Source organism: Paenactinomyces guangxiensis (genome assembly GCF_016055185.1).
Taxonomy (GTDB): Bacteria; Bacillota; Bacilli; order Thermoactinomycetales; family Thermoactinomycetaceae; genus Paenactinomyces; species Paenactinomyces guangxiensis.
On sequence record NZ_JAECVR010000016.1, the window covers coordinates 57013 to 102237 of the forward strand.

48 protein-coding genes, 2 pseudogenes and 1 riboswitch (1 of these 51 only partly in view) are annotated in these 45225 nt (G+C 45.4%); of the genes and pseudogenes, 7 read left to right on the forward strand and 43 right to left on the reverse strand.

What is annotated here, in order from left to right:
* The 12 genes and pseudogenes from I8U27_RS14575 to I8U27_RS14630 form a co-directional block, all read right to left on the reverse strand.
* On the reverse strand, positions 1-676 hold the beginning of the coding sequence (locus I8U27_RS14575; RefSeq protein ID WP_181753342.1) for a 3'-5' exonuclease. Its footprint begins 1418 nt before the window's first position; the window shows 676 of its 2094 coding nt (coding positions 1-676); its start codon is at positions 674-676; its stop codon lies beyond the left edge, outside the window.
* Between the two features lie 257 nt (positions 677-933).
* The gene (locus I8U27_RS14580; RefSeq protein WP_181753344.1) at positions 934-1164 is read right to left on the reverse strand and encodes a restriction endonuclease subunit S; all 231 of its coding nucleotides are present in this window, start codon (positions 1162-1164) and stop codon (positions 934-936) included.
* Positions 1161-2668 (reverse strand): annotated as a pseudogene (locus I8U27_RS14585) (N-6 DNA methylase). The gene I8U27_RS14580 and the pseudogene I8U27_RS14585 overlap by 4 nt, the downstream one beginning before the upstream one ends.
* A complete protein-coding gene (locus tag I8U27_RS21180; protein ID WP_181753346.1) occupies positions 2649-4253 on the reverse strand; it encodes a restriction endonuclease subunit S in 1605 nt (534 codons plus the stop codon). The pseudogene I8U27_RS14585 and the gene I8U27_RS21180 overlap by 20 nt, the downstream one beginning before the upstream one ends.
* An 829-nt stretch (positions 4254-5082) precedes the next feature.
* Positions 5083-5184: a PIN domain-containing protein gene (locus I8U27_RS20720; protein ID WP_309506163.1), complete on the reverse strand. Its 102-nt coding sequence runs from the start codon at positions 5182-5184 to the stop codon at positions 5083-5085.
* Positions 5185-5475: 291 nt separating this feature from the next.
* Positions 5476-5691, reverse strand: coding sequence for a hypothetical protein (locus tag I8U27_RS14600; RefSeq protein ID WP_181753348.1), 216 nt, complete (start codon positions 5689-5691; stop codon positions 5476-5478).
* A 141-nt stretch (positions 5692-5832) separates the two neighbouring features.
* Complete coding sequence (locus I8U27_RS14605; protein WP_181753350.1) at positions 5833-6657, reverse strand: SDR family oxidoreductase; 825 nt, start codon at positions 6655-6657, stop codon at positions 5833-5835.
* A 32-nt stretch (positions 6658-6689) separates the two neighbouring features.
* Positions 6690-7004 (reverse strand): hypothetical protein, encoded by a 315-nt coding sequence (locus I8U27_RS14610; protein ID WP_181753352.1) that lies wholly within the window; start codon positions 7002-7004, stop codon positions 6690-6692.
* A gap of 160 nt (positions 7005-7164) precedes the next feature.
* Positions 7165-8955 (reverse strand): aminodeoxychorismate synthase component I, encoded by a 1791-nt coding sequence (gene pabB, locus I8U27_RS14615; RefSeq protein ID WP_181753354.1) that lies wholly within the window; start codon positions 8953-8955, stop codon positions 7165-7167.
* 155 nt (positions 8956-9110) lie between these two features.
* Positions 9111-9971 carry a M23 family metallopeptidase gene (locus tag I8U27_RS21055; RefSeq protein ID WP_181753356.1) on the reverse strand — a complete coding sequence of 287 codons (861 nt, stop codon included), beginning with the start codon at positions 9969-9971 and terminating at the stop codon, positions 9111-9113.
* Positions 9972-10031: 60 nt separating this feature from the next.
* The gene (locus I8U27_RS14625) at positions 10032-10379 is read right to left on the reverse strand and encodes a VOC family protein (RefSeq protein ID WP_181753358.1); all 348 of its coding nucleotides are present in this window, start codon (positions 10377-10379) and stop codon (positions 10032-10034) included.
* A 92-nt stretch (positions 10380-10471) separates the two neighbouring features.
* Positions 10472-11931, reverse strand: a pseudogene (locus tag I8U27_RS14630) (CoA-acylating methylmalonate-semialdehyde dehydrogenase).
* Positions 11932-12215: 284 nt separating this feature from the next.
* Between I8U27_RS14630 and I8U27_RS14635 the strand changes: the two are divergent.
* The 4 genes from I8U27_RS14635 (at position 12216) to I8U27_RS14650 (ending at position 13791) form a co-directional block, all read left to right on the forward strand.
* The gene (locus I8U27_RS14635; protein WP_181753360.1) at positions 12216-12410 is read left to right on the forward strand and encodes a hypothetical protein; all 195 of its coding nucleotides are present in this window, start codon (positions 12216-12218) and stop codon (positions 12408-12410) included.
* 33 nt (positions 12411-12443) lie between these two features.
* Positions 12444-12614 (forward strand): hypothetical protein, encoded by a 171-nt coding sequence (locus I8U27_RS14640; RefSeq protein ID WP_181753362.1) that lies wholly within the window; start codon positions 12444-12446, stop codon positions 12612-12614.
* Complete coding sequence (locus tag I8U27_RS14645) at positions 12530-12784, forward strand: potassium channel family protein (protein ID WP_181753449.1); 255 nt, start codon at positions 12530-12532, stop codon at positions 12782-12784. The genes I8U27_RS14640 and I8U27_RS14645 overlap by 85 nt, the downstream gene beginning before the upstream one ends.
* Before the next feature lie 215 nt (positions 12785-12999).
* Positions 13000-13791: an ABC transporter ATP-binding protein gene (locus tag I8U27_RS14650; RefSeq protein ID WP_181753364.1), complete on the forward strand. Its 792-nt coding sequence runs from the start codon at positions 13000-13002 to the stop codon at positions 13789-13791.
* A gap of 162 nt (positions 13792-13953) precedes the next feature.
* Here the strand turns inward: I8U27_RS14650 and I8U27_RS14655 are convergent, their stop codons facing one another.
* The gene (locus I8U27_RS14655) at positions 13954-14337 is read right to left on the reverse strand and encodes a hypothetical protein (protein WP_181753366.1); all 384 of its coding nucleotides are present in this window, start codon (positions 14335-14337) and stop codon (positions 13954-13956) included.
* Positions 14338-14547: 210 nt separating this feature from the next.
* On the opposite strand from I8U27_RS14655, the gene I8U27_RS14660 reads away from it, so the two are divergent.
* Both I8U27_RS14660 and I8U27_RS14665 read left to right on the forward strand, forming a co-directional pair.
* Positions 14548-15612 (forward strand): nitronate monooxygenase, encoded by a 1065-nt coding sequence (locus I8U27_RS14660; RefSeq protein WP_181753368.1) that lies wholly within the window; start codon positions 14548-14550, stop codon positions 15610-15612.
* Between the two features lie 141 nt (positions 15613-15753).
* Positions 15754-15978 (forward strand): NUDIX hydrolase, encoded by a 225-nt coding sequence (locus I8U27_RS14665; RefSeq protein ID WP_181753451.1) that lies wholly within the window; start codon positions 15754-15756, stop codon positions 15976-15978.
* 213 nt (positions 15979-16191) lie between these two features.
* Here I8U27_RS14665 and I8U27_RS14670 read toward each other — a convergent pair whose 3' ends face one another.
* The 29 genes from I8U27_RS14670 to spoIIM form a co-directional block, all read right to left on the reverse strand.
* Complete coding sequence (locus tag I8U27_RS14670; RefSeq protein ID WP_181753370.1) at positions 16192-16365, reverse strand: hypothetical protein; 174 nt, start codon at positions 16363-16365, stop codon at positions 16192-16194.
* 177 nt (positions 16366-16542) lie between these two features.
* Positions 16543-17214 (reverse strand): SMC-Scp complex subunit ScpB, encoded by a 672-nt coding sequence (gene scpB / locus I8U27_RS14675; RefSeq protein WP_181753372.1) that lies wholly within the window; start codon positions 17212-17214, stop codon positions 16543-16545.
* The gene (locus tag I8U27_RS14680; RefSeq protein ID WP_181753374.1) at positions 17214-17966 is read right to left on the reverse strand and encodes a segregation and condensation protein A; all 753 of its coding nucleotides are present in this window, start codon (positions 17964-17966) and stop codon (positions 17214-17216) included. The genes scpB and I8U27_RS14680 overlap by 1 nt, the downstream gene beginning before the upstream one ends.
* A 31-nt stretch (positions 17967-17997) precedes the next feature.
* Positions 17998-18468 (reverse strand): 6,7-dimethyl-8-ribityllumazine synthase, encoded by a 471-nt coding sequence (ribH, locus tag I8U27_RS14685; protein ID WP_181753376.1) that lies wholly within the window; start codon positions 18466-18468, stop codon positions 17998-18000.
* A gap of 17 nt (positions 18469-18485) precedes the next feature.
* The gene (locus tag I8U27_RS14690; RefSeq protein ID WP_181753378.1) at positions 18486-19679 is read right to left on the reverse strand and encodes a bifunctional 3,4-dihydroxy-2-butanone-4-phosphate synthase/GTP cyclohydrolase II; all 1194 of its coding nucleotides are present in this window, start codon (positions 19677-19679) and stop codon (positions 18486-18488) included.
* A gap of 68 nt (positions 19680-19747) precedes the next feature.
* Complete coding sequence (locus I8U27_RS14695) at positions 19748-20386, reverse strand: riboflavin synthase (RefSeq protein WP_181753380.1); 639 nt, start codon at positions 20384-20386, stop codon at positions 19748-19750.
* Positions 20387-20400: 14 nt separating this feature from the next.
* A complete protein-coding gene (gene ribD, locus I8U27_RS14700; protein ID WP_181753382.1) occupies positions 20401-21495 on the reverse strand; it encodes a bifunctional diaminohydroxyphosphoribosylaminopyrimidine deaminase/5-amino-6-(5-phosphoribosylamino)uracil reductase RibD in 1095 nt (364 codons plus the stop codon).
* 167 nt (positions 21496-21662) lie between these two features.
* Positions 21663-21798, reverse strand: a riboswitch (FMN riboswitch).
* A 97-nt stretch (positions 21799-21895) separates the two neighbouring features.
* Positions 21896-22873 carry a COX15/CtaA family protein gene (locus I8U27_RS14705; protein ID WP_181753384.1) on the reverse strand — a complete coding sequence of 326 codons (978 nt, stop codon included), beginning with the start codon at positions 22871-22873 and terminating at the stop codon, positions 21896-21898.
* A gap of 150 nt (positions 22874-23023) precedes the next feature.
* Positions 23024-24475, reverse strand: coding sequence for a hypothetical protein (locus tag I8U27_RS14710; protein ID WP_181753386.1), 1452 nt, complete (start codon positions 24473-24475; stop codon positions 23024-23026).
* A gap of 16 nt (positions 24476-24491) precedes the next feature.
* Positions 24492-25124 (reverse strand): TetR/AcrR family transcriptional regulator, encoded by a 633-nt coding sequence (locus I8U27_RS14715; protein ID WP_181753388.1) that lies wholly within the window; start codon positions 25122-25124, stop codon positions 24492-24494.
* Positions 25125-25580: 456 nt separating this feature from the next.
* Positions 25581-26939, reverse strand: coding sequence for a diaminopimelate decarboxylase (gene lysA / locus I8U27_RS14725; RefSeq protein WP_181753390.1), 1359 nt, complete (start codon positions 26937-26939; stop codon positions 25581-25583).
* Between the two features lie 259 nt (positions 26940-27198).
* Positions 27199-27783 (reverse strand): stage V sporulation protein AE, encoded by a 585-nt coding sequence (locus tag I8U27_RS14730; RefSeq protein ID WP_181753393.1) that lies wholly within the window; start codon positions 27781-27783, stop codon positions 27199-27201.
* A gap of 5 nt (positions 27784-27788) precedes the next feature.
* Positions 27789-28142, reverse strand: a complete 354-nt coding sequence (gene spoVAE / locus I8U27_RS14735) for a stage V sporulation protein AE (protein ID WP_181753395.1) — start codon at positions 28140-28142, stop codon at positions 27789-27791.
* Between the two features lie 27 nt (positions 28143-28169).
* Entirely contained in the window at positions 28170-28595 is a 426-nt protein-coding gene (locus I8U27_RS14740) for a stage V sporulation protein AB (RefSeq protein WP_181753397.1), read from the reverse strand.
* Positions 28579-29202 carry a stage V sporulation protein AA gene (locus tag I8U27_RS14745; protein ID WP_181753399.1) on the reverse strand — a complete coding sequence of 208 codons (624 nt, stop codon included), beginning with the start codon at positions 29200-29202 and terminating at the stop codon, positions 28579-28581. Before I8U27_RS14745 ends, I8U27_RS14740 begins: the two co-directional genes overlap by 17 nt.
* Positions 29203-29559: 357 nt before the next feature.
* The gene (sigF, locus tag I8U27_RS14750; RefSeq protein WP_181753401.1) at positions 29560-30321 is read right to left on the reverse strand and encodes an RNA polymerase sporulation sigma factor SigF; all 762 of its coding nucleotides are present in this window, start codon (positions 30319-30321) and stop codon (positions 29560-29562) included.
* An 8-nt stretch (positions 30322-30329) separates the two neighbouring features.
* Positions 30330-30785, reverse strand: coding sequence for an anti-sigma F factor (gene spoIIAB / locus I8U27_RS14755; protein ID WP_181753403.1), 456 nt, complete (start codon positions 30783-30785; stop codon positions 30330-30332).
* Positions 30782-31135: an anti-sigma F factor antagonist gene (spoIIAA, locus tag I8U27_RS14760; RefSeq protein ID WP_181753406.1), complete on the reverse strand. Its 354-nt coding sequence runs from the start codon at positions 31133-31135 to the stop codon at positions 30782-30784. Before spoIIAA ends, spoIIAB begins: the two co-directional genes overlap by 4 nt.
* A 128-nt stretch (positions 31136-31263) precedes the next feature.
* On the reverse strand, positions 31264-32445 hold the full coding sequence (locus I8U27_RS14765) for a D-alanyl-D-alanine carboxypeptidase family protein (RefSeq protein ID WP_181753408.1): 1182 nt from the start codon (positions 32443-32445) through the stop codon (positions 31264-31266).
* Between the two features lie 343 nt (positions 32446-32788).
* A complete protein-coding gene (locus I8U27_RS14770; RefSeq protein WP_181753410.1) occupies positions 32789-35059 on the reverse strand; it encodes an immune inhibitor A domain-containing protein in 2271 nt (756 codons plus the stop codon).
* A 318-nt stretch (positions 35060-35377) separates the two neighbouring features.
* Positions 35378-36703, reverse strand: coding sequence for a pyrimidine-nucleoside phosphorylase (locus I8U27_RS14775; protein WP_181753427.1), 1326 nt, complete (start codon positions 36701-36703; stop codon positions 35378-35380).
* Complete coding sequence (locus I8U27_RS14780; protein ID WP_181753429.1) at positions 36700-37524, reverse strand: purine-nucleoside phosphorylase; 825 nt, start codon at positions 37522-37524, stop codon at positions 36700-36702. The genes I8U27_RS14775 and I8U27_RS14780 overlap by 4 nt, the downstream gene beginning before the upstream one ends.
* A gap of 19 nt (positions 37525-37543) precedes the next feature.
* Positions 37544-38365, reverse strand: coding sequence for a purine-nucleoside phosphorylase (locus I8U27_RS14785; protein ID WP_181753431.1), 822 nt, complete (start codon positions 38363-38365; stop codon positions 37544-37546).
* 21 nt (positions 38366-38386) lie between these two features.
* On the reverse strand, positions 38387-39568 hold the full coding sequence (gene deoB / locus I8U27_RS14790; RefSeq protein ID WP_181753433.1) for a phosphopentomutase: 1182 nt from the start codon (positions 39566-39568) through the stop codon (positions 38387-38389).
* A gap of 68 nt (positions 39569-39636) precedes the next feature.
* On the reverse strand, positions 39637-39879 hold the full coding sequence (locus I8U27_RS14795; protein ID WP_181753435.1) for a DUF4227 family protein: 243 nt from the start codon (positions 39877-39879) through the stop codon (positions 39637-39639).
* An 82-nt stretch (positions 39880-39961) separates the two neighbouring features.
* Entirely contained in the window at positions 39962-41092 is a 1131-nt protein-coding gene (ald, locus tag I8U27_RS14800) for an alanine dehydrogenase (RefSeq protein WP_181753437.1), read from the reverse strand.
* 17 nt (positions 41093-41109) lie between these two features.
* A complete protein-coding gene (locus I8U27_RS21060) occupies positions 41110-41244 on the reverse strand; it encodes a hypothetical protein (RefSeq protein ID WP_258567799.1) in 135 nt (44 codons plus the stop codon).
* A gap of 195 nt (positions 41245-41439) precedes the next feature.
* Entirely contained in the window at positions 41440-41949 is a 510-nt protein-coding gene (fur, locus tag I8U27_RS14805) for a ferric iron uptake transcriptional regulator (RefSeq protein WP_220185999.1), read from the reverse strand.
* 57 nt (positions 41950-42006) lie between these two features.
* Positions 42007-42681, reverse strand: coding sequence for a stage II sporulation protein M (spoIIM, locus tag I8U27_RS14810; protein WP_181753441.1), 675 nt, complete (start codon positions 42679-42681; stop codon positions 42007-42009).
* Between the two features lie 533 nt (positions 42682-43214).
* On the opposite strand from spoIIM, the gene I8U27_RS14815 reads away from it, so the two are divergent.
* Positions 43215-43850, forward strand: a complete 636-nt coding sequence (locus I8U27_RS14815) for a hypothetical protein (RefSeq protein ID WP_181753443.1) — start codon at positions 43215-43217, stop codon at positions 43848-43850.
* On the opposite strand, the gene I8U27_RS14820 is transcribed toward I8U27_RS14815, so the two are convergent.
* Positions 43794-45170, reverse strand: coding sequence for an IS1182 family transposase (locus I8U27_RS14820; RefSeq protein ID WP_374057938.1), 1377 nt, complete (start codon positions 45168-45170; stop codon positions 43794-43796). The two genes, I8U27_RS14815 and I8U27_RS14820, sit on opposite strands and share 57 nt — an antisense overlap.
* Between the last annotated feature and the right edge of the window lie 55 nt (positions 45171-45225).

Below are 45225 nucleotides of genomic sequence, written 5' to 3' on the forward strand. Positions count from 1 at the left end.
TCTCTTGCAGTTGAGTATCCGATGAAATCACTGCCACCTGGCTGGATGTATTCAACATGGCTTGAAGAAATGGCTGACCCGGTGCTTGTTGCTGTCTGCTTCGTTCTGCTTTCTGCTCATTGACAATCTGCAGCACATCCTGATACGATTCCCCCTGAGCAATCCAAAGAAGGGGCGCAAATGTGTCTTCAGGAATTTCATCCACATACTTGTACAGCTCATCCTCATGTTTTATTTCATATATGACAGGTATAAGGTCTTCAGGAACACCAATGGCGATCAGTTTATCTTCTGTATAATCAGAAAACAATCCTTTTACATCGATAGAATCATTGGTTTTCTTATTGCTTGTCCACATTTGCAAAAAGCCGGTCACCTGATTGACTTCAAAACGTTTCCTTTCTGCCCAGTCGTATGCATTATCATGTTTATCAATCCAGACGAACAGGTTTACATCTTCTTTTTCCGGCCTGACAAGGATGGCCCGATATTTTTGGTTCACACGGACAGAATGAACTTTGGAATCAACCGCACCTTTGACCCGTTCAAAATTCAGGCCGTGTGCTTCGGGGTGTTCAGTAAGCTGGTGAATCATGTTCCAGGCCAATTTTTGAACTTGGGCCGGTACTTGCGCGATAGAGTCAGTAAAGGTTCTGTGAATCGAAATGGTGGTCATAGAAAACTCTCCTTTCAGAATGATCATTCTTTGTATATTTCTGTAGCAGGCAGAAGCATTTCCGCTTCTGCCTGCATCTGCTCTTTACTTTAAACCAAACAGTACGAAATTTTAATTCTTAACTTCAAATTCGTATGGTTTTAAATTTGGTTTTCGCTGTTTCCTTCCAGATAGATCTTAAAACCGCTATCTGCCCTGATTGCCGGGAAAACTACAACTCCTTCACTTGTCGAACCGGGAAGAATGTCTGACCGAAGCTATTGATCCGGATTAACAAAAAACGTTTGCATTTCCTCCTTGGTTACCGGCTTATCCTGAGGCTTGGCTGATGCTGATTCCGCTTTAAATTCGCTATGATAATCAGCAATACCATTTGAAGCCAATACTGGATATTTACCTTTTTTTCTATTCTTTTTTGGTAAATCGTAACCCCTTTTTAAAGTAACTACATCACCTAATCTAACTTCCTTCCAATCCTCAAAACTCATACCCAATCCAGATTCTTTCTAATCTCCTCTTCCAACTCCCGAGATTTGGCAAACTGATCCGCCAACTCACTGGTCTAGCGAACCATCTTATCTGCAAATGGTTCTCCGTCCTCTTCTGTTTCCTCAATTCCCACATACCGGCCCGGAGTGAGAATATACTCATGCTGCCTGACCTCTGCTAAAGTAGCAGATTTACAGAACCCTTTTACATCCCCATATTCTCCTGTCTCTTTTTGCACGCGCCATGCGTAATAGGCCCTGGCAATCTTTTGGATATCTTCATCCCTTAACTCCCTTCGCACACGATCCGCCATATGCCCCAATTTACGACCATCAATAAAGAGAATTTCCCCTTTACGGTTGCGATGGTTTCTGGCCGCTTCGTTTTTGGTCATCACCCAGACACACACCGGAATCTGCGTAGAGTAGAAAAGTTGCCCCGGAAGGGTAACAATGGCGTCCACCAAATCATTTTCAATTAAATTTTTACGAATGGCCGCTTCACTGCCGGAGTTGGTAGACATCGAACCATTTGCCAGTACAAACGCGGCTGTTCCGCTGGGAGCCAGTTTGGAAACCATGTGCTGAATCCAGGCATAGTTTGCATTTCCAGCCGGGGGAACGCCATAAAAGGGGGGATTGGCGAGGATATAATCTGCTTTCAGGGTTTTATGCAAGTCCTTATGGAAGGTATCTGCATGGTGCTCTCCCAGATTGTTGTCAATCCCGCGAATGGCAAGGTTCATTTTGCAGAGGCGCCAGGTAGTGGGGTTGGACTCCTGTCCGTAAACGGCAACGTCACCAATTCGGCCCTGGTGGGCTTTGATAAACTCCTGGCTCTGGACGAACATGCCGCCGGAGCCACAGCAGGGGTCATAGATGCGGCCTTTATAGGGCTGGATCATTTCAACCAGAAGTTTTACAACTGTGCGGGGGTGTAGAATTGTCCGCCGTTTTTCCCTTCCGCACTGGCAAAGTTATTGAGAAAGTATTCATAGACACGTCCCAGAACATCATGGGACTGGCTGTCTTTATCGCCCACTTTAAAGGAGAAGAGGTCGATAATTTCGCCCAGTTTGGTTTTGTCTAACTCGGGGCGGGCGTAATCTTTGGGGAGAACGCCTTTTAGGGACTTATTTTCCCGTTCGATGGCTACCATGGCGCTGTCGATGATTTGCCCGATCTCCGGTTTTTTCGCATTCTCTTTGATATGGGACCAGCGGGCTTCCCGGGGGACCCAGAAGATATTATTGGCGAGGTATTCATCGGGATCTTCGGGGTCTGACCATTCATCTTTGGACAACTGCTCATACTCTTCTTCAAACGCATCGGATATGTATTTTAAAAAGAGCAGCCCCAACACCACATGTTTATATTCCGCGGCATCCATATTGTTTCTCAGTTTGTCGGCCATGCTCCAGAGACGCTGTTCAAATCCTAATTCGGCACTGTTGTTATTTGATACTGCATTCACTCCGGCCTCCTCAGTCAAATAGTTGATCATAAATCTGGCGGCGGTTTTTCTGCCAGCGCTCTTGTGCCTTACGAACAGTTTCCAGGTAGAGTTGATGTTCCTGCTGGTACTCCTCAACCAGCTTTTGCTGTTCTTCCAAATCGGGCAAAGGAATCTCCATCTCGCCCAGATCAGCAGGGTTGATATTCATCACGGTTGTCCCCCGCTGGAAGGTTTTGATTAATTGGGTGCCCAGCGGGCTTTCCAAAAAGATTTTTACATATTCACTCATCACTTTTTTTGAAAAACGAACCACTATAATATTCGCGGAAGCGATCACTTTTTTGGGCAGCTCGCGAACGACCGCCGCTTTATTTACCGTGCCCCGGCAAGTAATCACCAGGTCCCCCCTTTCCAGTTCGTACCGCCTTACTTTGCGGTACTCTTCATCGATTGTGTCCATCCCATCCCAGATAATCTCTCCCTCTTCGATGTTGGAGATGTTGAGAACCGATATTTCTCCCGGCTGGATATGGCTTTTCATAATTGACTTTCCGCGAAAAAGTTCGGCAATCTCTTTTAACTTGACGATCGAGCGGCCGGGTCGGGCCAGGCCGTGAAGAAGATGGTCCCGGTCGTCTGCCAGCAACAGTTCCATGCGCCAGTCTTCCCGTTCCTGTAACTCCTCCCGGAAGATCTCCTTTTGTACATGCGGGAGAAATTGCCCTTTTTTTAGTTCAAATTCTCCCAGCCGAACCGAATCGACCGGGTGGCAGGAGATGGTGATCAGATAAGTTTTCATCCCTGTATATGGGCGAAGGGTTCCTTCTGGTAAGGTAAAAATTGACTTTATGTAAAAATGCTGTACAATCCAGGCCCTTAACTTTGCAAAAGTGCCGCCGGAAAAGGTAAACCGCGCGGGGACAACAATTTGCAGCTCCCCGTATTCATTCAGCCATTCAAGCAAATGTTCGGCGGCAATCCCTTCCGATTCTCTCGTAATAAACCTGTCTGTGTCTATATCCGGCTTTAACCCAAATGCTGGCAAAGCAATAATAAGGTCAAATTCCCGGTTTAGAGGGAAAGGGGTGTAGAGGGAAAAATGAAGCACCTCCACATGGTTGTAAGGCTCAAAAATAAACTTTAACCCCTCGGCCAGCCATTTTTGCTCAGCAGAGAGAACAAAGTTTTTATCCAAATTTGTTTCGATCAGCTCTGTCAGACCGTGCAGATGTTTATGAGCTTCCGGAATAAAAACCGCCTCAATATGTCCGGCCATGGCCGATTTGGCAAAATACCCGACCAGGTAATCCGGGCTGACGATGATTCCGGATCGGTCTTTCTGGTAAATTTCTGTTAGAGCCTGAATAAAGTTGATCTCTTTCCCCGCTTGAAAAAGTTCAAAAAACCAGGTCTGGTCTCCGGGGAAATAACCGAGCGGCCCTTCGGTATTTTCTTTCATTAACTTATATAAAGCCTTTTCATCCACGCTCTCCACACTCTGGTATTTTTGTTCGTACGCTTTTCGAGTCATGTGGATCCGCAATAATTCACTGGCGATTTGCTCCCGTTCGATGATGTCTCTTTGTTTGAGCAGGTCTTTGAAGTAAAAGAGCGTTTCCATATTTTGCGCCACCATCTTTCCCTCCTCTCGAACATAGTATATACCTGGATAGGTGGTATTGACAACAATTATTTTGATATTTTAATACTAAATTTTGATTCGACCTAAAATGCCAAAAAGAAAATGGTGCATCGTTTTTTAGATCGCACCATTTTTTTAATCATTGTAAAAGATGTATATTTACATCCATCTAAGTTATTCATAAATCATAGCTATATCATCATGAAACCCCCAACCAATTCTACTGTATTCTCCACCACCGCTTAAATTCTCTTTTCGTATTGCTCATATAATTCTCCAGTCTCTTCATCATTTACCATCTGAATCACAGAGAAATACATGTCTTCAATACTATCGTAAAAACGTTGATTTATATCTATATAGGTCTTGGTGAATTTTACACCTATTTCCACAAAAAACAGTTTCAACTCTAAACTGTATTTTTTAAAAATCCCGATCAGCGTATCAAATTTGTTAATCACTTTTTTCGCCTTTCCCAGCCTTAATCCGCGTTCTCTGTGTTTCGGGAAAAATTCATCCTTTATACGTTTTATGAAGCTGGTAGAAAGTAATCTCGCTATCGACTGGAAATTCCCTCCTTATAGGAGGATCGATATCTTTAGGTATTACTTTAAATTGATATATCATATATCTTTACTCCTTCTATCCGTTCATCTTTTTCACTGATTCTTTTAAGAGAAAGTTTAAATTACGATTTTTGTCATTGCCTTGGGCTTTCTTGATAAGACATGTCGGAATTTCCTATATGAAAAAGACACCTTTTTTGCAGGTGCCTTGTCAACGCTCTGGTCATCAAATCTCGCAAATCATATACAACCCTCTAAAGTTTGATCAAGTCAATTTCATACTCATCATTAACAAATTTCATATCCTTATCCCTGGAAACGAGGGTGATATTATGTTCAAGAGCAGTAGCTATAATTAAGGAATCGGGCGTTTTTAACTTTCGTCCTTTTCTTAATTGTCTTTTCTGACAATTCCTGCAGCTCTTGCAATTCGGGAAGTGACATCAATACACCGTCTGGGACTGAACAATTTAACTGCCCTTAACTGTTCTTCTGGTTTCAAACCAGTAAAAACCTCACATTCTGTTATAACGGAAAAATATAATCCTAGTTTGTCTTGGTAAGCTTGATGGGCAAAGTTAATGACTTCTTTTTCATTTACCAGTAAAGCGATGGCTATGTTGTATCCAGCAAATATCCTTTAAGCATTAGTCCCAATTAACTTCCTCCAGCAATTCTTCAGCACGTTCAGGAGTGAGTGTGCCAGCCGCCTCTAAAATATCGTCAATAGAATATTCATCTTCTGCAATCTCAACCGTTTCTTTACCGAAATCGATGGTAACCCTTTGATTAAAAATATTTAGCCTGGTCAATATTGCTTTCAGTTCCTTGGCTGTTTGATGATCAAGCTTTTTTGGGATCATATCATCACCCCTGATTGGCATCATTGATTTTCATTATAACAAATTTGGTAATTAATTGATATCCAAATCGTGTAACACTACTTATAGTGAGACTTGTTGGTTTGAGGAACTCCATGTGTTGAAAGGGCTTCGTCCCTCTACCTATCTCTGCAAAATTCTCCTCTCAATCCATGACCAGGGCAACAGATGTTTCAGAAAAATACCACTCTCCACCCCTTTGCCGACGGGATACCTTAGCTTCGGGTGTTTTGTATTTGCCACCTGTACAATCAAATCGGCAACTTCCTGGGGATCAGCTGCGCTTTGGGAAATGTGGTTCACTTCGCGGATGATCTTTGCCATTTCCTTTTCATAAGCCGATTCACCAGTATGCACTTTTCCCAATCCCTTTGACCATATCTCTGTCTGATATGAACCCGGTTCGATCAGAGAGACATAGACACCGTAAGGAAGCAGTTCCAGACGAAGGGATTCGCTGAATCCTTCCAGTGCATGTTTGGAGGAGACATAGGGACTGAGTGCGGGGAATCCGATTTTGCCGCTAATGCTGCTAATATTAATTATCTTTCCGGTTCTTTGCCTGCGCATATGGGGGAGGACTGCCTTTGTCACTGCGATTGTGCCAAAGAAATTGGTTTCAAACTGGCGGCGGAAATCTTCGATGCTCAGGTCCTCCACAAATCCTCCTTCCGCATAGCCGGCATTATTGACCAGGACATCTATTTTCCCGAGTCGCTTGATCACCTCCTGGATCGTAGCGGTTGCCTCCTCATGTTTGGTTACATCCAATGGGACCATTTCTATCTCTTTGATCTGTTGCCGGTGAATGGCTTCTTCCAGCGCTTTTTTCTTCTCCGGATTGCGCATCGATGCAACCACATAGTAACCGTTGCCGGCCAGGGCGATACTGGCAAGGAGACCAAAGCCGCTTGAAGTTCCGGTAATAAAAGCAACAGGTTTTGTCATGTACTTGTTTCCTCCCGAACTTAAAATAGTACCTATTCACAGCGCAAAAAAGATTCGTCGGGGTCAGTCACCAGGCGAAAGGTACCCTGGGAGAGATGTATAAATTGTTCCGGCTTTTCGCTGTGTGAATGGGCTTCCTTATTATTATAGAAAGCGTTAAACTTCTTTTCGATGCTGTCAATATATTCAAACAACTTTGCGCTTAAAATAATTGTTTCCGGTTCTTTCCCCATCACTTTTTTATAAAAATAAATGGTATACTCCAAAAACTGAATATACTCTTCCCGATCCTTAAAAATAGTATTGCGAAATTCAGAATCCCGTGTCAGTTTTTCTAAAAATTCCACTGTAAAAGCCTCCCTTTCAGATCGTCTATGGCCTATGATAGCTAAAGCTAACTTCTATGATTTATTAAACATTTATCCTCTCAATCCTGTCTAAACAAAAGAAAACCTCCTGCATAACAGAAGGTTGATATGGATCCGCCCATGTCTTCCGGTACCTTTATTATACCGGAGAGGGAGTGAGTGAATCTGACGAGACCGTTTGTTTCAATAGCCTGACAGGCACCCATCCGCGCACACTATTGATCAGCCAAATGGAATCAATCGTTTTTAAATCATCAAGTGTAAGTACCCGTTCTTCAATCTCACCGCTGTCCAGCAGCTCTGCCCGCAGGGTTCCGGCAAGCAAACCGCATTCTTGCGACGGGGTAAACTTTTTCCCATTCATCTCAACAACCAGATTGCCAATTGTAAATTCGGTCAGTTCCCCTGCTTCGTTCCACAGCAGAACATCAAATACATTCGGGTGCTTCCTCCGTTGGGATTCGTACATGCCCCTGTTTGTCGTCTTGTGATACAGGAAGCGATTTTGTCCGGAAATCGGTTCACTTGCCAAAGCGACCGGACATGCATCTCCAATCGGCTTGACCGGCTGTCCCTCAACCCGGATTGTCCCCTCTTTTGAAACCAGCAGCCGAACCTTATACACATCTTCCGGGTACATTCTTGCATACTCACTTAAGCTTTTCTGTACCTTCGCGGGGCATACATGAAATTGAAAATAGTCCGCCGACGCCTGCAACCGTTGCAAATGCCTTTCCAGCAGCCAGTACTTGCCATTCTCCAGCCGTAAAGATTCCAGCAACTGAAATTCCGGGTGTTCCTCCGTCAGTAAGACAGCTTTGGTAAGAACTTCTTCATATTCTCCTTCAGCTGTTGAATCCCATGTAATGCCTCCACCCACTCCATACTCGGCGATTCCGGTTTCAGTATCAATAACTGTGGTGCGGATGGGAACATTAAAGATGGCTTCTCCCTGGGGAGTGATATACCCGATTGCCCCACAGTAGACCTCTCTTGGTGAACTTTCCAGATCTGCAATGATGTTCATGGTACTCACCTTGGGGGCACCTGTGATCGACCCGCAGGGAAATAGAGCGGATAATATATCTCTTAAGGTGATATGGTCATTGGTGGCCGCTTTGATAGTGGATGTCATCTGGTACACGGTAGGATAGCGTTCAACCTCGCAAAGTCCGGTTACTTGAACAGAGCCTTTTTCCGCCACACGCCCCAGATCGTTACGCAATAAATCAACAATCATCATGTTTTCAGCCCGATTTTTTTCAGATTGTTCCAGCCATCGCCGATGACGAAGATCCTCTTGCGGCCATCGGCCTCTTTTTATCGTGCCTTTCATGGGCCGGGTTGTGATTGTCTCTCCATCCCATCGAAAAAACAACTCCGGCGAAGCGGACAACACCCGGAAACGCCCCGTATTTAAATAGGCACTATAATTTGAGTTTTGAGCCCGTGACAATTTGCGATAAAAACCAAGGTCATCTCCGCTGAATTTGGCACGAAGACGCATGGTGTAATTAACCTGATAAGTATCTCCTCTTTCAATCGCATCCCGAACCGCCTGAACACAATGATTGTAGCTGTTCAAACTTGTATCCGGCTCCCAGTTGGAAACAGTAAAAGTGCCATCGCTTTGTGGCAGAGAGCACAATGAAGCGGGTTCACGGAACAAACCAAACCATAATAAGGGCATCTTGCCCCCTTCTTTAACGGAAAAAGCCGGATCAAAAGCAGGAGCTGCCTCATATGAAAGGTAACCGGCTGCATAAAACCCCTTGCTGACTTCATGTTCAATTTCCCGCAGGGCAGGTATGATTTCTTTCACCGAATGTATTTGAATGATCCTCAAAGGATCTGAGAAAATTACAGGATGCTTCTTCCCTTCAACATTCGCAAATTCAAAATGTAAAAACGGAACCTTCGTGCTAACCATGATCCATCGCCTTCTTTCGCTCAACAGGTCACACATATATGATTAAACAAACAAGAGACCCTACCAAATCTACTTTATTTTGATTCGACAGAGTCTGCAATACCATCTTTTATCTTATTTTCAACCATGCTCACAAACGATTTGCAGGAATCCATTTACTTTTTCGCATCCCAAACTTTAAGGAACGAATAGGGATTAATCGCCTCCCGCCGAACAGAAAACAGCCCCTCGCTCACATAGATTCCAAAATGTAAATGGGGAGTAAATTTCCCGGTCATGCCCTCCGGACCATACCCGCTATCCCCCACATATCCAATCACTTGACCTTTGTTTACCTTGTCTCCCTCATCAATTCCATTCGCATATCTGCTTAAATGCGCGTAATAGTAGTAAATCTGCGGATGCTTGGTATCACGAATCAAAAGCCGCCAGCCCCCCAGACGGTCCCATCCCTTGCGAACCACCTCACCATCGGTGGTCGAAATCAACGGTGTACCTTTCGGAGCCATCAAATCGGTACCTTCATGTTTTCGTTTTCCGCCGTACGTTCTTCCGGCTCCCCAGCTGTCGGAGTAAGAGACCCGCTTGCGATCCTGTTTGCGAAATGGGAACAGGTATGCTTCGGTCAGGGGAGCTGCCTCCCATGCATAAGAATCGGCAATCTCCATCATTTGAGTTACCTCCGGGTGGGGGTAAATCTGAAGCAAAGCTTTTTCTACGTTTTCGGGCGAATCTTCTTTCCCGTTCAATAATTTTTTCAATAGACGGGCATGCTTGTCCATCGTTTTTTGATTCACTTTTTCGTACTTTGTCTTAACTTCATCAATAGATGCCAGATAAACCCAGGATAACTGATATTGATTCGCTGTTTTCACATAAAGAGGCGCCAATTTTCCCGGAACCTCAAAGCTCCTGATTTCGTGCTTTTCCCAGGAAATATGATTTTGATCATAAAAATACCATCCCGCGAAACCCACAAGGATGAGCAGCAAAAAAATCAAGACAAATTTACGCAACGATGAGACTCCTTTGCTTTCTTCCAATAGAAGTATGGAAATGGTTTCGTGAAGCAATCGTTATTCTTTTACAAACCCCAGTTCATTGCCGTATAAATCGCGAATCGTAAATTTTCTTGATCCATACGGGGTATCACACAACTCTTCGACAATCTCTGCTTTATGTTTTATTTCTTCCCACAGATGATCTACGTCGGAAACATAAAAGTTAAATCTACCATTAGACGGAACCCTTCGATCCTCAGCAATTGAAAATATGGCTCCTTTCTCAGCATCAAAATGAGCATAGTTTGGTTTTTCCGGCGGCCAGGCTCCTGTCACCTTAAACCCTAACACTTTCTCATACCACTCAATGGATCGTTGAAGATTAGATACATTCGCTCGAACGTGCATCAATGTTGTCTTCATTTTTTTCTCCCCACCTTAGATTATCTATTTGTACTTAATAATAACAAAAAATCAAACACAAGTTCTTATCATTGCCCTGAAAATTCAGGTGTTTACCAGCGAGCGGTCACTATTTTCTTTCTCGTATAAAACTCAACTCCGTCTGAACCGTTGGCATGCAGATCTCCGTAGAACGAATCTTTCCAGCCGGAGAACGGAAAGAAAGCCATGGGTGCGGGCACTCCCAGGTTGACACCAAGCATCCCCGCATCGATTTCTTCACGGAATTGGCGCACATTTGAACCGTCTTTGGTAAAGATACAGGCACCGTTGGCGAAATCAGATTGATTTGCCACCTTAATCGCTTCTTCCAGGCTCTCTGCTCTGACAATAGAGAGAACGGGTGCAAAGATCTCATCTTTCCAGATGGTCATATCTCTCTTCACGCCATCGAAAATCGTCGGGCCGACAAAGTATCCCCGTTGGTCTGTCGCCGTGTCTTTCCGGCCGTCGCGGACCAGCAGGGCTCCTTCTTTTTCACCAGTTTCAATATATTTCAAGGTTCTCTGTTTATGTGCATCACGAATAACCGGACCCAGGAACACACTTTGGTCCAAACCGTTCCCCATCTTGATATCATCAGCGGCTTGTTTCAATTTCTCGATAAACGGTTCGGCAACCTCCCCGACCGTTACCACCACAGAACAGGCCATACAGCGCTCCCCGGCTGATCCGTAAGCGGCATTGATTACCTGCCGGACAGCATCGTCCAAATCAGCGTCCGGCATGATAATGGTATGGTTTTTCGCACCAGCCAGGGCTTGTACTCGCTTTTTGCGGGCAGAGGCGGTTTTGTATACGTATTCTGCCACCGGCTGGGAGCCGACAAAGGAGATCGCCTTTACATCCGGATGTTCGAGAAGTCCGTTGACCACCTCATGAGCGCCATGTACCACATTTAGAACCCCATCCGGAAGTCCGGCCTCGGAGAACAGTTCAGCCAGCCGATTCGCCAAAAGCGGTGTCCGTTCAGAGGGCTTTAAGACAAAAGTGTTGCCACACGCAATGGCCAGTGGAAACATCCAGCAGGGAACCATCATCGGAAAGTTGAACGGGGTAATCCCCCAACGATTCCAACCGGGTAACGGTACATTCCCGATTCAATATCGGTCGCAATGTCAGGAAGTTGTTTGCCCATCATCAGAGAGGGAGCACCTGCGGCAAACTCAACACATTCGATCCCCCGTTGTACTTCTCCATAGGCTTCCTGATAACTCTTACCATTTTCCCGGGTAATCTGGGTTGCCAGCTCTTCCCAGCGATCCACCAGCAACTGCTGATATTTAAAAAGAATGCGGGCCCTGCGTGGAACAGGAGTTTTGCGCCATGTTTGAAACGCTTCCTTCGCTGCCCGCACCGCCTGATCCAAATCTTCCCGGTTGGAAAGCGGTACGTGTGCCAAAACCTCTTCCGTCGCGGGATTGGGAACGGGTTCTCTTTGATCGGAACCGGATTCCACCCATTTGCCGCCAATGAAGTTCTTTAATGTTTTCACTTCGCTTCTCGCAGCCATTGTTTCAATCCCCTCTCATCAGTTGCCGGTTTGGAATCTCTCAACTTGTCTGGCCTCTATCACCCAATGATTCAAAACGGTGAAAGTTTTTTTCAGTGAAGCGGTTAACATTTATCTAAATTGTATGATATTTTATACATCCACTCAATATATTTTTTCTTTATAAAAAGTATAGTTCATTTATCATCTAAAATATCATATATCCCTGTCTTTAATTGGCAATAATTCCCTTTCTGCAACCCAGTATAATAGAGTTATGCCACCTTTGGAGAAAGGGGAATTACATGTTCCGCTTAAATACATTTATCAAAATGATTGCCAAGCTAAACTGGCATTTGTACTACGAAATATTTATTACTTTTCTCGTCTTATCCTATGCAATTCTGCTGCTGCAAAGCACTTTTGATTCGATTCCGGACTTATTGTCGGAAAGGGAAATCGCCGGAATCGATAGGGTTTATACTATTTTTTCTGCTTGAATATATCATTCGGCTCATCAAGGCACCCGATAAATGGCAATTTGTAAAAAAAATTGGTTTGATCTGATCGCCATGTTACCCGTGGATGCTTTGTTCCGTTTTATGCGCATCATTCATATATCGACGCTGTCTGGTGGGCGGTTGTTACCACCACCACCGTTGGTTACGGCGATATTTCCCCGGTTACGCTGGGTGGAAGAGTGATTGCAACCATTTTGATGTTTACGGGAATTGGCTTGATCGGTTCTGTCACCGCCAGTGTAGCCACTCATTTTATCGAATACCTGAACCAAAATAAAAACCGGTATAATACGGATGAAAATCGAGTTCGCTCTGATCTTATCCGTTACGTGCAATCCCAAGCGGAGAAATAAGTGAGGAAGAATATCAGGAACTGTTATCTCTTATGGAAACATTACGAAAAAACATCCCGCGATCGATAAAGTTCCTATAAAATGAAGATCAAAAACATGATTATGGCTGGTTCTGTCGAATGAAATCAATGAACCGGCCATAGCAAACAGCGAAAAAACCATGCGGAAAACTATTTATTTGCTATTATTGGAAGATACGAAAGGGATGAAAAAACATGATCATCGATGTAAAACATGTTTCATGGAAACGAGAAAAGAAAATGATTTTACAGAACATTTCCTGGCAGGTCAATCCCGGGGAACACTGGTGCCTGGTCGGCCTCAACGGATCTGGCAAAACGACATTGTTGAATTTGCTCAATGGTTATATTTGGCCGACCACCGGTACAGTCACCGTCCTTGGCCATCAATTCGGTGAATGTGATTTGCGTGAGCTCCGCAAAAAGATTGGATGGGTAAGCTCATCGCTCCAGCAAAAACTGTATGGCCATGAAACAGCGGGACGGATTGTCCTGAGTGGGAAATTTGCTTCGATTGGACTGTACGAACAGCCGGAGAAGCAAGATGAGGAAGAAGCCATCTCTTTAATGGCCTTCTTAGGCTTGGAGGAACTTTCAGAGCGTACATATGATACCCTGTCACATGGAGAACGGCAAAAAGTGCTGATTGCCAGAGCTCTGATGGCGTCACCAAGGTTATTAATATTGGACGAACCCTGCACCGGCCTTGACATTCTGGCAAGGGAGCAGTTATTAAAATTAATTGATAAAATCGCCCGTCAGCCTGGCTGTCCAACGTTGATTTATGTTACCCATCATGTAGAGGAAATTTTGCCGTGTTTAAGCCATACCCTGCTCCTTAAAAGAGGCAAAGTGTATACAACCGGACTCACGTCAAAAATTATGACTTCTCAACTGCTGAGTGACTTTTTTGACACATCGATGGAAGTTCTTCATCAGAACGGGCGATTCTGGATTTCTCTTACCGAACCTTCCACAATTTCGTGAGGATTTAAATGATTTTCTTTAAAATAGTTTCTTCACCTCCCAGCCTCTATGGCGGAAAGGATATCATACCGGAGGGGTTCTTATCGCTATGGACCTCTCCCTTCCTACTTGGGGGCGTTCGTTTTGCGACAGGTGATAAGCCCGTCATAGCAGGCATTCGGCTTAATATTGTTGGCTGGAGACCAGCCCTAATTTTTGCGAAATTCCGATTTCGTCCATCATCCGGATCATGTTGACTCGGATGGGACCGGCCAAACTGGCCTGTTTTTTGGCTTGATAACAGATCTCTTCCGCAGAGTTCCCTTGACGTAAAGAATCCCGTGCTTGTGCGTAAGAAAGCATCATCTGGCTCCAGCCCGGGGTAATGCCTACTTTCACTATTTTTGCTTCAGGGTTTAAATAATCAAATGGACCATATGAGATCTCCATGCCATTTTCTTTCTCCAGTAAAAAATCTGGCCGGAGCAAGTTCTTTTTACTGATATGCTCAGGCAAACTTGAAATTTTTTCTGTGTAAAGATGAAATAAGGAGTTATTTACCAGCATAAACTTCCTCCACGTTTGCTTCTTTATCTGCTGCGGGAAATTCCGGGATAAATAGTTAAACTCTGGAATAAACTGGAGAATCACCGGCTTAAACAGGCCGATTTTTTGTTAATTATTTCGACTATCTAAAAATATGATATAATTTTTTATTAAAGATGACTTATCTTATTGAGGGTGTAAAAATCTTTTTATCAACATTGAGGTGAAACGATGGTCCTGAATTCTCTTTCTATCCCTATTATCCAGGCCCCAATGGCCGGAGGTGTCTCAACTCCCGATCTCGCATCTCAAGTATCTCGTGCCGGCGGGCTTGGCTTTCTCGCAGGCGGATACAAAACAGCCTCAGCCATGCAAAAAGAAATTCATGCTGTACGGGATCTGACAGATCAACCTTTTGGAGTAAATATTTTTGTGCCGGGTGATGATCGCGTTGATGTTGAAACAATAGACCGTTATCGGGAAAGTTTGGAACCGGAAGCCCGACGTCTCGGCGTGAGTCTCGGTGAACCCCTGTCAGATGATGATGACTGGAATGCCAAGCTCGCTGTTCTGTATAAGGAACGGGTACCCGTGGTAAGTTTCACATTTGGCTGTCCTTCGTCTGACATTATAGCAAAACTGAAACATTGCGGATCATTGGTTGTAGTAACTGTTACAACCATACAGGAAGCTCTTGCAGCCAAACAGGCAGGCGCTGATGCGTTATGTGTGCAAGGTGCAGAGGCTGGCGGTCATCGCGCATCGTTCCACAATCATCTTTCCGATGATCAAGACCTGAGCCTTCTTGTGCTGCTCGGCCTCATTCGTGAAAAAGCGGATTTACCGCTGATCGCCGCGGGAGGAATCATGCATGGCCGCGACATCGCTGCGGTACTGACGGCAGGCGCCTGTGCGGCACAATTAGGGACTGCATTTTTGCGCTGTCCGGAAAGCGGGGCACATCCGGTACATAAAGCTGCCCTCCATGATCCGCGTTTCACTTCGACGGCGTTCACCCGTGCCTTTACTGGGCGTCGTGCCCGCGGTTTGGCTAACCGTTTCATGTCTGAGTATGAACCGATGGCACCCGCAGCGTATCCACATCTCCATCATCTCACGAAAGAACTGCGGAAAGCCGCCGCACAGGCGGGGGACCCCCACTCTATGTCATTATGGGCCGGACAGGGTTATCCACTTGCCCGGGAAATACCCGCAGCCGAGCTGGTTCATCTGTTGATGGATGAGACTAGAAGCGCGCTGGCTGAGTCAACCAGAAAACTTGGCCTCTCAATCTGATTTTGTTGTTTTCAAGCTTGCGTGTCTACTTTGCACAGAAATAAGATAAAGCATACCACATGAAAGGAGAAGATAAAATGTATGTAAATGCCAGGAGCATCATTGAACGTGAAATTAACAACGAAACAGAAATATTATTGAATTCGCGATCGCCCTCCGGACCCGAAAGCGTTAGAGTTTCCCTGTGGAAGGCTGGAAGAATTTGAATCTGCTTTAGACGCATTAAAGCGTGAGGTCAAAGAAGAAACAGGCCTCACTGTTACTGAAATTCTGGATGATCCTCACCATATTGTTCAACAAGGGTCTGTTACAATTATGGAGTGCCTGACACCATTCTGTTTATCAAACATTGCAAGGCCCAATTGACACATTAGGTTTTTTCTTCCGCTGCCGCGCGGAAGGCCTATTGATTCCAGCGGAGATGGTTCATACGAACATCGCTGGCTTTCGATAAAAGAAGTTGCACAATAATTCAATGCGACTCCTGATTTGTTTGATGGGGGCACACAGGCTGCCTTGAAATTTTATTTCATGTGGCAATCCATCCAGGCACTGAAGAAATAGCGCGGGTCAAATTAGCTAGTCATGAAGATTTTCTGTTTTTGGTTCAATATAAGTTAATCCCGTTGTATGGTATTGTGCTTCAATTTCTTCATGTATGATGTCACAATCTGTTAATTCTTGATCTAACTCTTTTTCTCTCAATGTTTTTAGGTCCGCTTTGGTTTCAACTGATTTTTCATTTTCCTTCATCTATTTCACTCCAATTCATTTTTATTCCGGTACATATTATTTCCTGTTACCCTTTAAACCATTTGTCCCTCTTCTTTATATGCTTTCTGACATACAATACCCCCCTATTTCTTAAAATTAGGGGGGGTGTATGTCTGTTTAATTCTGTCTCTCATCGATTCAATTTATGTAACATTCTTACGCCTGTACAGACTCCGTTTTTTTCTCTGACTCAGTTTCACCTTCCGCTTCATTTTTTACTTCATCCGTCTGGCTTTTTGCCTGCTCCTCATTTGGCTCTACACCGAGGCGCTGGAACAAGTCTTTACGATCCTGTTCCCATTCCTGCCAGTTAAAAATAGAATCAGGCGGAGGCAGTTCATCAATATGGTTGAGGCCAAAATACTCAAGAAACTCTTTCGTTGTCCCGTAGAGAATCGGGCGGCCGGCCCCTTCCGCGCGGCCCACATCGCGTATAAGTCCCTTTCGTTGCAGCTGCTGAATGATGCGGTCACTTTTGACCCCGCGAATTTCTTCTGTTTCAAGGCGGGTGATGGGCTGGCGGTAAGCAATAATGGCCAGCGTTTCCAGGGCAGCGCGGGAAAGTTGGGAACGTGTGGGTGCTTGAGCCAGTTTTTCAAAATAAGGGCGATGCTCGGGCAGTGTGGTCATCTGATACACTTGTGCCACTTTGACAATTTGCAGACCGCGTCCTGTTTCCTTCCAATCGACACGCATGTCATGGATCAAAAGCTCCACTTCGTGCCTGGCCAGCCCGGTTACATCTGCAATCTCTTTGGTACTTAGGCCATCTTCTCCGGCAGCAAAAAGCAAGCCTTCAATCACCGCTTTCATTTCATGGTTTCCCATCACGCACTCACTTCCGCTTCCTCCAGTTTTTCAATCAGGATCTCGCCAAACAGATCTTTTTGGCGGCAAATGATTTTTTTCAATTTCATTAATTCCAGTAATGCCAAAAAGGTGGTAATCACGCGCTCTCTGGTTACCTGGTCCCACTCCAGCAACCGGGAGAAAAGAAGATGCCCGCGTTTGAGGAGATCCTGGTAAATTTCTTCCATGCGGGCACTGACGGAGATTTCCTCCCGTGCTACACGGGTCATTGGTTCCGATGGTTTACGGCTTTTCAAGACATCGACAAACGCCTGTAACAAATCATCAGGTGTTAAACCATCGACCGGATTCACTGCCGGTGCGTAGGCAGCCAGATCGAGGGCCGGACGTGAGTAAACCTTGTTTCGTTCCTGTTCACGTTCCCTAAGCAACTCACCGAGCCGTTTGAAGCGTTTATACTGCAACAGCCGCTCAACCAGTTCTTCACGGGGATCAAACCACTCTTCTTCGCCAAGGTTCATCTCATCTTCACCAAGCTCCTGCCTGGGCAGCAGCATCCGGCTTTTAATGGCGATCAAAGTGGCGGCCATCACCAAAAATTCACTGGCGACATCCAGTTTCATCTCCTGGGCTTCTGTCAAAATCTCCATATACTGATCAGTAATTTTGGCAATGGGAACTTCGTAGATATCTACTTCCGCCTTTTCAATTAAATGGAGGAGAAGATCCAGAGGACCTTCAAACATATCCAGCTTAATTTTCACATCCACGATTTTGGCTCACGACTTTCTATTCAACATATTAACCAAACAACACACGTTGCAGGTTGGCCATCTCAATCGCGCTTACAGCTGCTTCCCAACCTTTGTTTCCGGCTTTGGTGCCTGCCCGTTCAATGGCCTGCTCAATATTATCCACTGTGATCACTCCAAAAATGACAGGCAAACTGTGGCGGACCCCGGCAGCAGCCACCCCTTTTGAAACTTCGCTGCAGACATAATCATAATGGCTGGTGGCGCCGCGAATCACCGCACCCAGGGTAATAACTGCGTCATATTTGCGTGATGCCGCCATCTGGTCAGCAACCAGCGGTATTTCAAATGCACCGGGAACCCAGGCAACTTCCACATTCAGATCCTCTACTCCGTGCCTTTTCAGTGCATCCAGAGCTCCCTCCAACAGTTTACCAGTGATAAATTCATTAAACCGGCTTACGACAATCCCGAATTTCAACCCTTTACCCACCAGGTTGCCTTCATAAACTTTTGCCATTGCAGTTCCACCTCAGATCATAAGTGCAATAAATGCCCTAATTTTGTTTTCTTTGTTTCCATATATTTTCTGTTATTCTTATTGACAGGGAGTTCAATCGGCAATACTTCAACTACTTCTAAGCCATATCCCTTTAATCCTGTTATCTTGCGGGGATTATTTGTTAACAGGCGCATTTTTCTTACGCCCAGGTCACGCAAAATCTGTGCCCCAATCCCATATTCCCGCAAATCGTCGCGAAAACCCAGGCTCAAGTTGGCTTCCACTGTATCCAGGCCTTCTTCTTGCAGTTTATACGCTTTTAATTTATTTAACAATCCGATCCCCCGTCCTTCCTGGCGCATATATAGCAGGACACCGGTTCCTTCTTGTTCGATTTTTTCCAAAGCGGCATGGAGTTGCGGGCCACAGTCACAGCGCTGGGAACCAAACACATCGCCGGTGAGGCATTCAGAGTGAACCCGGACCAGAACCGGCTTTTCCGGATCAATGTTTCCTTTGACAAAGGCCACATGTTCTTTGTCATCAACCTGATTGGAATAACCGACCATCTGAAATTCTCCGAACTCTGTCGGCATACGGACAGAGACCACACGCTCAATCAGTGTCTCTTTGCGTCTGCGATAGTGTATCAGGTCTTGAATGGTGATCATCTTGAGATTAAATTTTTGGGCCAGCTTCATTAAATCAGGAACGCGGGCCATTGTGCCATCTTCCTTAATCACTTCACAGATCACCCCAGCCGGGTATGAATCACACAACCGTGCCAGATCGACAGCTGCTTCGGTATGACCTGCCCTGCGCAGAACTCCGCCCTGACACGCCACAAGCGGGAAAATATGTCCCGGGCGGCGAAAATCATGTGGACCTTTCACCGGATCAATCAACTGTTGAATCGTGTCAGCCCGCTCAAAAGCGGAAATTCCTGTGCTGGTGTTAAAAGCGTCCACAGACACCGTAAACGCTGTCCCGTGGCGATCCGTGTTCCGGTTGACCATTAACGGAAGATCCAATTGTTCCGCTCTTTCTTCTGTCATCGGTACACAAACTAATCCCCGGCCGTGGGTAATCATAAAATTAATCACTTCCGGGGTCGCCTTTTCAGCAAGAGCGAGCAGATCCCCTTCATTCTCCCTGTCTTCATCATCAACCACGATGATCAATTTGCCCTGTTTCAAATCGTCAATCGCTTCTTCAATGGAATGAAACATACTTCCTCACCTCCGTTAAGTTTCACGTATACCCTGTTTTTAGAAGTCCTTTTTTATAATTATTAAACTTACACAAACCCGGTTTGTTTCAATTTTTCCAGGCCGAGCGGTTGTGAGGACGGCATGTTTGCCCACTTTGCAAGGTATTTTCCAATCATATCGCACTCAATATTTACCAGATCTCCCGGTTTGGCAGATTGAAGCTGTGTATGTTCAAGGGTATGGGGGATCACGGAAACGGTAAAGAAATCACTTCCCACATCCACGATGGTTAAACTGATTCCGTTCACGGCGACAGAACCTTTTTCAATCATGTACCGGGTCAATTCCGGGGCTGTACGAAAACCAAATAAAACTGCATTTTCAAAAGGCCGGCGCTCAATAATCGTGCCCGTTCCATCTACATGACCCTGGACGAAATGGCCGCCCATCCGCTGTCCGGCCGCTACAGCCCGCTCCAGATTAACCGGGGATGAAGGTTGAAGATATTTCAGATTGGTTCGCTTCATCGTCTCCGGCATCACATCAGCCGTAAAATAGAGTGAGCCCTGACGGGTGACAGTTAAGCAAACACCGTTTACAGCAATACTGTCCCCTAATTTTGTTCCTTCAAGTACCTTTTCACATTGAATTGTTAACTCCATCGCCATCCCCGATTTTGATATCTGGCGAATATGTCCTACCTCTTCTACCAATCCGGTAAACATGAACCCGCCTCCCGTTATTCATTTACAATATAACCTGTCACACAGAGATCTTGACCAAATTGCTCAATACTGATATCGCACAACGTCCGCGCTTCAGCCATTTTAGCGGGACTTTCTCCTTCCACCGAGGTTGGACTGTCTTTGCCCCCAATCAGTTTTGGAGCAATAAAAGCGATCACCTTCTGCACACGGTTTTCAGAGAGCAAGGAGGCATTAACCTCTCCCCCTCCTTCAACCAGCAGGGACAAGATACCTTTTTCACCCAGATGGCGAAGCAGAGGTTCCCATCCGACACGCGGACCCGCTCCGGCCGGGATCACTTCTACCCCTTTCTCCCTCAATCGCTTCTCCTTTTCAAAATCTCTCGCCTCAGTCGTAAAAATCCATGTCGGTGCTTCGCTCGTGTCAACCACATTCGCATCGATCGGGATTCGCAGGGAACTGTCGACGATAACACGAAGCGGGTTGACTCCCCCTGTCTCCAACCGAGTGGTAAGGCGGGGATTATCAGCGAGAACTGTCCCGACACCTACCAAGATAGCATCATACCGGTGTCGCAATTGGTGGACGTATTGCCTTGATGCTTCCCCGGTGATCCAACGGCTGTCTCCGCCTGCTGTCGCAATTTTGCCGTCAAGCGTTGTGGCTGTTTTCAGTGTGACAAAGGGTTTGCCTGTTCTCCGGTGATGAAAATAGGCTTCATTGAGCTTCAGGCATTCTGTTTCCAACACTCCTGAAATCACTTCAATCCCCGCTTCGCGCATGCGGGATATCCCCTTGCCCGATACATTCCTGTCAGGATCTACCGATCCAATCACCACTTGTTTCACCCCGCACGAGATAATTTTTTCTGTGCAGGGCGGGGTGCGACCGTAATGGACACATGGCTCTAACGTGACATAAAGGGTACACCCCTTTGCTTCAGCCCCCGCCATGTTGAGAGCATACACTTCCGCATGTGGAGTGCCCGCTTTCAAATGGGCCCCTGAACCAATGATGCGTCCCTCTTTTACAGCAACAGCGCCGACCATCGGATTTGGCGAGGTCTGCCCAGCTGCCGACTTTGCCAGCTCATATGCCAGACGCATCCAATCTTCGTGCTTACTCATTCTGTTCTCCTTACCTGTAAAAATAAATGAAAAGCCCCGATCATAGTGACCGGGGACGACCGTTTTTCGGGAAGAAGCAGATTGTATACCGCTTTCCAAAGTTAAGCATAGTCAAATAAACCTTCAACTCCAGTGCAAAAAACACATGTTAAAGGGTACACAATCCTACCATCCTTCTCCCATCCAGACTCTAACTGTCGGCTTCGGAGTTGCACCGAATCCACCGCTCACGCGGGTCACGGACTGAGGCAAAAAACTGCCATCACCGCCGGTCGGGAATTTCACCCTGCCCCGAAGGATGTTGCTATTCAATTAGATTTGATCCTAAGTTTGAGTATAGCTGAACAAACACAAAATGTCGAGGAAATTGCTCCCCGACATGAGATCTCCCATCCCGTCCTTATGACAAAACAGGAGTGCGGCTATTGACAGACTCACCGGATTCCCGCTTCCAGGGCAAACCCAGTTGCATACACAGATAGCTGAGAACGGAGAAAAAGACGGAAATAATAGTTGTATGAAGCAGAGCAGCCATCAGTTGTCCGCCGGTGAAAACGGTGATCATGCCACTGAGGGCCTGAATCGTAATCAGGATAAATGCCAGCCAGCTGCCCCGCAAGAGATCTTCCCGCGCTCGATAGCGGCGAATGACAGCCACCAGGAAACACAAGACACACAGCCAGAGTGTGATGGAAGCGTAACGGTGGAGCATATGAATCCCGGCCAGGGATGAAAAACTGGGAAAATAGGTTTCACCACAGAGCGGGAAAGAAAAACCGCAGCCCATCGTTGCTTCCGCATGGCGTACCAGTGCCCCTGTATACACTACGATATAGGTGTAGACGGCCAAACCCCAGACTGTGTAACGAATCCGCCCGGAGACAGGGGCATTTCGTGTAACCGTCTTCCCTTCCCCTTCTGTTTCTCTTGAAAGCTGAAATAAGTAAACAGTCAGCAAAACAACGCTGGCAAAAGATATCAGCGAGAAACCAAAGTGAAGGGCAAGTGCCGCTGTCTTGGCAAAGGACCCTTCAAACACGACCGTCAAGGCCCCAAGCGCCCCTTGCAACACGACAAAGAAAAGGCTCATAAAGCCCAAAACTTTAACGCGGCGATTCTCACGATAGGCCAGCCAGGCCCAAACTGTTAAAGTTAGGATTAAAAACCCGACTCCACCTGAAACAATCCGGTGGCTGTATTCAATCACCGTTTCAATGGGCAACGACTCCGGAATTAACTGTCCGTGACAGAACGGCCAGGAGTTTCCACAGCCTTTTCCGGAACCTGTTTTTGAAACGATTGCTCCCATCAGCAACATCAAATAAGAGCCGAAGGAGGTGACAACAGCAAGTATTTTTAGCAAGCGATGTTTTTGCATCTCTATTTCCCCTTTGCAGGCGGATCTTTCAAACCACATCATAACACATGTACCGCCCCCGGAGGCAACCTGCCACCCAATAGGCACAAACTTTCCAAAAACCCGCTACATTTACAGTTATCACTTGCCACAGATCAACCGGGTCCTCTCCTATTTTCTAAATCTGTTTTTAAACAAATAAACGGTCACCCATAAGCCTCCAAATAAAAGTAAAGCAATTAAAATCCCAAACGAAATATATCCCCAATACTGTTTAAAAGATAGCCCCTTGTCAATATTTTCAGACACTGACCAACCGTCTGCCAGGACGGAGATAATTACAAAAAAGAAGCTGGCAATCATAATTGCATTCTGATTACGGTTTCTCCGGTCATTATCTTCCATGTCGATCAAAGCGGTGATCGCATCCAGTTCCAGTTGTAACTCCTCCATAAGTTCCTCAATCCGAAAAGCGGTACGCATCAATACATATAAATTGGCCTGGTGAGTAATATGGCTGACCTGCTTAAATGAAGAACGCAATTTAAAAAGAACCATTCTGTTTTTTAATGATTCTACGGAGGGTCTGTCTTTTGCTGACGGATTAATTTTTTGAAAATGATCTTCCGACCGAAACGGAAGCCGGGAAGCCAGTATTGAAAAGTACTGCAATGCAAAATATTGGTGTAAAACCAGAATATAAAGATAAAAATAAGTCCTCTTTACATTGTTGATATGGTTTTCCAAAAAAAATTGATTGGTTTTCTCATTTTCAACCAGGTGGCTTACTTGTGCCGCACCTTCCAAAGAAATTCCCCAGTAACTGTTTTGAAAAGTTTGCAGCACTTCCGGGTTATCCGTCAAATTAAACTCCGACTCAGCAGGAAGGTAGGTTTTTTTAAAAGAACGGCGCATTAGAAATAAATAGTTTTTCAGCAGATTTTCATATTCGGTATCAGGCCTGCCCCACACGCTTTTGTCCAGAACAATTCCGCTGTAAACAAGTGCCCTCCGTGGAAGTCCCTTTGCATTTTCAAAAAACGTTTCCACCTTGATCTCTGAAAGCAGGTTTAAAGTTGTTTCACCCAGACATAACGTTTGTCTCACTTTTTCCGGTTGTTTTGGCCGCGGCTTCCGGTGTATTTTGTGTCTGTATTGAGAGATTTTTTTTAAATAATAGTTACAGCTGATAAGATCATCAACAGCTGTTCCGGAGGGGTAACGGATCTCATACACCATAAAACCAACTTGTGTTTCAAATAAATAGACAACAATTTCACCAATAGAAAACGCGTAAGACTCCCCGGCCGGTGTAAAAGTTACAAGCTCCTTCGTGTTGTTCGGAAGCCAGTGTGCAGACTTTCCCGCAGGTTCAAGCACCAATCTTTTCCCAATCGCTTCATTCTGCCCGGGGCTGCAATCAATTAAGTGATCCACATGCTGAAATAACTGTTGCTTGGAATCATTCTTCAACCTCCAAAGACAAGTGTTTGAACCGGCTTTTGTGGCCGAAGCAAGAGTTTGCACGGCTGTTTCATAGGGCATCAGGTAGGCAAAAGGGATAACCAGATAGGTAATTTGACGCTCCACGAGTGGCGGAGCTGAACAGTTTGCCTCCGGCATCTGCTGGTCCTCCTTTCTACTCCCGACGGTAAACGCCATATTTTAATATTTCGACCATCTGTTCCATTTCCTGCAAAGCATCATCAAATTGGGACAGCCCTTTATCCTCATTAACCTGAAAACGTTGTAACCATTGGTTCCTCATCGCTTCCAGGCTTAACATCACCAGTTGGATCGCTTTCTCTTGATCGATTTCGGGACGAAATTTTGAGTGATCAATCCCTCTTAGCATAAACGAATAGCTAATAGCCTCCGTTTGCTCATAGCGTTGTTTTATTTCTTCTGCGATCTCTGCCGGCGCGTCCGCAAATGCGATCATCAGAATACGGTACTCTAAAGGGTGATCAAGAAACATTTTCATTTTCGCTTTCCCCAGTTCCAGCAATCGTTCAAAAAAATCCGCGGACATTTCTTCCATATAAGGCTGCATATGGTTTAAAAGAAGGTTGAAACAATAATCTAGTGTTGCCAGAAAGAGATTTTTCTTGTTCTTAAAGTAATGAAACAATAAACCTTTTGATATATTGGCCTCTTGAATGATTTGATTGGTGGATGCCCGTTCATAACCGCACCGGGCAAATTCTTTTATTGCCGCTTGTAACACTTTATCCCGTTTATCTTCCGGAATCTGTTGGTATGGATCGGCCAATCAATCACACCTCCTCATCAGTTGACCAAGTGGTCACTCATTGGCTGTTATTATCTTATCCTATTTTGACCAATTGATCAAAAAAGTGAAAATCAACTCAGCACATAAATATGACCAGTGCGACAACCCACCGGGTTGCTTATGACTGGTTAGAAAGTCCGTTTCCGGAAGTTCTTGAGTTGCCGGGAGTAGAAATAGCCAGACATACGGCCAAAACGATGGATAAAATATCATCTTCAACTAGGTAAGGTATCTGATAAAAAGACCGCCCGAATATGGAAAATCCGTTCAGAGAACGGGTTTCATTCCATTTTTTAGGGCTAACAGTTATATTGTCTTTTAAGAAAGGAAAAAGGGATCATTCCCTACGTAGAATACGTAAAGAACTGTCCCTAATTATAGTCCAGTTTGGGGTTCAGCGGTCTTTTCGTTTACCTTTGGGTGTCAGGATTAGGCTTAAAGCGTTTTAGATAGCTGGGATTCATTTGTTTTTACCTGTTCCTTGCGCAAAAGGCGCTTTGGAATCCGATCCTGTGAAATGATATCCTGTAACGTTTCCCTTTCCACAACCAGATCTGCTTCTCCGTTTTGTACAAATACAACAGCGGGCCGGCGGATGCGGTTGTAATTATTCGCCATGGAATAATTGTATGCCCCCGTACAGCTGACCGCAAGTAAATCCCCCTGCGTTACCCGGGGCAATTCAATATCCCAGATGAGCATATCGCCGCTTTCACAGCATTTTCCGGCAATCGAAACAGTTTCGTCCGCTTCCTCAGCAGCACGATTGGCCAGCATGGCTTCATACCTGGCCTGATACAAAGCCGGGCGGAGGTTATCTGTCATTCCGCCGTCCACGGCTACATATTTGCGGACACCGATTACTTCTTTGACCGTACCTATGGTGTAGAGGGTGGTTCCGGCTTCCCCAACAATACTGCGACCCGGTTCAATCCAGATTTCCGGAATTTGCGGTAAGCGTTGAAATGCCCGGGTAACTGCGGAGGCGATTGTCTGAACATACTGTTCAACCGGCCGGGGAGTTTCATTTTCCTCATAGCGGATACCAAAGCCGCCCCCTACATTTAAAATGCGTGTTTGAATCCCGTATTGTTCATAACACTCCTTCGCAAGCCGGGCCATCTTATCAATCGCCAGCCGAAACGCTTCTGTTTCAAAGATTTGCGACCCGATATGGCAATGAAATCCTTCCAGGTTGAGATGGGAAGCATGATACGCTTGTAAGGCCGCTTGATGCGCTTGTCCGCTGGAAAGATCAAAACCGAATTTGGAATCTTCCTGCCCCGTTTGGATATAGGCATGGGTATGAGCCTCAACACCCGGGCTGACACGTAAAATCACATTTGCCTTTTTCCCTTTTTGTTCAGCTAATACCTGAAGCATTTCTAATTCAATAAAATTATCCGCAACAAATAAACGAATGCCTGCATCCAGTGCATACTCTATTTCAAACGGAGATTTATTGTTTCCGTGAAAATAAATTCGTTCCGCGGGAAATCCCGCATGAAGGGCGGTATACAGCTCACCGTCCGAGACGACATCCAATAACAGGCCTTCCTCATCCACAATGCGGCACATAGCCAGGGTACTAAATGCCTTGCTCGCATATCCCACTTGAAAGGGGAGCCCTGTCTTCTCAAATGCACCAACAAACGCCCGCATCTTTTGTCTGATCAGTTGTTCATCTACAATATATAAAGGTGTACCGTATTGATTTGCCAGTTGAACGGTATCGCATCCGCCGATTTCCAGGTGTCCGGATTCATTAATCCGGCTGGTGCCATGCAAGAACATCAATCTCTCCCCTTTGCTTCTTCGTTCTATATCATCAAGTTTATATAGCATTTTTTTCGTTTGTAATACCCTTTAATATACGACAAGTCCCGCTAGAAATAAACAAGAAATTTTGCGCAGGAATCAAAAAGAGAAAAGGCGTTCAAATAGGAAGCAGACGGGCCAGACATTAAAAGTGGATTCGGAAGAAAAGTGAAGTGGTTCAGATGGTCACTTCGCCGAACAAAAATGCCGATCCTATAACACTGGGGATCGGCATTTATTTTATTTTTTTCGCTTTGTTTCGGTTATATTGATCCAAAATGAGCTTTACGGCTTTGGTAGTGACTGGTGCTCCCAACCGGATATGATCCTTCCTTTTCATTTTCCCGACATCTCCGATCCCGACAATGAGAGGAATTTGAATCTGGTTTAACACTCCCACGGTATCGCCAAAAATTCGCAAGTGTTGGGATTCTTTTACCTGTCCGTATTTATCGACCCCATTCCCCACTACATTCCCGTCACAATCAAGCGCCATATGAACGGGGGTTCCTTGACTTTTGGTAGAATTAGAAGCAACGGCAATCGCTCCAAGCACCTCGAGATCCGGATGAGTGGCTACATACTTCAGCGCTTGTTCTCCGACTCCTTCCCGGTTTGAGCCACAATCATCAAACATTACCAACACAGGGTCATAGGCGGCTTGTTTGATGAGTCCCACCAGTTCCGGTCCGCTTAAGGGGCTTGGATTGCCTGCAGATAAAGAGATACAGCGCCCTCCCACCTTTTGGGCAACTTCTTCCAATGTATCCTGGGCCACCATATCTCCATCTGTTACAAGAATAACTTGACGTTTGGACATACCGTTCATCCTTTAGGTTTAAAAATTGCAGCGGTGAGAAATCCAAAGATAATTGCGGCCGAAATACCGGCACTGGTCACTTCAAAAATTCCTGTCAGGATGCCGCCCCACCCATTGGTTTTTGCTTCCATGAGCGCCCCATGGACCAGAGCATTGCCAAAGCTGGTGATGGGTACAGTTGCCCCTGCACCGGCAAATCGAATCAAAGGTTCATAAAGGCCGAAACCGTCCAGTATTGCACCTATAACAACGAGCAGGCTTAATACATGTGCGGGTGTAAGTCTGGTTAAATCAATTAACAATTGTCCGATGACACAGATGATCCCTCCCACCAGAAATGCCGCCCAGAACGATCCCACTGAATCACAACCTTTCTTTACAGCTGATTACCAAATCTGAAAAATAAGCCATTGAAACAAGGACCCTGTCACTTTTCCCAAAGCCATGGCCATCAACAGATAAAGGAGATGGGCCTGCATATGCATTCGCTTCACCAAAATAGGGAATACATTCAACACTTCTGTTAACGCTGCCGCAAGCATCCCGACAAACAGCCCCATCACCCACCCAATGGGAACCATGATCCAGACCGGGATCTCTATCGTCCATCCGCGAAAATCGATCCAGGTAAAAAAAACAACTCCCAAAACCATGGAATATTCAAAGCTTTGAATCGATTGATGAGACTTCGTGATCTGTGTCAGCCTGGGAACAATATCCAGCACCGTGATAAAGGCGACAAATCCGCTTCCGACCGCGATCCCCCCGGCTAAACCGATGAAGATAAACAGTAAACTATCCAGAAGGTTCACGGGAGCTTCCTTCTACTTTCTGTTTCTCATCATTAATGACATACTGATCAATCGCTTCCTGATAAAGATACATTTCCAACTCCATTGGACTTGGCTCTTCATTAAAGCGTTTCTTAAACAGGTGGTTAAAAAATATAATCATCCCCATACCGATCCCGATGGAATAAGGAATTTGCAGGATGAATGGACGTTTAACATGCTCTCCGGTGATCAGATAGTAAATCCGCTCATGTACTTCTTGCATACTCACATCTGTATGGAAATTCATAATGGCAAGGCCAGAGCCGATAAATAAGATAATCCATACGAAAATAACAAGTAACGGGTTTGGAGCCTTCCCCGGCGTTTGGATTTCCAGGACCGTTTGCGGGGGTCCGATATTACGGATGTCTAATGTAGGATTATGCTGATGAATCAGATGCATCAAGTCCAGAAAATCGATCACGGCAAAGTTTCCGTGTTCAAGAGATGCCGTAATTACGGGAATCTCCTGTAACTCTTTATAAGATTCATCCCCAACTAACCGGCTGACATCCTTGATGCGTAACAGTTGCCCGGGCTGCGCTTGTAATTTCTTTTTCAATCGCAGATAGACAATCGGTTTCACGTGGGCAACTCCCTTTCATGCATTGATATATGTAGTATGCTTCACAGCTCTGCAGACATGCACATATGGAAAACTTGCCAACCAGGATATCAGAAGAATTTGATAAATACTCACTATATAGATTCCGTCAAAATAGGAATCCAATTTAAAAGTAAGTTTTGGGAACTGAAAGACTGCCCAAATATTCTCCGGGAAAGTAAGTGAAAAAGAGCACTTCATCGGAAGAAGACTTCCAAGAAGTGCTCTTTTCTGTAAAAGTGTGTAGTTAAAGGGGGAAGGCAGAATTCTGCTTCCCCGGCATGATTCAAATTTTTATCCCACAGTTGTGTCGTTAGTATGGATTTTTTGTGATTTGCTCTAGTCACTATAGTCCATCTCGTCACGAATGCGGGCAATGATTTTCTTCTCCAAACGGGAGACTTGTACCTGAGAAATTCCCAACCTTTCTGCTACTTCTGACTGAGTTTGATCTTTAAAGTAACGCAGATAGACAATCAGCCTTTCACGGTCGGATAGACGGTGGATGGCATCTTTTAGGGCAAGTTTGTCAAACCACGCGGCCTCCGATTCGTCAGATATCTGATCCATCAAAGTGATCGGATCTCCATCGTTTTCATAAACCGTCTCATGAATGGAAGTGGGGGCACGGTTCGCTTCCTGGGCAAAGATGATTTCCTCCGGATCTACTCCCATTTCAGCGGCAATTTCTTGTACCGTCGGAATCCGATTTAACTTTTTCGATAATTCATCTTTCGTTTTCCGTACTTTGTTGGCCATTTCTTTCAGTGAACGGCTTACTTTAACCATGCCATCATCACGGAGAAAACGCTGGATTTCGCCAATAATCATAGGAACGGCATAGGTAGAAAATTTGACGTCATAACTGAGATCAAATTTATCCACCGCCTTTAACAATCCGATACACCCGATCTGAAACAGGTCCTCTGCTTCATATCCCCGGTTTAAAAAGCGCTGGACAACGGACCAAACCAGGCGGATATTATGGCTGACTAACCGGTCACGAGCTCCCACATCCCCTTCCTGGCTTGCCCGGATCAACTGTTTGACTTCCTCATCAGAGAGATGGCCATGTCTGCTGTTGCGCACATCTGCATCCATAGGATCCCTCAATTGGCCAGCGATTGCTGTTGAGTTTTCAAATATTTAACCATATAAACAGTTGTTCCTTGCCCCGGCTTGGAATGGATGGCCACCTCATCCATAAAATTCTCCATGATGGTGAAACCCATTCCGGACCGTTCTAACTCCGGTTTGGATGTATAAAGAGGTTGCCTGGCTTCATTTACATCGGGGATGCCCACTCCCTGATCGGAAATTGTAATGCTGACACGGGAACCTTCAATTTCAGTTCGGATATAGATCATTCCTTCAGCCTGTTCTTCATAACCATGAATAACCGCATTGGTAACCGCTTCAGATACAACGGTTTTGATATCTGTTAATTCTTCCATCGTCGGATCTAACTGTGACACAAATGAGGCTACAGCAACACGTGCAAATGCTTCATTTTCGGAACGACTTGCAAATTTCAACTCCATGAAATTTTTATGTACCTCTTTCATGACGCCACCCCACAAGCGGACACTGCACTGTGTTCATCCTCATAAATCGGAAGAATCTTAAATAATCCCGACATCTCCATCAGCCGGTAAACAGAAGGCCGGATGGAGCAGAGCATCATTTTCCCGCCTAACTGGGTCACTCTCTTATATCGGCCAAGGATCACGCCGAGGCCGGAACTGTCCATAAAATCCAGGTCTGCTAAATTGACCACCAAATGAGTATATATCTCTTTTTCTAATTCAGCTTCAATCATTTGACGAACCTTTCCGGCCGTATGGTGGTCCAGCTCACCACATAACCGGACGATGAGTACATTACGAGAGTGATGTATTTGAAGTGTTAAACTCATCCGCTGTTCCCTCCCTCTATTTTTATCCATTATTTCTACGAAATGTCTTTCCTTTCCTTCCCTAAAAATAAGAAACAAAAAATCGAGGGTACTTGTCCCCTCGTCCAAGTATTCCTCGACTTTCTTGTTCACTCTTTTTCTTCAGTTTCTCTGGGCAGGAATAGAACACGGTTCACAACCCGCTTAACGCTTGACCATAAATTGGCTTCTTTCACTTCTTTGGCACTTATTATCTCCATCTCCGCAATCTTGCGCCCGTTTTTGGAAAACTCTATTTTTCCGAGTATCTCCCCTTTATGAATGGGTGCCTTCAGCTCTTTCCAGATCACAGATTTTGTAATTCCTTTACCATCATCCCCTTTTTTTACTAAAATACTGAAAGAATGGCTGGCACGAATCTTTATCGTTTCCGGATCACCTTTGTCAATCTCTTTTTCGGCAATTAAATCTCCCTTTTTATAAACGAGATGGCTCGTGTATTGATTAAAAGCGTAGTCGAGCATGCCTGAGACTTCCTGGTTTCTCTTTTTTACATCGGGCTCACCCATCACCACTGCGATCACCCGAAAGTTTCCCCTTTTAGCCGTGGCGGAGAGGCAAAACCCGGCCTCAGAGGTATAGCCGGTTTTAATTCCGTCTACCCCCTGATAGTAACGAACCAATTTGTTCGTGTTGACCAGCCAAAATGGCTTTTTGGATTGTTGGCGCAAATAATCCTGATAGATTCCTGTATATCTGGTAATCTCAGGATGCTTCAACAATTCTCTTGACATTACAGCAATATCGTAGGCGGAGGAGTAATGATCCTCGGCAGGTAAACCGTTGGTATTTTGGAAATGGGTATTTTTTAACCCCAGTTTCTTCGCTTTATCATTCATCATCTGGACAAAATGTTGTTCAGTTCCCCCTAAAAATTCTGCTAATGCTACTGAGGCATCATTGGCAGAGGCTACTGCAACCGCCTTTAACAGGTCCTGGACACTCATCGTTTCGCCGGGTTCCAGAAATATCTGGGATCCTCCCATTGAAGCTGCATTTTCACTAATTCTGACCTTGTCTTTGAGAGAAATCTTCCCTTCGTCAAGTGCTTCCATCACCAACAACAATGTCATCACTTTCGTAATGCTGGCCGGAGGCAGCTTTTGATGGCTATTTTTTTCAAACAAGATTGTTCCCGTATCAGCATCCATCAGTACCGCGGAAACTGCAGAAGATGCCAAATCTTGTTCCGTTTTAGCAAAAGTTTTGGGAAGAAACAGGGTAAATGCAAGGCAAAAGGCCAGCAAGGCAATCCCGGTTCGTCTATACATCTGCAAGGTCCCTCCTATTCAATGTACTCATAGTCTGAACCTTGAACAGGGTAATTATTCCAAAACACAGGCAAGAAGTGCCCCCCTAAAGAAAGCCGCATTTTTGGGCGACACAATTCTGGCATGAAAGATTTGTCTCACTGGACCCGCTCCGAAATCATATTGAGGCATAGAAGTTCTTAGAGTTTCAACTCTTAGAACTTCTTTCCCTGTGGGACTCCGTTCCGCAGCGGGAGCTAAGGTCACTCGCCGCAAATATGATTTCTCCGCTCTATTACTCATTGAACGCTTTCACAAAAAAAGCCCTCCCTCTTGTTAAATGAGGAGAGCCTTTGGAAACCAATTATTTTTTGACTTTAGAAACTTCAATCCATGCCTGGGTTTTATCTCTGTTCACTTTCTTCAACTCAATTTTCAACCCGTTCTTCGGCAGTAACTTTCCTCCAGCCGGATTGAATGGAGAAGAATAGTCATTTCCGTCATAGAAGGTTTTGATCCCCGGCAGTGGATCATATTTCATGCTAAATTCCGGATACACGACATTGATCGGTGAAGTCGGTTCAAATCCGAATGCGGCGTCATTTATCTGGTATCTTGTTGTGCCTACCTCGCCATTATCCCAGTAATGCCCGCGCTGGTGTGCATCAACAACACCGAGGAAACCTTCTCCCGGATGGACACCTGTCATGTTATCTTCACCGAAGCGTCCATCGTAATACCAGACAAGCATTCCGGGGTCGTAAGGTAAGTAGCTGTTATTGCGGCGAAGGTGAGCAAGGCCCTCGTCCACTCCGTTATGGGTCCGCCATTCTACCAGGTAGTAATTGGGATATGAGATGCGAGAACCGTCAAACACTTTAAATCCATCCAGAGTGAATTTCGGGGTGCCTTCTGCGTCATCTTTGAGAACAACATTTCCGTCTGCTTCCACTGTGATGTTATCGGCGTAGAAACCTTCCATGGTTAAAGCAATATCAGTCACATATTGGAATTCAACCTTGATTTTCTTTCCAACAAAGCCGGAGAGATCAATCTCTTCTGTGACCCACTGTTTATTTGTGTTATCATCATACGCTTTTACCGGGGTTGGCTTTGTGGCGCCATCTGCGTAAATATTGACATAGAGATAATCGTAGTCCGTCTCAATCTCTCTCCAGGAATCAAAGGTGAGTTTGGCTGTTTTCGCATTGGTCAGATCAATTTCCGAAGAGATCATCTTAGTGTTCAGCATATCGCCTTTGGTAGAGAAATAAGATTTGCTGCCCAGCGGTTGGGTTGGCGGATCCACTAAGCGGTCGGGCAGATTAATTTTGAGCATTTTTCCACTTTTGGTATCTGCAACTGCTTCTTTAACTTTAAATTTTCTCTTTTTATGCAATTCCTCAAAATCAATCACGGTTGGAGCCGGCCAGTTCCCGCCGTATGTTTCATGGAAAAACAATTTTGCCCACGGGCTGAAACCGGTCGGTTCGGTACCCAGAATTTTACCCGTCCAGCTTCCGTAGGACATGAGGGACCAGGCTTCAACCGGAGAACCTGAACCGGTATAACCTGTGTCATATTCATCCGGCAGTCCCAGATTATGCCCGTATTCATGGCAAAATACCCCGGATGCTCCATCTTCCGGTTGAATGATGTAGTCAAATGCTTTCAGTGTGGTTCCCGGAATCGGTACAGGCTCGGCACCGATGACAGAACGGTGAGACCAGATTGCATTTTCTCCCAGGTCTCCTCCGCCCGCCTCTTCACCCATACCGGAGTGAACAATAAACAGGTTATCCAACAAGCCGTCCGGTTCTGAGACATTACCATCGTTATCAAAATCGTAGGGATCACGCTGGTCAAATTTCGCTTCATTTCCGGCAATTTGTTTACCCACAGACTCCAATGTTTCTTTGACAAGTTCCCGGGGTCTGGCATCATTCGCGTAACCGGCGTGGGAACCGTAATATGCAGCATCATTTTTCGCCTTGATCCACGGAGTAACTTTCCCATCCAATGCCCAGTAGCCGGCGGATTGTTCCAAATAGTACTGAGTCATCGTTTTTAGTTTTGTTCCATCATCCATTGTGAATCCATTACGATTAAAGAGCAAATTCTGATAATGCTTTTGATTGAAATCTTTCACCCAAAAATGGCTGTCATCTTCACGCTTGATGTTGTTATGCGGATAATCCGGAAACTCGATCAAAGCAACAACCGCATTATCAACATGCCGCTTTTTTAAGCCCTTTGCTTCCGGTACACTTTCTTTCAAACCAGCAATCTTTTTTGCCACTCTTTTTTGCAGTGCTTTTTTTCCTTTATAAGCACGTTTACCGAACTTACTGGAGACATCGATCCCACCGGTTTTGGCGTTCGGCGTTTTGCCCCGAGTAGCATAAGCTTTGACTGCTTTCTCAATTTCCGCGGGAGAAGCATCTTTACTCAGTTTGCCTTTTTTAATTAAAGATTTTACAAGTGCTTCCTGGTTTACTACTGACCAGTCAACTTCGCTTTCAGAAACCTTAGCTGCCGGCGCAGATTTGGCGTAACCTGCCCCGGGGGTAACTACAGCGGCTCCGATCAGTAAGGATGTAGAAAGCAAGGCAATCACTGACTTATTGATCTTCATACGGTTCCCCCTTTGTTTTAAATTGAAAGTACAATATTAATTATAAATATAGTTAAATGTTTTTCAATAATAATACGTTAATCTAAATATTCAGTTTTTAATTTTTAATTATATGTATGGCGATAGGATATTTCAACAGCTACTGTTGACTTAACATTGGGGGCAATCCACTGATTAAAATGGGTTAAAACAGCATTAGAGATTATATTTGGAAATTTATTTTCCCGCTGATACAGATCCCCCCTAAAATAAAAGCCCGTGCTCATTGATAAGAAGCACGGGCCTGCCTAAAATGTAAATACCAGTTACCATTTCCGGTTAAACTTGAATGATCCCCTCTGCGGAGACAATACAACGAACCAGAGCCGGAGGGGTAACCGGGCGATCCTGAATATCAATCGCACTTATCATGCGTTTTTTCACTTCTTCCACGGCATCCTTTTTATTCACATACAGCGTAGCAATCGCCTCACCTTTTTTCACTTTGTCCCCCACTTTTTTGTGTAAGACGATTCCTACTGCATGGTCGATCTGATCCTCTTTCGTCGCGCGTCCTGCCCCTAATTTCATCGCACACAAACCAACCGTTTCAGCCTGGATGGCCTGTACGATTCCGTCTGATTCAGCCGGCACGGAAATCTTTTCCTGTGGTTGGGGCAATTTCTCGGGGTGATCAATTTGCTCCGGGTTTCCATGTTGCCCGGCAATAAATTCTTTAAACTTTGCCAGCGCACTGCCGTCATTGATGCATGTTTCCAGCGTGTGGCGTGCCTCTTCCGCTGTTTGGTATTTCCCGGACAACACCAGCATCTGACTTCCCAGAATCAGACTCAGTTCTCTTAAATCGGCGGGACCATGCCCTTTTAGTGTATCTATCGCTTCCTTGACCTCAATCGCATTTCCCACTGCAAATCCCAGCGGCTGGCTCATATCGCTAACTACAGCAACTGTTGTCCTGCCAACATGCTTTCCAATCGCGACCATGGCCTCCGCCAGGCGAATGGCATCCGCTTCTTCTTTCATAAATGCCCCGTCGCCCGTTTTGACATCCAGAACAATTGCGTCGGCACCAGCGGCGATTTTTTTGCTCATGATGGAACTGGCAATCAGGGGGATGGATTCCACAGTTGCCGTTACATCGCGTAAAGAGTAGAGTCTTTTATCCGCAGGGGTCAGATCAGCTGTCTGCCCCATGACGGCGATATTGTTTCTGTTTACTAAATCAACAAATTCCTTGGTTTCCATTTCCGTTGAAAAGCCGCTGATCGACTCCAGCTTATCCACCGTACCGCCGGTATGCCCCAGTCCGCGTCCGGATAGTTTTGCCACCGGAACACCTGCAGCAGCAACCAATGGCCCCAGCACCAGTGTTGTTGTATCGCCCACGCCTCCGGTGCTGTGTTTATCTACTTTGACACCGGCAATACCGGACAGATCCACCTGTTCACCCGACTTGACGATAGACATGGTCAAATCGGCCGTTTCTTTCTCGGTCATACCCTGATAAAAAACAGCCATTGCCCAGGCAGAAATCTGGTAATCCGGAATGCTGCCTTTGGAGTATCCATCAATAAGGTACTGAATCTCCTCTGTAGTTAAGGATTGTCCGTCTCTTTTTTTGCGAATAAGTTCTACTGTATTCATATCTTTACCTCTTGGATGATTCCTTTCACCAGCTTCATGAAAACCGGCTTGGTACGGTTGGCTACTTCAACCACCTGGTCATGGCTGAGCGGTTCCAGCTCTTCACCGATCGCCATATCCGTGATGCAGGAGATACCCAGTACTTTCAATCCCGCATGGCTTGCGGCAATCACCTCGGGAACAGTAGACATTCCTACAGCATCCCCGCCGAGATTTCTCAGCATGATCAATTCTGCAGGAGTCATATATGTAGGGCCGCTTACTCCGGCATATACTCCCTGTTGCAACTGAGCACCCTGTTGTTTGGCGACAGTGAAAGCCACTTCCCGCAGTTCCGGGGTGTAGGCAGAGGACATGTCCGGGAAACGGGGACCCAGCTCTGCTAAATTCGGACCGATCAGGGGATTCGAACCAGTCATATTCAAATGGTCGGTAATAACCATCAAGTCACCAGGCCGAAAACCGGAATTCATCCCACCTGCGGCATTGGTGGCAATCAGCAGTTGAATGCCTAGTGCTTTCATCACATAGACAGGGAACACAACTTCGTTCATGCTGTAACCTTCGTAGAAATGGAAGCGTCCCTGCATGGCAGCAACTGTTTTGCCCCCCATCTTCCCAATCACCAACTGGCCGGCGTGCCCTTCCACTGTGGACACCGGAAAATGGGGGATCTCCCCATATGGAACAACGATGGCCTCTTCCATTTCTTTGGCCAGATCACCAAGTCCCGATCCTAAAATGAGACCGATTTGCGGCTGGTGTTCGGTTAATCCGCGTATCTTATTTTTTGCCTCTTCAATCATTTGCAAGCGATTCATTGATGGTTCCTCCCCGCTGTTAAAGTTCACGAATAATGCCTCTCACCAGTTGGATAAATTTTGTTTTTACCCGATCAGCTGTCTCCATCACTTCCTCGTGACTTAGCGGTTGCGGCAGAATTCCCGCCGCCATGTTACTGATACAGGAAATACCGAGCACACGGATTCCTGCATGGCGTGCAGTGATCACTTCGGGAACAGTAGACATCCCCACTGCATCCCCGCCGATTTTTCTAATCATCCGGATTTCCGCAGGTGTTTCATACGATGGTCCCAATACGGCGGTATAAACTCCCTCTTGTAACTGAATCCCGTGCTTGTCTCCGACCCGTCGGGCCAGTTCACGCAAATCAGGATCATAGGCATTGGACATATCAGGAAAACGCACGCCCAATTCAGGATCATTGGGACCAATCAAAGGATTGCGGAACATTAAATTAATATGATCACGAATCAGCATCAGATCTCCCGCTGAGTAAGACTCATTTACCCCTCCCGCCGCATTTGTAACCAATATCGTTTCCACACCCAGTTCTTTCATGACACGGATCGGGAATGTAACCGAAGACAACTCGTGTCCCTCATACAAATGAAAACGTCCTGCCATCACCACTACCTGCTGTCCTTCAAGCGTACCAAGAACCAGTTGGCCGGCATGCCCCTCCACGGTTGACACCGGAAAATGAGGAATCTCTTCATAGGAAATTGATACAGGATTCTCAAGCTCTTCAGCCAGTACGCCCAGTCCTGAACCAAGGATCAGGCCAATTCGCGGTCGAACAGTTGTTTTTGTGGTTATTGATTCTGCTGCTTCTTTGATCTGTGTCCGGGTCAGACTCATCGTTCCACTACTCCTTCTCCGTTATTTGAGTTCATGTAAAAAACTGCGGCCGATGGGAGGTGCCTGAACCTGAAAGTTTTCGGCAATGGTTGCACCAATATCGGCAAATGTCTTACGCAATCCCAATGATTTTCCTTCCTTAGACAACTTCTTGCCAAACACTAGAAGTGGTGTGTATTCCCGGGTGTGATCGGTTCCGTGATGAGTCGGGTCATTGCCGTGATCCGCGGTAATGATAAGCAAATCCCTATCCTGCAAAGCTTTTAAAATGTCCGGAATCCGTGCGTCAAACTCCTCCAACGCCTGTGCATAGCCAACCGGATCACGGCGATGTCCGTACTTGGCATCAAAATCGACCAGATTGGCAAAAGCTAACCCGCGAAACGGTTCTGACAACACCTTTAGCAACTGGTCAACTCCGTCTGCGTTGTTCTTTGTATGTATGGAACGGGTAATACCCACTCCGGCATAAATATCAGATATCTTGCCCAGGCCGATCACATCGAGACCCGCTTCGGCCAGGTAGTTCAATACTGTTTTTGCCGGCGGCTTAACTGAGTAATCACGGCGGTTTGCTGTGCGGGTGAAGTTCCCCGGCCCACCGACAAACGGCCGGGCGATGACGCGGATAACAGAATATTTCTCGTCCATCGTTAGTTCACGGGCAATTTCACAGATACGGTAAAGCTCGTCCAAAGGAACAATCTCTTCATGGGCCGCAATTTGAAATACGCTGTCCGCGGAAGTATAGACGATAAGGTTTCCCGTTTTCATATGTTCATCGCCTAACTCGGCAATGATTTCCGTTCCCGAAGCCGGTTTATTGCCAATCACTTTTCGCCCTGTTTTTTCTTCAAAGACCCGGATTAATTCTTCCGGAAAACCATTGGGATAAGTTTTAAAAGGTTTTTGAGTATAAATCCCCATAAACTCCCAATGACCTGTGGTCGTGTCCTTTCCTTTGGACATTTCACTCATTTTTCCGTAGTATGCGCTTGGAGAGGCAACAGGTTGTACTCCTTCAACCGGCTCGATGTTTCCGAGCCCCAGGCTTGCAAGGTTGGGCAAGTAAAGCCCCTGTTGATGTTCGGCAATATGCCCCAGTGTATGGGCACCGCTGTCATCATACTCCTCTGCGTCAGGCAGAGCGCCGATCCCCACACTGTCCAGGACAATGAGTGTAACGCGCGGAAAGCGTTCCATTCGCACCACTCCTATATTATAAATTAGAAAAAAAAAAGAACGCACAAGTAATTGACTGTCCGTTACCATCATTCCCCTAACCAATAAAAAATAAGTAGGCGGTTTTTAATTTCGCTAAGCGGATCCCTTTCAGACGGAGCATCTTGATATGCAAACACTTTAACCGCCCCGCCCGAGGGTTCCTTATACATAACATCCGGTCTCCAGTAGGGTGCCAAAAAAGCCATGATCTGATACAACAGCAGAGTAAACAGGACAAACAACAGAATAAATTTTGTCCATTCCTTCATCTTGCGCAAAGAGATAATCATAGCAGGATCGTCCTTTTCCGGTTGTTGTTATAAAGTTATGGAAAAGAACGATCAAATATGCGAACAAGTCTCTTTTTCGCGATCACACGATTTGGCGGCCCATTACATCATTAAGGGAAACATACGGCAAGTTCAAGCTTTCCGCCACCGCCTCATAGGTTACATTTCCTTGCATCACGTTCACCCCGCGGGCGAGGGGGCGGTTTTCGATCAAGGATTGCTCCAGCCCTTTGGAAGCAATTTGTACCGCATACGGAATGGTTACATTTGTCAAGGCAAAGGTTGAAGTTCTTGGCACAGCGCCGGGCATATTGGCAACTGCATAATGGACTACATCATGTTTCACATAGGTAGGTTCACTATGGGTTGTAACACGGTCAATCGTTTCAATCGATCCACCCTGGTCAATCGCCACATCAACAATCACCGAACCGGCTTTCATCGTTTTCACCATTTCTTCAGTTACCAGCCGCGGTGCCCGGCGGCCCGGGATCAGTACGGCACCGATGAGGAGGTCAGCCTTTTTCACCATTTCGGCGATGTGGTAGCTATTGGACATCAGTGTACGGAGTTGCCCTTTATACAGATCATCCAGTTGTCGCAAACGTTCCGGATTCAGATCCAAAATGGTAACGTTTGCACCCATTCCCAAGGCAATTTTCGCTGCATTTGTTCCAACGACGCCGCCGCCGATGATCACAACATCAGCAGGCAGAACTCCGGGTACTCCTCCCAGCAGCACCCCTCTTCCGCCGTGCGGCTTTTCCAGGAACTGAGCGCCGATTTGAGCAGCCATACGCCCGGCTACTTCACTCATCGGGGTGAGAAGAGGCAGTGCTCCGTTGTCTAACTGAATCGTTTCATAAGCAATCGCCGTAACTCCCCGTTCCATCAAGGCTTGCGTTAATTCTGGTTCCGGTGCCAGATGGAGATATGTAAACAGAATGAGCCCTTCACGGAAGTACTCATACTCAGATGGCTGAGGTTCTTTTACCTTCAGAATCATCTCGGCATGGTTCCAAACATCCGCTGCCGAATGAAGGATTTTTGCACCATGTGCCACAAAATCGTTATCGGCAAATCCGCTTCCCACACCGGCACCCTGTTCAATGATCACTTCATGACCGGCATTGATCAAAGCATCTACCCCGGCCGGTGATATAGCGACCCGATTTTCGTTATTTTTAACTTCTTTAGGTACACCAATAATCATGATGAAACCCTGCTACTCTAAAATACATAGAAAAATGTGTGCCAGTTGTATTCTCGCTTCTCTCCGCCTGACACACGACCGGACCATTTCGGCGGGCCAGACGGCCGTTTCCGGCAGACGTTGATGCCTGCCCCAAAATTTGTGCGTCGCATGAGAAAAGATCCCCATGCTTCCTGCGAACATCACAGACATTCTTCTATCCAGTAGCAGATATTCACCTCTCTTTTTATAAAATGGTTACAAAGGTAAATCAATTTATTCCCCCTTTGCCATGACTATCATACCACGCTTGTAAGCCTGGTCAAATATTATTTTAAACAAAAAACGCGAGATCTTTTCAACGGATCTCACGTAACTTTGGAACCTACCAGCTTTTTGGGATCGGCCACCTGTCCTTTGCAGCGATGACAGATTCCATGAAAGGTTAAACGATGGTCTACAATTTGAAAATCATATTCTTTCTCAACCCGATCTTCAATCGGGCCTAACAAATCTTCCATGATTTCATCTACCGTACCGCAATTGAGGCAAATGAGGTGGTGGTGGTGATGCTCCGCCCCCTCAGCCCGAAATTCATAGCGCGTCACACCATCTCCGAAATTCAGCTTGTGGATGATCTGCAAGTCACTAAGCAATTCCAGTGTACGATATACGGTTGCAAGCCCGATTTCCGGAGCTTTTTCCTTCACCAACAGGTAGACATCCTCTGCGCTCAGGTGATCTTCCTCATTTTCCAAAAGCACTCGGACAGTCGCTTCCCGTTGGGGGGTCAATTTGTAGTTATGGGCGGACAACTGTTGTTTAATTTGGTTCACCCGTTTTTCCACATCCACACCCCCCTGCGTATCTGACACCATTATATTTGAGGAAGCCTGATGAAGTCAAACCAAATAAAAGAGACTATCATCTAATAATTATTTTAAATATAAATGACACAAGTGACTAATCAATCCGACCGGCGGAACAGCTGTTTTCATCAGATGGGGGGAAATAAATGCTTCAAACAGAGAGGATAGAAGCATCATCACCGCCATTCCGGTTACCAGAATGGAAAAGGAAACAAATTGCGGATAAATGGTTCCCCGATGATGGATCAGCCGGTTTCGCACCAACAATATGGAAAAGTTGATCCCTGATACGGCTACAATAATTAAAGCGGGTATGACCAGCAAATTTTGCGGCACCACAGATACAAAAGCAAACCATAGCCCCTTCCATGACAGTTGGTTCACCAAAAAGCCCACCGTAAATCCGATCACTAAGCCTTTGAGAAAAATAAAGACAAGCAACACGGGAATTCCAATCACCGACAAGCCCAAAATCCACATTAATCCAATCGTTTTCAGGTGGTCACCCATTGAATGCTGAAAGGCGATCTCCGATTCTGCGATTGAATTTTGCTCTAACCCCTGGAAAAAATAACTGAGGTAATTAAGCAATCCTTCCTTTTGCGCGGGGTCTAAAGTATTGACAATGACTGCCCCGAAGATCACACCCATCATAAATAATACCGTTATAAATATATAAAGGGATTTCTGGTTTTGTACATGCACCTGAATGCTTTGGCTCCACTGGCTTTTTCTTTTCATACAAACCCCTCCTCTGCCTGTCACTCTACTCTATGACAGGCAGAGGGAGATTATACGGGAAAGATAAGATAGAGTTAGAGATTTCATTTTCAGGCTTCCATTTCTGGCGATCGCCGCTGAAAGAGAGACAACCTCTGCAAAGATCATTGAGGCACTCGTTTCGCTATCGGGAGAAAAAGGACATTCCGATGAGCATTCTCTGCAGCTTATTTAAAAAGAATCATCGGATGTGCGGCTTTCTTACTGTGTGCCGCTTTCCAATCCTTTACTTCATCTTTTCATGTAAAAAGAATGTTACGATAAAGTAAAGGAGGAAATTCAATATGTGCGTTCTCCCATTCCTTTAAGAACGGTTCGAGCCTGAGAGGAATGTAGATTTCGAGTGATAGCCGGGGCAAGAAGAAGTGTAGTTGGCCGAAATGATAAAGTCCCCCCAACCAATAAGACCAGCGCAGACTTTTTCAGATGATACATCAGGAGTATTGATAGATCGATCCTGCTAGCATAACGGGATTCAAAAGGAGAGACAGAGAATGGGTTTACTTGAGCGATTGTCAAAAAAAGAAACAAAAGAGAGAATGGAAGAGCTGGCGGACATTCATGACGAAATTCTAAACATCCATCATAAATTGGAACGCTTTGACCGCCAATTGGCCCGGTTTAGAGAAGCGGATCAACAACTGCAAGAAGCATTTTCCATTAAAAAATCATCCAGAGTGGTTGCAGAAAAACTAGATGAGGTCTACAGAAATGTGCAATTGATCAGTGAAGCTATCAGGAAAGATGATAAAGAAATGAGAACTTATATTCTTCAACATGTCGATAAAATGGAATGGATCGCCAAGAATGTCCATGCAGATGCAGAGAAGCTTAAAGAGCAGGCAAAAACGGAGCTTTCTGCTAATTATCAAAAAGAGGTAGCCATTTTCAAGAATACATATACTCAGTCCCTTGAACAATTTCAGCAAGAGATGAAGCAACAGACAGAAAACCAATTACGAGAGACGAGTCAGCTTATGGAAGAAAAACTTGATCAGCACCAATTGGATTTGAAACAACTTGAAGTTCAGCTGCAAACTTGGAATGAGCACGTAAAAGAAGAACAAAAGAAATCAGACTGTAGAAAAACCACTTCTGAAAACTGTACCCAGAAGTGGTTTTCTCATTAGCTGGCTTAAAAATCGACCAAGGCGATGGTTACGCCATCGCCAATTGGCCAGTTTCTTTAAATTCATGGCAGCAAAAAGCAGCATCGCCTGCATCTGAACGCGACGCTTTCCTCGAAGCGTCGTCCACCGCATGCCATGCTTTTCTTTCATATCGGCAAAAACCCGCTCAATTGTTTCTTTCCGTTGTTTATAAATTTGTTTATTCTGTTCCGTGTGTCGAAGATGTTCGGCTTCATCTAAATAGTCCTGCCAAATATGGCGATGAATTTGCTTGATATGGTTTCGGCTGTTTGTACATTGGGAAAGAAAGGGACAATCTTTGCAGGTTTTTGGATCAGAAATGTACTGACGATAGCCTTCCCGAGTAGTGGTCCGATAAGTTAACGTTTCACCAGCAGGGCAGATATACCAATCATAATACTCATCATACACATATTCATGTTTTCGAAAAAATCCATTTTTCGTTTGGGGTCTTGTATAGGGCATAACGGGCTGAACCCCATCATCGAGTAGGATTTTGCTGATGTAAGGAGTCTTATAGCCCGCATCAACAGCAACCGCTGTTGGCTGGGCCACCGTTGTTTTGATCTGTTCATAAAGAGATGGAAAGACCTGGCTGTCATGAACATTACTTGGCTCTACGATTGCTCCCAAGACAAAGCCATTCCGATCACAGCCCGTATGAAAGGAATAGGCAAAAATGCGTTCCCGTTCATTTTTGACAAAGTATCCGCTCTCCGGATCCGTTGTGCTTTCCTTCACCTCTTTGATTTCAACATCGCTCTTGGGAGCCAATGTCTTTTTTCCATTAGCCAGTCGATCCTGGTTGATTTCATCCTGAAGTTGCTCCTGGTAGACTCGGGCCTGTGCCCGAACCAGCTTCTTCACATATTTCTTTTTATTTGCATTGCCTTTGACATGTGTGGAATCAATAAAGATGACTTCCGGATTGACAAACCCGTGATCAATCGCTTCTTGCAAAATGCGCTCAAAAATCACTTCAAATAGATCTGTGTCTTGGAAACGACGGACATAATTTTTTCCGAACGTTGAAAAATGGGGAATTTTTTCTGTAAGCCCATAACCAAGAAACCAGCGATAAGCCACGTTGGTTTCAATCTCTTTAATGGTTTGCCTCATAGATCGAATGCCAAATAAATATTGGATTAATGCTATCTTGATTAAGACCACTGGATCCACACTGGGACGCCCATTATCCAGGCAATAATAATCTTCAACAAGGTCATAGATAAAGTCAAAGTCAATGCTGTCTTCAATCTGGGGCTGTCCCAAAAGTAGAAAATCTACTTGAAGGTACAGCTCCTTTTCATGTTGTTTACAGAAATTTTATTTTAGTGTAGAGGGTGGATGAAAT

Excerpts from the sequence above, each read along its gene's own strand:
- spoIIAB (WP_181753403.1), bottom strand. The coding sequence starts at position 30,785 with ATGAAAGAGGTACATAAAAATTTCATGGAGTTGAAATTTGCAAGTCGT.
- I8U27_RS14785 (WP_181753431.1), bottom strand. The coding sequence starts at position 38,365 with ATGAGTCTGACCCGGACACAGATCAAAGAAGCAGCAGAATCAATAACC.
- I8U27_RS14795 (WP_181753435.1), bottom strand. The coding sequence starts at position 39,879 with ATGATTATCTCTTTGCGCAAGATGAAGGAATGGACAAAATTTATTCTG.
- ribH (WP_181753376.1), bottom strand. The coding sequence starts at position 18,468 with ATGGCAAAAGTTTATGAAGGCAACCTGGTGGGTAAAGGGTTGAAATTC.
- I8U27_RS14710 (WP_181753386.1), bottom strand. The coding sequence starts at position 24,475 with ATGCCGGAGGCAAACTGTTCAGCTCCGCCACTCGTGGAGCGTCAAATT.
- I8U27_RS14765 (WP_181753408.1), bottom strand. The coding sequence starts at position 32,445 with ATGTATAGACGAACCGGGATTGCCTTGCTGGCCTTTTGCCTTGCATTT.
- I8U27_RS14635 (WP_181753360.1), top strand. The coding sequence starts at position 12,216 with ATGTTCCGCTTAAATACATTTATCAAAATGATTGCCAAGCTAAACTGG.
- I8U27_RS14695 (WP_181753380.1), bottom strand. The coding sequence starts at position 20,386 with ATGTTTACCGGATTGGTAGAAGAGGTAGGACATATTCGCCAGATATCA.
- ald (WP_181753437.1), bottom strand. The coding sequence starts at position 41,092 with ATGATTATTGGTGTACCTAAAGAAGTTAAAAATAACGAAAATCGGGTC.
- I8U27_RS14815 (WP_181753443.1), top strand. The coding sequence starts at position 43,215 with ATGGGTTTACTTGAGCGATTGTCAAAAAAAGAAACAAAAGAGAGAATG.
- I8U27_RS14605 (WP_181753350.1), bottom strand. The coding sequence starts at position 6,657 with ATGACAAAACCTGTTGCTTTTATTACCGGAACTTCAAGCGGCTTTGGT.
- lysA (WP_181753390.1), bottom strand. The coding sequence starts at position 26,939 with ATGTTCTTGCATGGCACCAGCCGGATTAATGAATCCGGACACCTGGAA.
- spoIIAA (WP_181753406.1), bottom strand. The coding sequence starts at position 31,135 with ATGAGTTTAACACTTCAAATACATCACTCTCGTAATGTACTCATCGTC.
- I8U27_RS14600 (WP_181753348.1), bottom strand. The coding sequence starts at position 5,691 with ATGATCCCAAAAAAGCTTGATCATCAAACAGCCAAGGAACTGAAAGCA.
- I8U27_RS14670 (WP_181753370.1), bottom strand. The coding sequence starts at position 16,365 with ATGAAGGAAAATGAAAAATCAGTTGAAACCAAAGCGGACCTAAAAACA.
- fur (WP_220185999.1), bottom strand. The coding sequence starts at position 41,949 with ATGGTGTCAGATACGCAGGGGGGTGTGGATGTGGAAAAACGGGTGAAC.
- I8U27_RS14780 (WP_181753429.1), bottom strand. The coding sequence starts at position 37,524 with ATGAATCGCTTGCAAATGATTGAAGAGGCAAAAAATAAGATACGCGGA.
- sigF (WP_181753401.1), bottom strand. The coding sequence starts at position 30,321 with ATGGATGCAGATGTGCGCAACAGCAGACATGGCCATCTCTCTGATGAG.
- deoB (WP_181753433.1), bottom strand. The coding sequence starts at position 39,568 with ATGGAACGCTTTCCGCGCGTTACACTCATTGTCCTGGACAGTGTGGGG.
- I8U27_RS14580 (WP_181753344.1), bottom strand. The coding sequence starts at position 1,164 with ATGAGTTTTGAGGATTGGAAGGAAGTTAGATTAGGTGATGTAGTTACT.
- I8U27_RS14690 (WP_181753378.1), bottom strand. The coding sequence starts at position 19,679 with ATGTTTCATTCCATTGAAGAAGCGATTGACGATTTGAAACAGGGCAAA.
- I8U27_RS14650 (WP_181753364.1), top strand. The coding sequence starts at position 13,000 with ATGATCATCGATGTAAAACATGTTTCATGGAAACGAGAAAAGAAAATG.
- I8U27_RS14775 (WP_181753427.1), bottom strand. The coding sequence starts at position 36,703 with ATGAATACAGTAGAACTTATTCGCAAAAAAAGAGACGGACAATCCTTA.
- ribD (WP_181753382.1), bottom strand. The coding sequence starts at position 21,495 with ATGAGTAAGCACGAAGATTGGATGCGTCTGGCATATGAGCTGGCAAAG.
- spoIIM (WP_181753441.1), bottom strand. The coding sequence starts at position 42,681 with ATGAAAAGAAAAAGCCAGTGGAGCCAAAGCATTCAGGTGCATGTACAA.
- I8U27_RS14660 (WP_181753368.1), top strand. The coding sequence starts at position 14,548 with ATGGTCCTGAATTCTCTTTCTATCCCTATTATCCAGGCCCCAATGGCC.
- scpB (WP_181753372.1), bottom strand. The coding sequence starts at position 17,214 with ATGGGAAACCATGAAATGAAAGCGGTGATTGAAGGCTTGCTTTTTGCT.
- I8U27_RS14770 (WP_181753410.1), bottom strand. The coding sequence starts at position 35,059 with ATGAAGATCAATAAGTCAGTGATTGCCTTGCTTTCTACATCCTTACTG.
- pabB (WP_181753354.1), bottom strand. The coding sequence starts at position 8,955 with ATGGTTAGCACGAAGGTTCCGTTTTTACATTTTGAATTTGCGAATGTT.
- I8U27_RS21060 (WP_258567799.1), bottom strand. The coding sequence starts at position 41,244 with ATGCGACGCACAAATTTTGGGGCAGGCATCAACGTCTGCCGGAAACGG.
- I8U27_RS14730 (WP_181753393.1), bottom strand. The coding sequence starts at position 27,783 with ATGTCCAAACGTCAAGTTATTCTTGTAACAGATGGAGATATGGTGGCC.
- I8U27_RS14705 (WP_181753384.1), bottom strand. The coding sequence starts at position 22,873 with ATGCAAAAACATCGCTTGCTAAAAATACTTGCTGTTGTCACCTCCTTC.
- I8U27_RS14655 (WP_181753366.1), bottom strand. The coding sequence starts at position 14,337 with ATGCTGGTAAATAACTCCTTATTTCATCTTTACACAGAAAAAATTTCA.
- I8U27_RS14625 (WP_181753358.1), bottom strand. The coding sequence starts at position 10,379 with ATGAAGACAACATTGATGCACGTTCGAGCGAATGTATCTAATCTTCAA.
- I8U27_RS14640 (WP_181753362.1), top strand. The coding sequence starts at position 12,444 with ATGGCAATTTGTAAAAAAAATTGGTTTGATCTGATCGCCATGTTACCC.